General features: G+C 44.9%; 45 protein-coding genes and 2 tRNA genes. 20 read left to right on the top strand and 27 right to left on the bottom strand.

The window, feature by feature from the left end:
* The 6 genes from EO93_RS08495 to EO93_RS08465 form a co-directional block, all read right to left on the bottom strand.
* Positions 1-220: helix-turn-helix domain-containing protein (locus tag EO93_RS08495; protein ID WP_048162017.1), on the bottom strand; the 220-nt coding region annotated here is incomplete at its 3' end.
* Positions 221-438: 218 nt separating this feature from the next.
* Positions 439-1,059, bottom strand: coding sequence for an S-layer protein domain-containing protein (locus tag EO93_RS08490; protein WP_048136304.1), 621 nt, complete (start codon positions 1,057-1,059; stop codon positions 439-441).
* Positions 1,043-2,020: a biotin--[acetyl-CoA-carboxylase] ligase gene (locus tag EO93_RS08485; RefSeq protein ID WP_048162016.1), complete on the bottom strand. Its 978-nt coding sequence runs from the start codon at positions 2,018-2,020 to the stop codon at positions 1,043-1,045. The genes EO93_RS08490 and EO93_RS08485 overlap by 17 nt, the downstream gene beginning before the upstream one ends.
* A gap of 116 nt (positions 2,021-2,136) precedes the next feature.
* Complete coding sequence (locus EO93_RS08480; protein WP_048136299.1) at positions 2,137-3,618, bottom strand: acetyl-CoA carboxylase biotin carboxylase subunit; 1,482 nt, start codon at positions 3,616-3,618, stop codon at positions 2,137-2,139.
* A gap of 22 nt (positions 3,619-3,640) precedes the next feature.
* Complete coding sequence (gene oadA / locus EO93_RS08475) at positions 3,641-5,359, bottom strand: sodium-extruding oxaloacetate decarboxylase subunit alpha (RefSeq protein WP_048136297.1); 1,719 nt, start codon at positions 5,357-5,359, stop codon at positions 3,641-3,643.
* Between the two features lie 616 nt (positions 5,360-5,975).
* The gene (locus tag EO93_RS08465; RefSeq protein WP_048162014.1) at positions 5,976-6,923 is read right to left on the bottom strand and encodes a class I SAM-dependent methyltransferase; all 948 of its coding nucleotides are present in this window, start codon (positions 6,921-6,923) and stop codon (positions 5,976-5,978) included.
* A 320-nt stretch (positions 6,924-7,243) separates the two neighbouring features.
* Here EO93_RS08465 and EO93_RS08460 point away from each other — a divergent pair, with 320 nt between their 5' ends.
* Positions 7,244-7,456 (top strand): histone family protein, encoded by a 213-nt coding sequence (locus EO93_RS08460; RefSeq protein WP_048136291.1) that lies wholly within the window; start codon positions 7,244-7,246, stop codon positions 7,454-7,456.
* 237 nt (positions 7,457-7,693) lie between these two features.
* Here EO93_RS08460 and EO93_RS08455 read toward each other — a convergent pair whose 3' ends face one another.
* From EO93_RS08455 to EO93_RS08445, 3 genes are all read right to left on the bottom strand, one after another.
* Positions 7,694-7,957: a 4Fe-4S binding protein gene (locus EO93_RS08455; protein ID WP_048136288.1), complete on the bottom strand. Its 264-nt coding sequence runs from the start codon at positions 7,955-7,957 to the stop codon at positions 7,694-7,696.
* A 172-nt stretch (positions 7,958-8,129) separates the two neighbouring features.
* Positions 8,130-8,642 carry a small multi-drug export protein gene (locus EO93_RS08450; protein WP_048136286.1) on the bottom strand — a complete coding sequence of 171 codons (513 nt, stop codon included), beginning with the start codon at positions 8,640-8,642 and terminating at the stop codon, positions 8,130-8,132.
* Between the two features lie 196 nt (positions 8,643-8,838).
* Positions 8,839-9,843, bottom strand: a complete 1,005-nt coding sequence (locus tag EO93_RS08445; protein WP_048162012.1) for a replication factor C small subunit — start codon at positions 9,841-9,843, stop codon at positions 8,839-8,841.
* Between the two features lie 335 nt (positions 9,844-10,178).
* Here EO93_RS08445 and EO93_RS08440 point away from each other — a divergent pair, with 335 nt between their 5' ends.
* Both EO93_RS08440 and EO93_RS08435 read left to right on the top strand, forming a co-directional pair.
* Complete coding sequence (locus tag EO93_RS08440) at positions 10,179-10,718, top strand: DUF2284 domain-containing protein (RefSeq protein ID WP_048162010.1); 540 nt, start codon at positions 10,179-10,181, stop codon at positions 10,716-10,718.
* A gap of 94 nt (positions 10,719-10,812) precedes the next feature.
* Positions 10,813-11,682, top strand: a complete 870-nt coding sequence (locus EO93_RS08435; protein WP_048136280.1) for a DUF1638 domain-containing protein — start codon at positions 10,813-10,815, stop codon at positions 11,680-11,682.
* A 178-nt stretch (positions 11,683-11,860) separates the two neighbouring features.
* Here the strand turns inward: EO93_RS08435 and EO93_RS08425 are convergent, their stop codons facing one another.
* From EO93_RS08425 to mmcA, 8 genes are read right to left on the bottom strand one after another with little or no spacing between them, the layout of a single operon-like run.
* On the bottom strand, positions 11,861-12,196 hold the full coding sequence (locus tag EO93_RS08425; protein ID WP_048136276.1) for a DUF4870 domain-containing protein: 336 nt from the start codon (positions 12,194-12,196) through the stop codon (positions 11,861-11,863).
* 52 nt (positions 12,197-12,248) lie between these two features.
* Positions 12,249-13,055, bottom strand: coding sequence for a Fe-S cluster domain-containing protein (locus EO93_RS08420; RefSeq protein WP_048136274.1), 807 nt, complete (start codon positions 13,053-13,055; stop codon positions 12,249-12,251).
* Positions 13,052-13,642, bottom strand: coding sequence for an Rnf electron transport complex subunit RnfA (gene rnfA, locus EO93_RS08415; protein ID WP_048136272.1), 591 nt, complete (start codon positions 13,640-13,642; stop codon positions 13,052-13,054). The genes EO93_RS08420 and rnfA overlap by 4 nt, the downstream gene beginning before the upstream one ends.
* Position 13,643: 1 nt before the next feature.
* Entirely contained in the window at positions 13,644-14,279 is a 636-nt protein-coding gene (gene rnfE / locus EO93_RS08410; protein WP_048136270.1) for an Rnf electron transport complex subunit RnfE, read from the bottom strand.
* Positions 14,280-14,284: 5 nt separating this feature from the next.
* Positions 14,285-14,845: an Rnf electron transport complex subunit RnfG gene (gene rnfG / locus EO93_RS08405; protein WP_235283059.1), complete on the bottom strand. Its 561-nt coding sequence runs from the start codon at positions 14,843-14,845 to the stop codon at positions 14,285-14,287.
* Entirely contained in the window at positions 14,842-15,699 is an 858-nt protein-coding gene (gene rnfD / locus EO93_RS08400) for an Rnf electron transport complex subunit RnfD (protein ID WP_048162006.1), read from the bottom strand. The genes rnfG and rnfD overlap by 4 nt, the downstream gene beginning before the upstream one ends.
* Entirely contained in the window at positions 15,700-17,013 is a 1,314-nt protein-coding gene (rnfC, locus tag EO93_RS08395; protein ID WP_048136266.1) for an Rnf electron transport complex subunit RnfC, read from the bottom strand.
* A gap of 14 nt (positions 17,014-17,027) precedes the next feature.
* Positions 17,028-18,527 carry a methanogenesis multiheme c-type cytochrome gene (gene mmcA, locus EO93_RS08390; RefSeq protein WP_048162004.1) on the bottom strand — a complete coding sequence of 500 codons (1,500 nt, stop codon included), beginning with the start codon at positions 18,525-18,527 and terminating at the stop codon, positions 17,028-17,030.
* Positions 18,528-19,979: 1,452 nt separating this feature from the next.
* Here mmcA and EO93_RS08380 point away from each other — a divergent pair.
* On the top strand, positions 19,980-21,005 hold the full coding sequence (locus tag EO93_RS08380; protein WP_048162001.1) for an FAD:protein FMN transferase: 1,026 nt from the start codon (positions 19,980-19,982) through the stop codon (positions 21,003-21,005).
* A gap of 92 nt (positions 21,006-21,097) precedes the next feature.
* On the opposite strand, the gene thpR is transcribed toward EO93_RS08380, so the two are convergent.
* Positions 21,098-21,643, bottom strand: coding sequence for an RNA 2',3'-cyclic phosphodiesterase (gene thpR, locus EO93_RS08375; protein WP_048136258.1), 546 nt, complete (start codon positions 21,641-21,643; stop codon positions 21,098-21,100).
* A gap of 439 nt (positions 21,644-22,082) precedes the next feature.
* Between thpR and EO93_RS08370 the strand changes: the two genes are divergently transcribed.
* Together EO93_RS08370 and EO93_RS08365 are read left to right on the top strand one after the other, a co-directional pair.
* Positions 22,083-22,958 carry a diadenylate cyclase gene (locus tag EO93_RS08370; protein WP_048136253.1) on the top strand — a complete coding sequence of 292 codons (876 nt, stop codon included), beginning with the start codon at positions 22,083-22,085 and terminating at the stop codon, positions 22,956-22,958.
* Between the two features lie 306 nt (positions 22,959-23,264).
* Positions 23,265-23,984: a DUF1614 domain-containing protein gene (locus EO93_RS08365; RefSeq protein WP_048136252.1), complete on the top strand. Its 720-nt coding sequence runs from the start codon at positions 23,265-23,267 to the stop codon at positions 23,982-23,984.
* Positions 23,985-24,123: 139 nt separating this feature from the next.
* Here EO93_RS08365 and EO93_RS08360 read toward each other — a convergent pair whose 3' ends face one another.
* The 5 genes from EO93_RS08360 to EO93_RS17395 all read right to left on the bottom strand — a co-directional run bounded on the left by EO93_RS08360 (position 24,124) and on the right by EO93_RS17395 (position 31,444).
* The gene (locus EO93_RS08360; protein WP_235284156.1) at positions 24,124-26,316 is read right to left on the bottom strand and encodes an S-layer protein domain-containing protein; all 2,193 of its coding nucleotides are present in this window, start codon (positions 26,314-26,316) and stop codon (positions 24,124-24,126) included.
* 388 nt (positions 26,317-26,704) lie between these two features.
* The gene (locus EO93_RS08355; RefSeq protein WP_048136250.1) at positions 26,705-27,757 is read right to left on the bottom strand and encodes an mRNA surveillance protein pelota; all 1,053 of its coding nucleotides are present in this window, start codon (positions 27,755-27,757) and stop codon (positions 26,705-26,707) included.
* Positions 27,754-30,162: a ribosome rescue protein RqcH gene (gene rqcH / locus EO93_RS08350; RefSeq protein ID WP_048161999.1), complete on the bottom strand. Its 2,409-nt coding sequence runs from the start codon at positions 30,160-30,162 to the stop codon at positions 27,754-27,756. Before rqcH ends, EO93_RS08355 begins: the two co-directional genes overlap by 4 nt.
* Before the next feature lie 246 nt (positions 30,163-30,408).
* Positions 30,409-31,260, bottom strand: a complete 852-nt coding sequence (locus tag EO93_RS08345) for a formylglycine-generating enzyme family protein (RefSeq protein ID WP_048161996.1) — start codon at positions 31,258-31,260, stop codon at positions 30,409-30,411.
* A 46-nt stretch (positions 31,261-31,306) separates the two neighbouring features.
* Entirely contained in the window at positions 31,307-31,444 is a 138-nt protein-coding gene (locus tag EO93_RS17395; RefSeq protein ID WP_156161270.1) for a hypothetical protein, read from the bottom strand.
* Between the two features lie 342 nt (positions 31,445-31,786).
* Between EO93_RS17395 and priS the strand changes: the two genes are divergently transcribed.
* The 14 genes from priS to EO93_RS08285 all read left to right on the top strand — a co-directional run bounded on the left by priS (position 31,787) and on the right by EO93_RS08285 (position 41,153).
* Positions 31,787-33,031: a DNA primase catalytic subunit PriS gene (gene priS, locus EO93_RS08340; protein WP_048136245.1), complete on the top strand. Its 1,245-nt coding sequence runs from the start codon at positions 31,787-31,789 to the stop codon at positions 33,029-33,031.
* Positions 32,997-33,722: a hypothetical protein gene (locus tag EO93_RS08335; protein WP_048136243.1), complete on the top strand. Its 726-nt coding sequence runs from the start codon at positions 32,997-32,999 to the stop codon at positions 33,720-33,722. Before priS ends, EO93_RS08335 begins: the two co-directional genes overlap by 35 nt.
* An 11-nt stretch (positions 33,723-33,733) precedes the next feature.
* On the top strand, positions 33,734-33,871 hold the full coding sequence (locus EO93_RS17390; protein WP_156161269.1) for a hypothetical protein: 138 nt from the start codon (positions 33,734-33,736) through the stop codon (positions 33,869-33,871).
* A gap of 243 nt (positions 33,872-34,114) precedes the next feature.
* Positions 34,115-34,393, top strand: a complete 279-nt coding sequence (locus tag EO93_RS08330) for a 50S ribosomal protein L44e (protein WP_048136241.1) — start codon at positions 34,115-34,117, stop codon at positions 34,391-34,393.
* A 6-nt stretch (positions 34,394-34,399) separates the two neighbouring features.
* Positions 34,400-34,588 carry a 30S ribosomal protein S27e gene (locus EO93_RS08325; RefSeq protein WP_048124561.1) on the top strand — a complete coding sequence of 63 codons (189 nt, stop codon included), beginning with the start codon at positions 34,400-34,402 and terminating at the stop codon, positions 34,586-34,588.
* Positions 34,589-34,662: 74 nt separating this feature from the next.
* A complete protein-coding gene (locus tag EO93_RS08320) occupies positions 34,663-35,475 on the top strand; it encodes a translation initiation factor IF-2 subunit alpha (protein ID WP_048141461.1) in 813 nt (270 codons plus the stop codon).
* Positions 35,476-35,481: 6 nt separating this feature from the next.
* Positions 35,482-35,637 carry an RNA-protein complex protein Nop10 gene (locus tag EO93_RS16830; RefSeq protein ID WP_082098461.1) on the top strand — a complete coding sequence of 52 codons (156 nt, stop codon included), beginning with the start codon at positions 35,482-35,484 and terminating at the stop codon, positions 35,635-35,637.
* A 9-nt stretch (positions 35,638-35,646) separates the two neighbouring features.
* On the top strand, positions 35,647-36,417 hold the full coding sequence (locus tag EO93_RS08315) for a proteasome assembly chaperone family protein (RefSeq protein ID WP_048161995.1): 771 nt from the start codon (positions 35,647-35,649) through the stop codon (positions 36,415-36,417).
* Positions 36,418-36,530: 113 nt separating this feature from the next.
* Positions 36,531-37,934: a TIGR00375 family protein gene (locus EO93_RS08310; protein ID WP_048161994.1), complete on the top strand. Its 1,404-nt coding sequence runs from the start codon at positions 36,531-36,533 to the stop codon at positions 37,932-37,934.
* 215 nt (positions 37,935-38,149) lie between these two features.
* Positions 38,150-38,233, top strand: a tRNA-Ser gene (locus EO93_RS08305).
* A gap of 533 nt (positions 38,234-38,766) precedes the next feature.
* Positions 38,767-39,258 carry a rubrerythrin family protein gene (locus EO93_RS08300; protein ID WP_048136233.1) on the top strand — a complete coding sequence of 164 codons (492 nt, stop codon included), beginning with the start codon at positions 38,767-38,769 and terminating at the stop codon, positions 39,256-39,258.
* Positions 39,259-39,580: 322 nt separating this feature from the next.
* Positions 39,581-39,730: a hypothetical protein gene (locus tag EO93_RS17385; RefSeq protein WP_156161268.1), complete on the top strand. Its 150-nt coding sequence runs from the start codon at positions 39,581-39,583 to the stop codon at positions 39,728-39,730.
* Positions 39,731-39,826: 96 nt separating this feature from the next.
* Positions 39,827-40,019: transfer RNA gene (locus tag EO93_RS08295), tRNA-Trp, on the top strand.
* A gap of 252 nt (positions 40,020-40,271) precedes the next feature.
* On the top strand, positions 40,272-41,153 hold the full coding sequence (locus tag EO93_RS08285) for a PEGA domain-containing protein (RefSeq protein ID WP_342764198.1): 882 nt from the start codon (positions 40,272-40,274) through the stop codon (positions 41,151-41,153).
* Between the two features lie 122 nt (positions 41,154-41,275).
* On the opposite strand, the gene EO93_RS08280 is transcribed toward EO93_RS08285, so the two are convergent.
* The 4 genes from EO93_RS08280 to EO93_RS08265 all read right to left on the bottom strand — a co-directional run bounded on the left by EO93_RS08280 (position 41,276) and on the right by EO93_RS08265 (position 45,165).
* Positions 41,276-42,466, bottom strand: a complete 1,191-nt coding sequence (locus EO93_RS08280; protein WP_048136227.1) for a pyridoxal phosphate-dependent aminotransferase — start codon at positions 42,464-42,466, stop codon at positions 41,276-41,278.
* Between the two features lie 293 nt (positions 42,467-42,759).
* Positions 42,760-43,413, bottom strand: coding sequence for a hypothetical protein (locus tag EO93_RS08275; protein WP_048161989.1), 654 nt, complete (start codon positions 43,411-43,413; stop codon positions 42,760-42,762).
* 110 nt (positions 43,414-43,523) lie between these two features.
* Positions 43,524-44,207: a queuosine precursor transporter gene (locus EO93_RS08270; RefSeq protein ID WP_048136223.1), complete on the bottom strand. Its 684-nt coding sequence runs from the start codon at positions 44,205-44,207 to the stop codon at positions 43,524-43,526.
* Between the two features lie 130 nt (positions 44,208-44,337).
* Positions 44,338-45,165, bottom strand: coding sequence for a ribonuclease H family protein (locus EO93_RS08265; protein WP_048136221.1), 828 nt, complete (start codon positions 45,163-45,165; stop codon positions 44,338-44,340).
* Positions 45,166-45,425: the final 260 nt, after the last annotated feature.

Below are 45,425 nucleotides of genomic sequence, written 5' to 3'. Positions count from 1 at the left end.
CTTTTGAATAAACCACCTTATATTCAGGATTGTTTTCCTTGAATTCAGGCAACTTGTTTTGCTGTTCTATATATCCAACACTACGTTGTTCGTTACGCCATGCGTTTTTTCTATCATCCAGAGCAAGATTATAGATACATCTACATTTTTCGGATAATTCCCAGAGAACATTAACCTGTTCTTCTATAGGATATATCTTAATCTTTTTTGTTAGCTGCATGTTTGCCCTGACTTTTCATATATTTTTTCAAAGTGTCGACTGGTATAGGATATAGTACTAATAAAAAGATGAAACTATGAATATATGTATTTAACTAATCGCGACGAATATTAATGAGGAAGTTGACGGCTTTCATCCCCCACCTGTCGCTTCGCTCCGAGGAAAGGGACTTCCCGCCTTAATGTTAAAACTCACTCAACAAACCACTTTTTCTTAAATCATTTCTTCTTATATATTCCCGCAAAAAAGCCAGTTACCAAAAAAACAGCTCCAATACCCAGAAGAAAAAGGGGCAGATCAAAACCTTCTGCCTGGTTTTCAAACAAAGGAGGAATAGAAGAGTTGTTATCAAAGTTACCGGCAGGAGGAGTTTCGGGTTTCTGGGGCATGGGAAGCCTGGGGTTGAGGTGTTGATACACTGGAGAGAACCTTACCAGTACTCCATTTGCCCCGGCATAGATGGTGTCCACTGTGAGGTTCAAAATCTCTGTAGAGTTATTAGAATATACAAAAGTGCTGCCCTCACTTACAATAGCGTCTTCAAGGAAAACTCCTTCCCTGCTAAGTTCGATCCATACCTTGCTGCCCTCAGTATCAGCACCTTTTACGTAAATCTGATAATCCTGTAAGAATGTGTAGTAGTCTCCTGACCGCACATAAATCTCGTCCCCGTCAATTAAAATAATAGGAAGCTTCCCCTCATCTGCACCAGCCGGAACAGGAAGTACTGCACAGAAGAGAATTGAAAAGAAAAAAAAGGCCAGAAGGGAGAAAAAAAGTGCAGGCAGGAGATTTGCTCCTTCCCTGCTTTTTCTTCCGTGTTTATTTGGGGCGCGCATAAATGCATCTACCTGCAATAATTTCTTCTTGAGTATTATCTGCCTTTCTGATAATAAGTGCTCCGTCAGGAGTTACTCCAACAGCTTTGCCTTCTATAATCCTGGAAGGTGTGGTGACCTTTACATCTCTACCAATCGTATCCGAGAGTGCAAGCCAATCATTGAGTATCTGGGAAAAGGGCTGGGTCTTGAAACTTATATACTGCTGCTCAAGCTCAAAGAGGAAATCCTGCAGGAACGAAACTCTTCTAAGATGTCTTCCAAGCTCGACTTTTAGAGTGGTCGAACCTGCACGGAAAGACTCGGGAATATCCTTTAAATCCATATTTACATTGATTCCTATCCCGAGAACGACATAGTCTACTCTATCCACTTCAGCCTTTGCTTCGGTAAGGATCCCGCAGACTTTCTTCCCATTGATACGGACATCGTTTGGCCACTTGATGCGGGCATCAAGTCCCATATTGCGGATTACATTTGCAACTGCAAGCCCGGCAACAAGAGTCAGCCTTGAGGCGTGCCTGAGAGGAATCCCGGGCTTCAGGATCACAGACATCCAGATCCCACCGTGGGGTGAGACCCATTCCCTGCCCATGCGGCCCCTGCCTCCCTTCTGTATCTCAGCGATAACAAGGGCTCCTTCTTCTTCGGAAGCTGCAATTTCTTTAGCGACACTGTTAGTGGAGCTAACTTCCTCGAAGTAATGAATCTTCTGTCCCAGAAGAGTTGTTTTGAGTCCCATCTGGATCTCATCAGGGTACAGGAGTTGAGGCACTGATTTCAGGACATAACCCCTCTTGGGGGATGATTCTATTTCATATCCGTCCGCCTGAAGGGATTTGATGTATTTCCATACCATAGTCCTGGAAATTCCAAGCTTGAGCCCCAGTTCTTCCCCAGAAACAGGGGTTTTCTGTGCATCCTTAAGTGCCTTAATAATTCGAGATCGTTTATCTCCCATCCGCGCACCCCATACAAATGTATACGTTCCACCGTATATATTGTCTTAGTCCAAACATATGCATCATATCAAACAGACCGGAATTTCTCAGTACAGTTTTCCGGAGAGTAAACTGGTCACCGCTGTGTTTTCTGGGCCATATTAACATATGCATGAACAGCAGCCGTGATCGCTGCGACCTTCTTGTCCTTTGCCTCCAGAGCCGAAGCCAGAGTAGCCCCTTTTTCACTATCGGCCTTAACGACCTCTTCCACAGCTTCAAGGATATTCTGCTCTTCGATAAAACCGGTTGTCATATCGCCTCTGCGAAATGCCGGATTCCTCATGACAGCTTTATGGAAGGGAATGTTGGTTTTGACTCCCACGACCACGTATTCGTAAAGAGCCCTTTCCATCCTGGCAATGGCATCCTCTCTTTTTCTTGACCAGACGCAGAGCTTGGAAATCATGGAATCGTAATAAGGGGAAATTGTATACCCAGTATGTACACCGCTATCCACCCTTACTCCAGGGCCTCCGGCAGAACGGTATCTACGGATCTTTCCTGGCGAAGGGGCAAAGTCGTTTAAGGGGTCTTCAGCGTTGATCCTGCATTCGATAGCATGGCCGTCAATAACGATATCTTCCTGCTCAAGCTCGAGTTTTTCACCCCAGGCAATCCTGAGCTGTTCCCTTACAATATCGACCCCTGTGACCATTTCGGTGATTCCATGTTCCACCTGCAGGCGGGTATTGACTTCAAGGAAATAAAAGTTCCCTTTAGAGTAAAGGAACTCGACGGTTCCTGCGTTTACATAACCTATTGCTTTTGCCACCCTCACGGCAGCCCCACCCATCTGCTCCCTTAGTTCGGGAGTCATGATAGGAGAAGGAGCCTCTTCAATCAGCTTCTGGTGCCTTCTCTGGATGGAACATTCCCTGTCCGAAAGATAAACCGTATTACCAAAAGAGTCGGCAAGGATCTGGATCTCTATGTGCCGGGGCTCTTCTACGTATTTTTCAATAAATACCGAAGAATCCCCGAAAGCCGAACCTGCCATCTGCCGCGTGGAACTCAGGGCTGTTGCAAGCTCTTCCCTGGAATTAACGACTTTCATCCCTATTCCACCGCCGCCTGCAGACGCTTTGATAAGGACGGGATAACCGATCTTCTCAGCCACCTCGAGGGCTTCGGTAACGTCCTCAACTGCATCTTTTGTTCCTGGAACTACAGGGACCCCGGCTTTCATCATCAGATTTCTTGCCCTGATTTTACTTCCCATTTCCGCAATCACATGGCTCGGAGGACCTATGAAGATAATACCCTCTTCTTCACAGCGTTTTGCAAAGACAGGGTTTTCAGAAAGAAAACCGTAGCCAGGATGGATTGCATTGGCTCCGGTGTTTTTTGCAACTGCGATGATAGCTTCCATGTTCAGATAACTCTGGCTGGCAGGGGCAGGGCCTATCAGATAGGCCTCGTCGGCATACTTGGCAAATAGGGCATTTTTGTCAGCCTCCGAACAGACAGCTACAGTGGAAATTCCGAGCTCCCTGCAGGCACGCATGACCCTGATTGCGATTTCACCGCGGTTTGCAACAAGTACTTTTTTGAACATAATACATTCCACCTTGCTCAATTCACTCGATTGACAGTATTATGTCACCAGGAGTAACCGTATCTCCTTCGGAAACAAAAATTTCCTTGACGGTTCCCGAATGTGGAGCATGGACCGTGTTTTCCATCTTCATAGCTTCGATGACAGCAACCGTATCTCCTTCCTTCACGACATCTTCAACCTTAACCTTTATGGAAAGCACCATACCCTGCATTGAGCTGGAAACTCCTCCTTTAATGGATTCAGCGCTTGGCTTTTTAGGAGATGCCTCGGAGATGGAAACCCCGCCTAGAGGCTCGATCTTAACCTCGTAGACTTCGTCATCTACCTCGACCCTGAAGTGAGTAGGCATTGTGTACTCCTGAGGAGCTACAGGGGCAGGAGCAATAACTGCCAGGGATTCTTCTTCCATTTCCCCTTTCAGGAACTTCGGAGCAATTGCCGGGTAAAGGATGTATGTAAGGATATCTTCTTCGGATTTTGCAATGCCCATTTCCTCGGCTTCTTTTTTCCTCTTCTCATATTCAGGCTTGAGGAGGTCTGCAGGGCGGCAGTGAATCGGCTCTTCGTCGCCTATGATCTTTCCGACAATTTCAGGGCTGATTGGGGCAGGAGAGCGCCCGTAGAGCCCGCGTACATAATCCTTTACCTCTTTAGGAATGACCTTGTAACGTTCTCCCATGAGCACATTGAGCACAGCCTGCGTGCCTACAATCTGGCTTGTAGGAGTAACAAGAGGCGGATACCCGAGCTCTTTTCTGACTTTCGGCATCTCGTCAAGCACAGCCGCATACTTGTCAAGGGCATTCTGCTCTTTTAACTGGGAAACCAGGTTAGAGAGCATGCCTCCGGGGATTTGATAGATAAGGACATTGGTGTCGATTTGTTCGGAAATGGGGTCAAGAATCCCCCGGTACTTGTCCTTCAGGTCTTTGAAATACCTGACAACCTCTTCAAAGGCTCCAAGGTCAAGACCTGTATCATACGGAGTTCCCTTAAGAGCTGCAACAACGGTCTCGGTAGGCGGCTGGGATGTCCCCCATGCCAGAGGAGAGAGTGCAGTGTCCAGAACATCCACCCCAACATTACAGGCTGCCATATAACTCATCGGGGCCATTCCCGAAGTGCAGTGGCAGTGTAGAGAAATTGGGATAGAGATCTCTTTTTTCATGGCACTGATTATCCGGGTGGCATCATTGGGAGAGAGAAGTCCTGCCATATCTTTGATGCAGAGGGAGTCACATTCCAGCTCTTCAAGCTGTTTTGCAAGCTCCACATACTTTTCTACTGTATGTACAGGGCTTATGGTGTAGCAGACCGTACCCTGTACGTGGGCTCCCAGGCCTTTTGCCACTTTGATAGAAAGTTCCATATTCCGGATATCATTGACAGCATCGAAAACCCGAAAAATGTCAATGCCGTTTTCATAGGCTTTGGTGACAAACTTTTCAACAACGTCATCTGAATAGTGCCTGTATCCTACAAGGTTCTGGCCGCGGAGCAGCATCTGAGCATCTGTGTTGACCATCTTTTTCTTGAGGTCCCTGAGGCGCTGCCAGGGATCTTCATTAAGGTAGCGAATACAGGTGTCGAAGGTGGCACCTCCCCACATCTCGAGAGAAAAATACCCAATCTGGTCCAGTTGTTCAACCACTTCGAGCATGTCCCTTGTCCGCATCCTGGTTGCCAGGAGGGACTGGTGTGCATCCCGGAGGACGGTTTCAGTAATTTTTACACGCATGGATGAGCCTCTTAAATCGAATCAAAAAACAGAATTTATTGAAATATACTCATCCTTGACTTTTCCAGAGAGATTAATCTGGAATTTCCTGAGTATAGATAGGAACTTGTTTTTTGATTCGGATCGGTCAAAGCATATAAGTCTCCTGGTAGCTATCATGTGCAGTAGCATGTGCAGTAGCCTGCAATTTGCCTGGAGAGGGGTTAATTCGGTATAATAGAACCGAATCTCCGGTACCGCATAATGTAGCAGGAGAAAATTAATATTACAAGATACGCCCGCAAAACTCAACGTGTCTTGCGTCGATAGGAATATTTTTAATAATACCATTGTTAACAAGTAAATACTTTTCGCTGCCGTTAACATTAGAGAGTACTCATCTCAAAAAGAAGCTCCCGGATCAGAAAAACAACTATAATACAATAATAGGAGAACTCCTAACCCTGGTGAAAAAAAGAAAGAAAAAGAAGATAAAACAAAAGAAAAAGAGAAGAAAACAAAAGAAAAAGAGAAGAAAACAAAAGAAAAAGAGGATAAAACAAAAGAAAAAGAGAAGAATGCAAAAGAAAAAGAGAAGAATACAAAAGAAAGCTCATTGTCTGGAAAATACACTTTTTTACTTTCGCCCGACAAAGAGCCACTGGTCATAAGTACCTTCTGAATCCGTGTTGTCCACGATCTCCCCCTCGACCCCTGCCTTAAGGAGAGTATCGGCGAGAATTTCAATCTCGGGTTTGCTGCTTACGGTAAAGAGCAGGACAGCCCCATCAGCTGCAACCGAGACAGCCTCTCTCATAATGCCGGTCCAGAGCTCCTTGTTAAATTCATAGACAAGCCCCAGCATGAAGCCCATTACGGCATCAAAACTGCCGGGCTCAAAGTATCTTGAAATGGCTGTTGCATCCATAACCACAGCCCTTTGAGGGTTCAGGACCTGCTGCTCGAGCCCCTGACAGACAGTACACTTATTGATTTCTATTGCCAGAGGGTCCAACCCGAGCCTGTAGAGTGCGAGCGTTGACATCCCGTTTCCACAGCAAACCTCAAGGAGCCTGCCTTCGGGGTAATAGCCTTTTTTTCGGAGAAGCTCTAAAATTTCGGTGACTCTCTTTACACGATTTTCAGAAAAAACACTTTTATAGGACTCAGGTCTCACAGAGCAGCTCGGACAGAAGTTCCGGCTAACAAGCATAAGGGAGTAGTATTCATTTATTGCGTTCCGCCAGGTTTCGGGAGGAAGTTCAATATCCTTTTCAGGAGGGTGTAGGGCAAGGATGGAGTCTGCAAGGGCTTCAAATCTGGTTTTCAGGGAAGCCGACGCAAGGGCTCCGGTAAATACTGACCAGAAATCTACAGGAACGTTTCCATCTGCAGGATTGAAAAACAGCAATCCCAACGTGTGTTCCCCCTCCCTGACCCTTATAAGCCGAATGCTTTCCGCGCCAGGAAAGTTTCGGACTCCGTTAAGATACTGGAGCGTACGCTCAGGAGTTCTCTGTGTGGTATAACTTTCTTCTACAAAGTAGATCTCTTCATCTAGGTCAAGGAGTTCCTGTAAGAGCATGTGTGACTAGATTCGAATAATCTAATATCAAGATTTCGAAAAAGAGATTCCGAATAAAATGATTGGAATAAAAGTTCATTGAATAACGAGTTTAAAAGACTTCCAAGAATTTACGGGTATAAGAGAATGATTATAAAAATAGTTTGAAAGAAAAAAAGAGGTAAATGGGCTTTACAAAGTAAATAAAGGGGAAAAAGAGCATTAAAGGCTGAATAAGAAGTGAAGAAAACCCCGATATAAGCAAAGGTATTTATAGAATCTGATTACAAAATCAGAGATTAGAAGGAATTTATATTAACAAAAAGAACCTGGAGGATAATATGGCAGCAAAAGTTATACCGTTTGCACCAATTGAGCGTTTAATAAGGACAGCAGGTGCCCACAGAGTAAGCGAGAGTGCAGGAATGGCCCTTACGGAAATCCTGGAAGAATATGGGCTTCAGATTTCAAAAGAAGCTATCAAACTTGCAGAGCACGCCGGCAGAAAAACCGTAAAGGCTGAAGATATAAAACTGGCAACAGAAATGCTGTAAATAAAAAGAGATATTCCTGGCAGGCAATCGCAGATTAGGAGGGTGTAAGCACACAGCTCCAACCCATTTAGCATCAACTTAAATGGGCAATACTACAAAAAGTATTGGAAGAAACCGGATTGCCAGCGTTCTGAAATACCGGTTCAATAATTCGAATCCCCCTTTTAGGGATAAAAAATAACTAAAAAGACAAAATGCTGAAAAACAGCATTTTTCCTATTTTTACTGTTATCCTTATTACGCAGTCGCGGATTCAAGCTCAACTATAGTGAGAGATTCCACAGGGCAAATCTTTGAGCAGGCTCCGCAGCGGATGCAGACTTCGTCACTGATAATTGCCATCCCGTCGATGATCCGGATTGCAAGTTCAGCAGTCTCAGGATCAAAATCATCGCTTTTCATTAGTTTTGCGTTCACAGGGCAAACGGAATAACAGATGCCGCACCCAATACATTTTTCGGACTGAACTATTTTTTTGTTTTTCTTATCTGCCTTTGCCATTAAAAATCACCTCAAAAAATTCCAGATAATTGCCAGACAACGGGAAATATACCGCATAAGAAGCTGTAAAAGCGAGACTGGCTGCAAATATAAAGAGAAATTTATATTTGTTCTGTCTATGATATATTTGATATTTTTAAGGTATATGAAGATTTCGAAGAGCCTGTCAGGGTCAAACTCCGAAAATAAGGTCAGCCAGGCCCATGCCCGTCATCGTGAGTACAGTTACAATGGCTCCTGCTATCATTACCCCTGCCGCGATTGCTGGCAGTGAATGCTTGAACTTGATCCCGAACACAAACGCGGCTGCACAGCCTGTCCAGGCTCCGGTAACTGGCAGAGGCACGGCAACGAAGAGGGTCAGGGCAAGGAGTCCGTATTTTTCAAAGTTTTCAGTGTGGTTTCGTCGGGTCCTTGAAAAGAGCCACGTGAAAAAGACATCGAAGATGTGGTAACGCCTCAGGTACCCGGAGACTGGCTCGAGGAAAAGCAGAAGGGGGACCACAGGAATAAGGTTTCCAATCACCGAAAGGACATAAGCCTCAAGAGGCCCCATTCCATAGATGCCCATGGCAACAGGAATTGCGCCCCTCAGTTCGGAGATCGGAAGAGCCCCTATAACCATTACTGCAAGCCAATGGGGCACAGACCCCAGCATTTCGACCAATAAATTTTCAACAGACATGATGATCAGGAGTGATAACTATAATCTTTTGAGAGAAAAAGGCTCGCTTCAGTCAGCCTTTTTCTGCCGTTCAGAGATCTGGATGTAGAGCTTGCGGCAAAACCTGTTTATCCGCCAGCTAACTCAGGAAACCACATAGTAGGGTATCCCCGATTTAGAGCTTGCGGCAAACCTGGTTATCAGGAATTCTAAAGCCTCATTCATCTCTTGAAAGAGCAAAATGTGCAAGTAAGGCTTCCAGCTGGATTTTTTCGCTGGCTCCTTCGGTAAGCCTGAAGTCGGTCTCCCCGATGATATCCACAAGTGCGACAATGTCCCTTTCCGAAAGCCCGAGATCCAGAACCATAAGGTTATCCATTTCAGAAACCACCCTGTAGATCTGTCCCACGATGTCTTCTCCGGAAAGCCCTTCTTCATAAAGCAGCCTGTTAAGCTCTTTTCTGGCAGCCCTGAAGTTTCCACGCAGGGCAGTCTCGATCAGATCCTTTATCTCTTCAGGGTTTGCGGTTGCCGTAGTCCTGTAAATAGTTTCCCTGGAAATAGGCTTTTCCGTATCAATGAAGACAGCAGCTTGAAGAGAATTGACAGCTTTTCGCATGTCTCCCTGAGCTACATAAATCAGAGCGTCATACCCGCCTTCGGTAATAGACAAAACCTGATCTTCAGCAATGTATTCAAGACGTTTTTTAATGGCTTCATCGGAAAGTCGCCTGAACCTGTAAACTGCACACCTGGACTGAATAGGCTCGATGATCTTGGAGGAGTAATTACATGAGAGGATAAAACGGCAGTTGCTGCTGAATCTTTCCATGGTCCTGCGGAGTGCAGACTGCGCATCCGAGGTAAGGGCATCGGCTTCATCAAGGAAAATGATCTTGAACGGAGCTCCGCCTATAGGGGCGGTTTTTGCAAAGTTTTTAATCTTGTTTCTAACGATATCAATACCCCTTTCATCGGAAGCATTGAGTTCGGTAAAATTTTCTCGCCATAAATCTTCCCCGAAAATCTCCCTTGCAATTGAAACTGCAGAAGCTGTTTTTCCGACACCGGGAGGCCCGGAAAAGAGGAGGTGAGGAAGGTTTTTAGTTGCCACATAAGACATCAGGCGCTCGATTATATCGTCCTGCCCTGCTACCTGATTAAGCCTGACCGGCCTGTATTTTTCAATCCAGATCTCTTCTTTAATCTTAGAGTCCTCCATTAATGTTTACACCTTAATTAGAGAAGATAATATTTAAACTTTCGAATGTTTGCGATATATAAGGCATGCCGACCGCATTTCGAAACAGGAGAACCCTCATAAGTCAAAACCCGGGAACGGGGATAAATAAGAAGGCAAGAATAAAAGGATATTAGGATTTAAAACAAAAAGCCCTGAATATAAGAGAAACCGAAAGTTTATTGAAAGAGACTTCCGGTTGCGAATGTATTTTTTGTGCAAAACGACTGTCTTAAATGAGAGATGAGAGGAATTCATTAGAGTATTAAAGAGTTAGAGAGACTGAGAGTAAAAGGATTTAGATGAGAGGGATTTAATTGCCCGAGAATTTACACATTTTAATTGAAAAGGCTTCAAGCCTGGGACTTAAAGTCTACCCCCTGGAATCAGGAGATCTTGTGGTGGAGAACCGGATAGCCCTGAAATGTACCCACGGCTGCCGGAACTATGGAGAGAGGCTTAGCTGTCCTCCCCACATCCTTTCCATTGAAGAGTTCAGGAAGATCCTTTTAGAGTACAGCAATGTGCTACTCATTGTGGAGGAACACGATACGGCAGATGTGCAGGATATCCTCGAAGCCTGGGGAGAACTCCAGAAAGAGTCCTTTCGTAAGATGTTCGAGCTGGAACAGGAAGCTTTCAGGAAAGGCTTTATCTACGCCCACCTGCTCCGGCCCGGTCCCTGCAACGAATGCGAGAAGTGCAACCTGGAAAAATGCGTAAAGCCTGAGCTCAGGCGTTTTCCCCCGGAAGCCGTGGGAGTCAACCTGCAGAAGGTTCTGGAAAAAGCAGGTATTGAGCTTGAGTTTTGCAAGCCTGGAAAAACCGTGTGTGTGGGAGTTCTCCTTGTGGAGTGAAAAAATTAAAAAGGAAAGTCCGGCGGAAAAAACGGAAAACTGAAAGCGGAAAATTGGAAGAGGGAATTAAAAACAGCTGGAAAGAGGTTTTCACATGCCCGTACTGAGTATTATCGCCTGCAGGATGTTTGAGGATGAACTTGCCCATGTCCTTTCGAGCGATAGGGAACTGGAGCAGTTGATTGTGGTTGAAGGAAGGGATAGTTTCGGGCTGCTCCGGAAACTCAAGTCAGATAACCGCCTGCCCGGAACAGCGCCTCTGGACAGGGTTCCTTTTCTCCTGGGAAACAGGCACGGCTCTGGCTTCATGACGATTGCAAAACCCCTGCTTAAGCTTCCTTTTTTCAGGAAAATTCACGAGAAGATGGAGCTCAAAGCGGCTCACAGGGTGACGGTGGTCGTAAACCCGCTCAGGCTGGGGCTTCATGACGATCTCGATCTCCTTAAGTCTGAAGTCTACGGAAAGATCAGGGAGATGGCAGCGTTCTCGGACGGAATCCTTCTCTTTTACTGCAGTTGCGGAGAAGCCTTTGAGAGTCTGGAAGAGGACTTTTCGGGATTTGATTGCCCCCTTTACTGCCTGAAAGACGGAAATGGGGAAGTCGTGGCAGACTGTATAAGCGCCGCCCTCGGGGGAAACGCCGCCTACGACGAAACCATGTACGCCTGCAGGGGGACTGGCGCCCTCTACTTCACGCCTATGTGGGCTTCGAGCTGGAAACAGATGGGGGAAGAAAGGAAGAAATCCCGGAATTTCAACGACAATTTCCTGAAGGATCCGAGATACTCACGAGTTGTAAAAATCGATACCGGCCTTTCATACAACCCTGATTTCCATACAAATATCAGGGATTTTGCCCGCACTTTCGACATGGAAATTGTTGAAGTAAAGGGAAGTGCGGAACTTGCAGAGAAGTCCTACAGGGCTGCCAAAAAAGGTGTTATCCAGCATACTCTGGAATGATTTTTCATAACTCTTTCAAAAATTCATTACCTGGTCGCTCAGCGACATCTCATAACTTTTATACAAAAATAATCCAAAATGAGAAAATAATCCAAAATGAGAAAATAATCCAAAAAGAAAAGGTCGAATTGCCCTTTTGGGGGAGAGCAATTCGGATTTTCAGGTTAAATCTGTTTGTTTACTCACCATAGGCAAAATTGTAGGCAATCTTTCCTATGATGGGGATTTTGAACTTTGAGCCCCTGAAAGCCATGTACATCGGGATCACGATGAGCAGCATTCCAGGCATTCCAACACCGTCTGCAATGGCCCAGCCAATCGTTGGGATCCATGCCACAAGGAAGATAAAGAGAACATACGGCAGGAAGAGCAGGACCGACTGCATGGCGTGGAAGCGGACGAACTTGTTCTTGCGCTCAAGGAGCAGGAAGAACAGGCCTGAGAGCCAACCTACAGGGTAACAGAGAGCTGCCACGACATTTTCAGGCAAGCCCAGGAAAGTTTTGTACGGCATATTTTTCACCTCTTTAGTCTTTAAAGGCTGTCAGAAAATAAACGAGCCCGGATTACCGGAGCTCGATTGCCTTCTGCGGGCAGATAGTAACACAGGCTCCACATGCTGTACACTTTTCCTGATCGATTTCAGCCAGGAATTCCGTGACCTTGATAGCGCCTGCTGGGCATTCTTTTTCACATTTCTTACAGCCGATACAGCCGACCTCACAGACTGCCTTAACGTCTTTACCCTTGTCATGGGAACGGCAGAGCACATGCACTTTCTCTGAGTTCCTGGCAAAGGTGAGCACACCGTTAGGGCAGGATGCAATACAGTTTCCGCAGCTTGTACATAGGTTCTTGTTCACAACCGGGAAACCGTCTTCTCCCATGGAGATGGCGTCAAACGGGCAGGCTCTGACACAGGTCCCAAGCCCCATACAGCCGTAGGTACAGCCTTTCCTGGAATCACAGAGCATGAGGGCAGCTTTGCAGCCTTCCACTCCCTGATAATCATAAAGGGTCGTACAGTGAGCCTGTCCACCCTGACAGCGGACAAAGGGAAAAGCCTTCTCGGACTCTGAAACTTCCTGTCCCATGACTGCGCCAATCTGTTTTGCAACGTCATATCCTCCGACCGGGCAGCTGTTTACAGGTGCACCACTGAGGACAATTGCTTCGGCACAGGAAGCACATCCGGCAAATCCGCACCCACCACAGTTGGCTCCAGGGAGAAGGGAAGCGACCTCATCGACCAGGGGGTTGGTTTCCACTTTAAAGACCTTGGAGGCAAATACCAGCATTGCGCCTACCGCAATACAGAGCCCTACAAGCACCGAAACGGTGTTTATGATCACAGTCATAATGTCTGCGGTCATAGTGGAATCACCTTGAAGTAGTTAGCAAAGGACATTGACATGATCAACGCAATGAAGAAAGCGTATGTGACTCCTCTTCCAACTGCTTTTGGGACATAGAGCACGTTACTCCTCTCACGTATGGAAGACATGATGAGCATTGCAACAGTATATCCTACTCCGGCTGCAATCCCGAAAGTAATACTCTGGATGAAGGTGTATTCGTTCATCACATTAAGCAGCACAGCACCGAGCACTGCACAGTTCGTGGAGATCAGAGGCAGGTAAATACCAAGCGACCTGTACAGAGGGGGCATATGCTTCCGGACAATAAACTCTACCAGCTGCACAAGCGCTGCAATCACTATGATGAATGCAATCGTGTTCAGGTACTCAAGCCTCAAAGGAACCAGAATGAACGTGTACAGGAGGTATGAGACGAAAGAGGACAGCGTAATAACGAAGATAACTGCCCCTGACATCCCGGATGCGCTTTTTACGTCCTTTGTGACGCCCACGAAAGAACAGAGCCCGAGGAACTGGACCACCAGGAAGTTCTTAAGAAACACGCCATCCATAAAGATCGCAAATAGAGATGCGTCTGCCATTTTAATCACCTTTCATAGCCTTTAAAATCCTGCGGTAATTGACCATAGTCATCAGGACCCCAATGGTCAGGAAAGCTCCCGGCGACAGAGTCATAACACCTATGGGGTTGTACCCCAGCATGGAGACAAAGTCAATTAACTGGACTCCAAAGAGCTTGATCCCGCCTGTACCCAGAAGCTCCCTGATACCTCCAAGAAGCATTAGCACAAGCAAGAACCCTGAGCCTACACCGAATGCATCAATTATCGAGTAAAAGACTCCATTCTTCAGGGCATAGGCTTCGGCACGTCCGATCACAATACAGTTCACCACGATCAAGGGAATGTACACACCTAAAGATGCGTACATACCAGGCGTAAACGCTTCCATTACCATATCCACTATCGAAACGAAAGTAGCTATGACAATGAGTTCTATTGGAATTCTCACTGTGTCAGGAATTTCTTTTCGAAGTAATGATACCAGCATATTTGAACCGACAAGAACAAATAAGGTCCCTGCAGCCATACCAATCCCGTTTTCAACGGAAGTGGTGACAGCCAGCGTAGGGCAGAGCCCTAACACGAGGCCAAATATGGGGTTGTCCTTGGTAATTCCTCGCATATATTCACTTGCTACACTCCTATTATCACCCATATGAATCACCCTTCCTGAGCTCTTACACCATCGATACCAAAGTGCAGAGCATTCACCACCGTTACGGTTGAAATAGTCGCACCGGAAATGGCATCAACTTTTCCACCGTCTTTGGACAAACTAAGATCAGCCACTGGCAGATTTATGAACTGGGACTTAAAACCGGGTTCCGTAATTTTTGCTCCAAGCCCCGGAGTTTCGGCGTGGGCCATAACTTCCATTCCTGTTACGGTGTTGAAGTCCGCGCTTACTCCACCAAGAAGCTCAACAAGGCCCTGTGCACCGGGTTGAGTATTTCGGAAGGCATACCCGACGATATTTCCGGAAGAGTCAACTCCACGGAAGTACAGAACAACAGGGTTGCCTTCTGCATCTACCTCGTCCCCATAAACCGGTTCAAAGTCTGCAGCTGCGGGCAGAACCGCTTTTAATGCCTGCTTCTCCTGCTCAGCCTGCAGTACTCCCAACTGCACCTGGGTAGGGACAAAGGTCACTGCCAGAAGTACAGCCGCGAGCGCTGAAAGTACAATCATTTTTATGATAATGTTTGCCGGGGTATTTTTCACGCTTCAACACCTCCAAAAGGCTTTGGAACGGTGGAGCGTTCGATCAGCGGGGAAATGGCATTTGCAAGCAGCAGTCCATAGAAGGTCCCCTCGATATAATTTCCAGTGAAGTACCCGTAAACTACTGTAAGGACCCCACAAGCAACCCCGTAAATAAGTCTTCCATTCCGGGTTATCGGAGAGGTAGAGGTTTCCGTTGCAATGAAAAACACTCCAAGCAGGAAAGACCCTGTAAAGATGTAAGAAAGAGGATCTCCGAGCACAACCACAAGCACCACAGTTGTCAGTAAATACATGAGAGGAATTCTCCACTCAATGTACCTTCTGGCAATGAGGTACAGCACACCGATCATCGCGATGGGGGATGCATCTGCCAGGAACCCGGCTCCTGTCTCAAGGATAAGGTCCGAGAGAGAACCAAGCTGGGGAACTGAGAGAGGTACCATCAGGAAAGGCCAGGAAAGCTTCAAAAAGACCCAGGTAGCCAGTGCGGGGTTGAACATATAAGAGCCAAGCCCCCCAAAGGCATGCTTTACAACCCCTACTCCGAAGACTGCCCCGATAAAGGGTAGCCAGAAGGGGACTGCGGGTGGGACCATCAGTGCGATCAGCAGTCCCAGATAGACTGCATTTCCATCACCGAGTGTGACTTTCTGTTTGAATGCCTTTTGGATTGCCAGTTCGATAAAAACTGCACCCAGCACTCCGGCAACAAGATTACCGAGAGCGGGGAATCCAAATAAGTAAATCGAAGCTAAACATAACGGGAGAAGAACAATAAATCTGCTCCACATTAATTTCTTAACCGACACACCTTCCTTTATATGAGGAGGTGGGGATACCGTAAAGGCCATTTATTTAGTCGCCTCCTCCATAGCTTCAGCAGCACTCAGGTTGTGGATCTGAAGCTTTGAGTATTTGATCAATTGCACAAGATGTCTTTTTGAGGGACAGACTACCGCACATGCCCCGCACTCAATGCAGTTCATAGCGTACAGCTGCTCACATTCCTCATATTTACCAAGGTTCGAATAGGATGCAATTCTGGTCGGAAGCAGGTTTACAGGACAGACGTCCACACAGCGCCCACAATGGACACAGGCAATCGATTCATCCCGCAAGACTTCTTCCTTTGTCTGGATGACAATTCCCGTGGTGTTCTTGACCACTGGAGCCTCATCCGTATACACGGCTACTCCGCCCATCGACCCGTTAATAATAAGCTTGCCAGGTTCACCCCTGTAACCTCCGCAGGCATCAATTACGTCCTTTATAGGAGTTCCGAACCTGACAATTACGGACCCGGGCTTGTTGACAGCTCCTGTGACCGTTACTGCGTTTTCAAGGTACGGCTTGCCTTCATATATGGCATCGTATACTGCTTTGGAAGATTTTACTCCGCATACTACCACATGCACATCTGAGGGTTCGTGTCCGAGGGAGATCTTCCTGCCCATCACATCAGCTGAGAGCAGGTTCATCATCGTTGGGGTATAGGTGGTTTTGCCTGCTGCAACCACGATGATCCGGTCGTCAATGTCTTCAAGGTAGTAGTCAGCGTGCCTCTTCCCGATGATCGGGGCAATAGTGAGGGGTTTTCCATCAACTACGGCGCCTTTGAAGGCTTTTATGGACTCCTTGTCATCTGCCCGGACAACAATTACTCCCCTCGAGATCCCACTTGCTTCAAGCATAAGGCTGAACCCTTTGAGAACCTTGTCAAGGGAGTTCAGGTAAGCATGGGTAATCAGGGGGAAGGTTGCATTCATGAGCAGAGTATCGATTCTCTTTCCAGGCTTCAGGGCAAGGTATGTGGGCTTTTCGTAATACTCGACAATTCCCGCTTCCTTGATCATCTGGATTAACCTTGAAGGAGGTGCATTCTTTTCAGGAACGAACTCAACCGATTGTGTACACTCTGAAGGTGTGAGCACAACACTGAGGATTCTCTTTCCGCTGGGGTTTGGCATCAACCCAATTGATTCCACAGTCCCGCAAAAGGGGGAATGGACATAAGCGAGGTCGCTGCCCTCGCATTCCCCCAGCTTCTGGCCGACGAGAACCTCTTCGCCTTTCTTAACCAGAGGAGCACAAGCAATTCCGTCATGCTGCCTCATGGGTATAATCGCCTTTTCAGGCAGTTTATCAAGTCTAATAACATCACTCAAGGTTTGCCGCCTCCTTACAGTGCAGGCTCCGTTTCAACCTCTACAGGTTTCGGCCTGGGATAGGTAACAGCGATGCTCTTTGCAGCTGCTGAGTCTCCTCCCGGATCCTCTACATAACCTATAGATGTCCAGTCAATCACGGCTTTGCTTCCATGGCAGTCCTTGCAGGTCAGAGGAGAAGAAATTCCCACATCTTTGCTGACGATGCTATGTGCGACCTGATAATAAAGTTCCGAAGTCCTCAAGACCGCATCCGGATAATCGGGCTTTCCGTCTCCGTTGGCATCGTAAGCCTGCATTTCGTCCACTGTAACTTTACCATCACCGTCGGAATCCGCTGCCTTCACATACTGTACCGGGATCGGATCTCCAATGGAGATGCTTGTGTTCGGGTTTGCGAGCACTTCAGGGTTAGTACCTGCGTCCCACCAGGTTCCGGTAATATTGTTGAACGGGACAAGCATTACACCTGTGTCATTCCTTGTATCCACGCTTGGAAGGACATCTCCGAAGGTTCCGTTGTGCCAGGCAAGGACAGGCTGGAAGTCTGCTTCCCGGTAAACATCTTCACGTTCTCCATTCTGCCAGCTGAAAGATTCAAGTGGCTTGCCACCCGGCAGATCTCCTCCAGGAAGCTCAGGGATGTGACATGCTTCACAGGCAAGGAATTCCATGTGAGAGTCAGCAAATGGACCGTGTGATATACCTGCATGGCACTCAGCATCGTCACAGCTGCGCATGGTGTCATCATAGTGGCTCTCCGGAAGGTCGGGGGAATCTGAAGTGTTTCCACGTCCGATCTGGTGATCAGAGGTTATTATGAAACCTTCAGTGTGGTGACATTCTGCACATTCAACACCTTTTGCTGCATGGACGTCTGACTCTGCATAGGATTCTTCATCGCCCCACATAACAGCCCTCTGTTCTACATCGGTGATGTGGCACTTCTGGGCACAAGAAGACTCCTGAGGAGCCCCGTTTACATTATCGTGGAAAACGATCAGCAGAGGGTAGGGGGTAAGCAGATTAGCGTTGTAGACAAAAAACTGTATAGGATTGGTCCTTGCAGCAAGGCTGGATTTTGCCATAGCTGCACTGTTTGCATCATCATATTCTCCCTTTTCGATTTTCTCGGCACGGGCTTCGAAATCGTAGAGACCATACTGCTCATGGCACATCATACAGTCAACGCCAACACCATATTCTGCAAGCGGACCTCCACCAGGATGGTACTTCCCGAATTCTTTGACCCATTCCTCTTCTCCGGATGTTTCAAGATCAAAATTTGTGAGGGGAGACCACCGATCCATATCTACCTGTACATGATAAGAATGATTGACATTTTCGTAGACATCGAAGTGACAGCCTCCGCAGACCGTATCGGACCATTCTCCCTTGGTCATGTAGTGGGATGCAATTTGATCATTCCCTGCATATCCAAGAGAAGAATAGGCACCAGCAGCCACGAGAAGCAGCACAGCGACTCCCGACACCAACAGATTTAACCTATTCATAACGACCACATTCTCTTTTTTTGTTCACGTTGTTATGTTCATGCTTGGAAAGAAACAAAGTTCAAATTTCAACAACTTGAAGCTTATATTGAGTAATGAATGAGATTGAAGGATAATTTACGGCTGGATCGTATACGGCCAGGGGTGTACTGCCGTCACTTCCAGGCCTCCAGTGGCATAATCCAGAAACACAAAAGGAAATAATTAACGGAAAACTGAAGCGAGAAGGAACTGGCATGAACGGCTAGCCTAGCTCTTTTTGGCAGATTTGGTTCCCCTGAAGGCTTTTTGATCACCGGCTTTTTCCTTTCCTTGCTTTAGATAGCCATTTTACTCCGAAAAACAAAGCTAAATTCCACTTCAACGAAAAATGTTTGCGTGAGGTAATACTTATTTCTTTCGAAATAAGTTTGAGGGAATTGTACAGACATTAATAAAGTAATAAAAATATATACTTAATATATAGTACGCGACGTATATTAATTAAATATATAAAATGTCTGTAATAGAATTTAAAAATTACACTTTTTTAATATATATAGTTTTCCAAAGAAAATATACATGATTATACATTAAAATCAGGAAGGGAATCTACAAAAGCCAACTGGTGAAAAGAATCCTATTAAACCTTCAAAGAAAAGAAAAAAGCCTGTGAGATATAATAACATAAAAAATATATAAAACCTGTAGAAGTGGTCAGGGTAATCAATAATTAATTATTCAATAACCATTAATCATGAATCAACCAACAAATCAAAGTGAATAACCAGTAAATCAAAGTGAATAACTATAGAACGTCCCGCACAGAACAGGGAATAAATACAGCAATGATAGAACACAACGAAAGAAATAACGAAAGACGTAAAGAAAATTACATAAAAGAGCTCATATCAAAAAAACAGACAACAAATAAAAACCAACAAATATAATAAGAAGAAAGAGTTTAAAAATAAATGAAAACCGTTGGAAATAAAAAAGCAATAAAAATGTGAATAAAAATAAAATTTCACCTTCAATTTCAATTTTACCTCGATCCAGTGAACTACCCGCTAAATCTAAAGATTTAACGGGCTTCCCGCGTCCTACCTCGGAGCAAACTCCACAAGTCCACAGGCCGGCGTTTCCGCCCATCCTTACAAGGGATTTATGCTTCCTACCTCGGAGCAAACTCCACAAGTCCACAGGCCCTACCCTTGTCCCATAGGTGAAAAATTATTTAATACGAAATATTCTGTTATCCTGTGCTTGGTTATCGCATAGGATTTCAGTACATTATGATAGGGTTTGAAGATAATGATAATGGATAGCGAAAAGAATGTGGGGATATTTAAAGGGATTCATCTCCAGGCTAAAGTATAGGAGCTTTCTCCCTTCTTTCTCGAAAAATAAACATCTGGATAGAATAATAAAATAACCTAAAATTAAAAAACAAGAAGGAAAAATTGATAGAGCATGGATTCAAAATACAAAACACTATTTGCGTTTTTACTGATTATATCCATATTAGTATCAGGCTGCGTGCAGTCTGAACCTGAAGAGGATAGAGAACTCAAGGAGTTTCAACAGACAAGAAGCACTATGGACACTACAGTTACGGTAGCTGTATACGCTTCTAATGACAGCGAAGCTTCGAAGGCAATAGAGGACGCCTTTAGTGAAATATACAGAATTGACGCCCTTATGAGCCCTTCAAAAGAAGATAGTCAGCTTAATATCCTGAATACCAGAGGAGAAGTTGAAAATGCTGACCCTGCTTTTATCTACGTACTGGACCAGTCAAAGTACTATTCAGAGAAAAGCGGAGGAGCCTTTGATATTACCATCCAGCCAGTACTTGACCTCTGGAAGAGTAAATTCCTCCCTGAAGGATCACAGGAACCCCCAACTTCAGATGAACTGAACGAAACTCTCAAACTCGTAAACTACTCGGAAATAAGCACCGAAAATGGGAATGCAAGTCTGAGCCCCGGGATGAAAGTAGCCCTGGGAGGGATTGCAAAGGGCTACGCAGTTGATAAAGCAATCGAGTCTTTGAAGGAAAACGGGATTGAAAACGCTTTTGTCAACGCGGGAGGAGACGGGAGATACATCGGTCAGAAGCCAGATGGCACCTCCTGGATGGTAGGCCTTCAGAACCCGGACAGAAGCGAACAATATGTTACTGCAATTGAAGCTCGTGATATTGCAGTAGCAACAAGTGGAAACTACGAACGTTACTTTAACGAGTCGGCAAGAGTTTCTCACATCTCGGACCCGAGAACAGGATATCCTTCAGAAGGCATTATTAGCAGCACGGTAATTGCCAGAAACGCTATTGACGCCGATGCTTTTGCAACTGCAGTCTTCGTGATGGGAGAAGAAGAAGGGCTTGAGATGATAGAAAATCTCGAAGGTGTTGAATGCCTTATAATAACCGAAGACCGCAGGCTTGTGTATTCAAGCGGATTCAAAGAATATGAAGCAGAAGGCTATAGCTAAAGTCAGATCAGTGTGAGATGTTGTAGTTAAGACACACAAAAGGAACTGATCAGGGTATGGAGGACTTATACAGTCCAGAGCAAGAAGACCTGTCAGTCCAGGTATACAGTATGCAGGACCTCATAAATGGGACCTTCAGGGGTTAGAGTGCTTTTCTTCAGAAGCACTTTATTTACCTGCATGCTGCCAATTTTTGTATCTTTTAACTCTTTCAGGGCATCTGCAAAAGCATTTTTTTGATCTTTATTCAGGAATTTTACCCTGGCAAGGGTAGCATGAGCAGTAAATGCCCTCCCGTCTTCTTTGAACTTAAAAGGTTTCAGGGCGGTTTCCACATCATCATGAAGAGTCTCGAAGTTTCCTGTTGCTCCCAGCCACAGGACTTTAGGATTAGAAGGTTTTGGGAAAACCCCGATGCCTTCAATCTGTGCTTCGAAAGGCTCACAAGTAAGAGAATCAAGAGCCTCAGCCAGGGGTTTGACCATTGTTTCTTCAATATCACCGATGAACTTCAGAGTTATGTGAACTATTTCAGGGTTAACAAACTTAAGGTCAAAATCGGAAAATCTCTCCTGGATATGGAGGATTTTTTCCCTGAAACTCGGATCCAGTTCCACTGCTATAAATGTCCTGATCAAAGTTTTCACCAATATAAATTAGAAGAAATAACCAGAAAAATGTTTCTGTCACTTTACCGTTCAGAAAAAAACGAATTCAGGATGACGTTTCCAGAAAAAAATTGTAAACCTGAGTGATCCTGACTACATTTAAAAAAGGTGAGAAAAAGGAACAGCGAGAATTGAAGAGAAAAATAAAAGAGAAAAGAGAAAAAATAGGAACAATCACAGAACAATTATAATATATCAAATATTACAACACTACACGGTAAACAAACCTGTTACATATTCAATTACCGGTAATGTTAACTCTGAGAACTAATGTGAACCTATGGAAATGATATTAGCTCGAAGAAATAATAATTAACTTCAAAATCAAACAGCAGAATATAAACTAACCTCAGAGCAAAGAAGCAGGACTGCAAATATAGTTGCATAAAAATAAAAAGGGGTGGACGACATGGACAGAGCACGTATAATTGCAGAGGCGGCAGCCCGTATTTCCCAGAAACTTGATGCTGCCGCAATTATGGTCTCAGGAGATCTGAGCTTTGAGGGGATCGAGACCGGAGGAGTTCCGGTTTATTATATCTCCATGCGCCCGAAAAGCATAATAGATCACCTCGTAGCAACCGGCAAAGAAGGAAAAAGTCCTGTAAAAGAACTCAGCGACCAGCTCAACCGGGAAGCTTCGGGCAACTTTGACCACCTGCAGCATGCCGCAGCCATAGAGTACGTGCTTGAGGGGCCCAAAGGCGGGATTGTTGTTGGTGTTGTCGAAACTCGCGGTTCCAGCTCTATTATAGTCCATAGCCTCGATGAAAACCCTCTGATAAAAGCAATGAAAGAATGTGAAGAGAGGGTCAGGCCTGAAGTCATGAATGCAGTTCTGAAGATTGCTTTTGATATCGCTCTCACAGGCAGGGAAGGAAAAAAAATAGGAGCTGCTTTTATTGTAGGCGATTCAGAAGAAGTCCTGAAACGCTCTCATCAGATAATCCTTAACCCTTATGCAGGCCATGAGGAAATCCACAGAAACGTCCTTGACAAAAAAAACTGGGAATCCATAAAGGAATTTGCCCAGCTTGACGGAGTTTTTGTGATAGATGAAACGGGCATTATCCATGCAGCAGGACGATACCTTGATGTGGATGGGAAAAATATTGATATTGATAAAGGACTGGGAGGACGGCATGTCTCAGCAGCCGCCATCAGCAGGGATACGGTAGCAATCTCAGTTACAGTATCAGAGTCAGGCGGAGTCCTCAGAGTATACAAAGATGCAAAAGAAACCATCTGCATAGAATCCTTACAGCCTGCTACCAGATACATCTGACCTGGAATGCAGGGAAAATGTTTAGCTGCCTGTTAATTAACTACCTGTTAATTAACTGCCTGTTTTTAACTACCTGTTAATTAACTGCCTGTTTTTAACTACCTGTTAATTAACTGCCTGTTTTTAACTACCTGTTTTTAACTACCTGTTTTTAACTGCCTGTTTTTAACTACCTGTTAATTAACTGCCTGTTTATTAGAGCCCTCCGGTGCAGGTATGGAAACTCGAATGAAGAATGGATACTCATTAATAAAGAATATACATATCTCTTAATATGCAGAAAACCGGAGAACAGAGAGTAATTCCATGAGCAGGCAGATCTTCTACATGCCTTTCAGCCTGAAATTCCTTTTCCTTTTGATTCTCATTCTGATCTTTGGGCTTGGGTCTCTGTTTCTGGGAATTATTGTCTCTACCTTTATGAAAATAGGATTTTCCGCAGAAGACGCACTCTTAATCCTGTTTCTATCCCTCCTTGGAAGCGGGATCAATATCCCACTGACAACTCTGAGGTCTGAGATTCCGGTTGTCAAGGAGAATTATGTAAAGGTCTTTGGGGTTTCCTACAGGATTCCTATCCGGCAGATGGTTAAAAATGAAACGGTACTTGCCATCAATGTAGGAGGAGCAGTTATCCCGATCCTGATTTCCACCTATCTTCTTACACAATTCCCTTCTTCCATCCATCTTGCAGGAATTGGCATAGCAGTTGTTGCAGCCATAACTTATTCCGTAGCGAAGCCAATTCGGGGAATAGGAATTGCAACTCCGGCCCTGGTCCCGCCCCTGACAGCTGCCCTTACTGCAATCCTGCTTACTTCGGCTATCCATGTCCCTGGCTGCCCTGCGGAGACGTGCCGTGTCATTATTGCTTATACAGGAGGAGTGCTTGGGACCCTTATAGGAGCTGATCTGTTTAATCTGGGAAAAATCAAGAATCTCGGAGCCCCTGTTGCAAGCATAGGAGGGGCAGGGACCTTTGATGGAATATTTTTAAGCGGATTTATTGCCCTTCTCCTTATCTGAAAAAAGAGAGGAAAAAAGAGATTGAGAGAGACAGCTCTCTACAGAAATGATTTCACTCTATGGAGATGATTTCACTCTATGGAGATGACCCTCTATTAGAAAATAATCCTCTATTACATTCCTCGTCGAAGATAACAGATTAACTCTTTCTTCTAAGAGCCAGACATATCATAACACCGAGAATCCCGGAGATAATTCCAAAGCCTGGAAGTTTTACGGAGGCTTCCTCTGCGGCTCCTTCCTCAGGGTAGCTATTTTTATCTTCAGAGCCCTCAAATGCTATTTCGGAAGAAGATGAAGGAGCTGCCCTGTAATCAGACGAGATTTTTTCAGACTCGTTTGAACCCGGAACCACATCTGTTACGTTGGTTTCTTCTGTAAGATTATCTGCGGATTCAGAGACGGTTTCGGCTTCAATAACCACATCCATTGCAGGGAAAATAATGTATCCGGCAGGAGAGGTACTGCCCTTTCCCTTATCAGAGGTCTGGAAATACCATGAGTCGGTAAAATAAGTCTTTTTATCTTTATCAAGGTTCAGGGTAATTGACTTTGAATTTTTGAGGACAATGCCATTTTCCGAGGTCTCCTTTACTTCAAAACCCTGGAATTCATCCCCATTTTCAATAATCACAGGGTTGTCTCTGTCGATTAACCAGGTATATCTGAAGACTGCAAAGGAATCAGCGGCACTCACAAAAATGGAGTCCACATAGGTAATGAAGTAGAGCTGATCTTTTCCGTCTCCAAAGTCAGCAGTTGCGGTAAACGTCTGATTTTCTACAGTCCCGTCTGCTTCCACAATCCCGGACTCGAGTTCCTCTCCGTTTTTAGATAGGGAAAACCAGACCTTATTACCCTCTACATCAACCTGGTTCACAGTCAGAGAATAGCCTTTCCCAAGATCCCAGGACTCACCGGCTTTCAGCTCTTTTTTAGTATCACCGCTCTGGCTGATAACAAGGTTTGCAAGCTGTCTGGCATCGTTTTCAATAGGAACATATTGTTTTCCGAACCAGGCAAGCTTATAGTAAAACATTCCACCAAGTTCTGCAGGAGTTGTCCCGGCATCAAGCCCCAGTTCGGAAACAAGTACATATTTGTTGGAAAACTGCCTTGTAGAATACACAAGCTCTCCTTCACCTATAACATGGTTTCCGGGGTTGTTTTTTCCAAGTTCGTTCTGACCATCTGTTTCGACGTACTGCAGGCGTTCCCCCCACCAGTTTTCAGAAGCTACAAAGTCTTTGTGCTTATTTATGGGATAGACAAAGCCAACAAAAGTGGTCGCGTTCCAGTAAAAATCATCAGATGATGCCTCATTTGTGTCAAGAGGTAAACCTCTTAGAGTGTAATTTCCGGGATTGCTCAGTTCTTTGGCAGGAAAAATAATGTATCCGGCAGGAGAGGTGCTCCCCTTTCCCTCATCTGAAGTCTGGAAATACCAGGAATCGGTAAAATAAGTCTTTTTGTCCTTATCAAGGTTAAGGACGATTGACTCTGAGTTCGTAAGAACGAGCCCGTCTTTGGAAGCTTCTTTGACCTCAAACCCCTGGAATTCATCTCCGTTTTCAATGAGTATCGTGTCATCTTTGTCAATGAGCCATGTATACTTAAAGACAGCGAAGGAATCCGATGAGCTTACGAAAATGGAGTCCACGTAGGTGATGAAGTAAAGCTGGTCTTTTCCGTCCCCAAAGTCAGCAGTTGCGGTAAACGTCTGGTTTTCTACAGTCCCGTCTGCTTCCACAATCCCGGACTCGAGTTCTTCTCCGTTTTTAGATAGGGAAAACCAGACCTTATTACCCTCTACATCAACCTGGTTCACAGTAAGAGAGTAGCCTTTCCCAAGATCCCAGGACTCACCGGCTTTCAGCTCTTTTTTATCATCACTATTCTGGCTGATTACTATATTTGCAAGCTGTCGAGCATCATTTTCAACGGTAACATACGGTTTTCCAAACCAGGGTAACTTATAGTAAAACATTCCTCCAAGTTCTGCAGGAGTTGTCCCGGCATCAAGCCCAAGGTCGGAAACAAGTTCATATTTACTGGAGAACTGCCTTGTAGAATACACAAGCTCTCCTTCACCTATAACATGGTTTCCAGGGTTGTTTTTTCCAAGTTCGTTCTGGCCATCTTTTTCGATGTATTGCAAGCGTTCTCCCCACCAGTTCTCAGAAGCCACAAAATCTTTGTGTTTGTTTACAGGATAGTTAAAGCCTCCAAAAGTAGCTGCATCCCAACAAAAACCATCAGATGAGGTCGCATTGGTGTCAAGAGAAAGCCCGCAGATAGCCGGAGCTGCAAAGCCTAAAGGAGGGGCCAGCAAACAGATTACAAACGCAATCAAAAGTGAAGACAAAGCTTTTTGGATACCACGATTCATGAATATCATCACTCGTTTTCATTGAAATTTATAAATTGAACCATACATAAAAAGAAACTATAAGCAAATATTGTTATAAATAATACAGAACGTAACAACAAATAAAGCTGAGTAGTTAATAAATTTTACTAATTTGAATTGAAAAAAAGAAAAATAGTACTAAATAGGAAATAAAAACAAAAAAAGAAAATGAATAGCTTCAGTTTGTCAGGAAACCGAGGACATAAGGCATAATAATAAAAAAGCAAAAGCAAAATTAAGAAGAGGGGTAAAAAATTAAGCAAATAGGTATGAAGAGTTAAAGAGTTGCAACCACAGATTCAGTATCGGCTCAGCCCCTTACTCTGAAGCGGAGCAGAGCTGCAATTCCTCCCAGTTTGTGAAGCTTTTCCCCGGGCTCAAAGGTCGTGCTGAATACAACAACCTTTCCCTGCGCCTGCTCAACCTCCATAAGGAGTTTGTCGATATCTTCCCCTTTTTCCCGCCCTTCCCGCAGGGTTTCGTCAGCAATGAGCAGGGTTTCGACAGCCCCGTATCCAAGAGCATTTTTAACATCCGCAAAACCATAAGCGGCTTTACCGTCCATTGAGATCTCCCTGATGAGGTCTTCCATGAGAGAGGATTCCCGGGCTATACGGGACTCCTGCATGATTCGGTCCACAGCTCCTCTGCGGAGCACTTCCTGAAAGCCGGACATCCCGATCATTGAAGTGTCTTCAGTCAGCGCCTTTGAAGCCATATCAGGCTCGACATCATGGAAATATTTCAGGAAATCTTCTTTGGTAAACCCGGGGCCTGCAATCACTATAGAGGCGTCTTCGGGAACCGCATGCCTGAGCTGTTCAACAAGTTCCCTGAAAAACTCATTCCTGAGCCCAGTCTCTCGCTTCCCGGATGACTGCCGGATATGGGAGTAGATCTCAATTCCGTAGTGGCGCACAAAACCAATGTCCGCATCGCCCTCTTCGACTGCTACAAGAACAACTTTAGGGCGTTTTCCGGCCTCTTCGGCGTCCTGGATGCGCTGGAGCTGGTCATTTTTCCAGTGCTCCTTGACAATGGAAATATTTGTCCCTATTTCGACATTAAGAGTGTGATAGGAGCCGGTGTCCATCCCCTGCTCTATCGGGCCGTGTATTCGCAGCCGGTTCGCGAATTTATGGAATTCCATTTCCTCAACCCTGATCCCGAGCCGGACCTTTACTTTCTCGACTTTTTCAGGACGAAGTTTGTCACTTGCAGAATCTGCTTTCCTTTTGGTAAGGGCAAAGACCATATCGCCTTTTTCAATGATGTATTTCAGATGCCAGAGATCATCGAGGGTTTCGGCTGTTACGGCAATTTCCCCTTCCCTGCCTTTCAGAGAACGGTTCGTAACCCTCATACCTTTGTCACTCCATGCATTTCAGTTTCCCCTTCACTTCCCTCTTCGCTTCCCTCTCCGGACTCCGTTTCAATTTCCACTTCAATATCTTCTCCGGATTCGTCTCCGAATTCATCTTCAGTTTCTTCCTCATAGCCCTCAGATTCGGCCTCTAGTTCGGAAGTCCCGTATTCTTCTCCTTCAGGCTCGATTCCCTGCCCTTTTCTTTCTGGTTTCTGGGTCCTGAGGTTTGACTCCCCGGCAGGGATCATCATAGCTACCAGGTCAGGGGATGCGATCTGCTTTACAAAGCGAGGGTCACCGAGCTTGTCCGCATAAATCCGGTAGATTTTTTTCGAGATATCATTCTGATTGAATTTGCCCGGAGTAAGTTCAAGGATATAGTCCCCATGCTTCCGGACTGCAGAAGCAGGCCCGCCTATGACCCTTGTCTCGCCTTTCAGCTCAAGCCCGACTGCAACTCCAAGAGGTACATCTTTGAAGTAATTGCGCTCTCCACGGATAACAAATGCCCCCTTTTTCAGGTACTCTCCGGACTCCGGAGTCTTTGTTACCTGTTCAGCTTTAATCCAGTAGCAGTCCCCACTGAACTGCCCGGCTTTCCAGAGGCTCGAATAAGAAACTGCAAACTGTGCAACTTCCTGAAGAGTGGATTCCGGAACCTCCTCTCCTCCGGTTTTAATAACTGTCAGAGGAGCACCGGGGGTCTGTGTATGGAAGACGATATCTCTTTTTTCCATGTATTTTTTGAAAACTTCCTCGTTAGTGTCGGCATCCCTGCCTCCTACAACCAGGAAACCGTCTGAGGATACAAACCACCTGAAACGGTCGTACCAGTGCTTTTTCCGGGACGCCTGCAGCTTCCTCCCGGCCTTTGCAGCCTTTGCCGCAGCCTTTTTCGCCATAGCCTTTCTGGTATCCTCAATGGCTTTGAGAGCCCCTTCCCTCTTTTTAGTAAACTTTTTGACCTTCTCGTAATATTCCTGGGCGTTCTGGGGCACGGTCTTCCGGATATCAAGGTTGACGCTCTTGCCGTCAAGCTCAACAGTTACAGTCCCGGTCTTCTGATCAATATTTGTAATCATTTGTGCAGCAGGCATGGCCTTTTTGGCCTGTTTCAGGATGGAACGGATTTCATCCCAGGAATAGCCCTTTGCCCTTGCGCCGTTGAGTACTGAAAAAAGCTCTTCGATAATCTGGTAATTGGCGTAAACTATCTCTGCAAGAAGGTTATTTTTCTCAATTTCTTTTTCGAACTTTGCAAGGCTCTCTTCCTGCTGGAGAAGCCGCCTTTCGTAAACGCCAAGGGTTTTCTCCTTCTTTTCGGCTTCCTTTACCTCTGCAACCTGTTCCAGCGACTTTTTCCCGAAAAACTCGTCAAGTGCCGTATTAAATGAATCAAAATATTCCTTTTCGTATTCAGAATAGCGGGTGAGGTCAAAAGGCATCACATCGAAGGTTTCGATCTTCCCGTTGATTTCCTTCTTTATATGCTGAGGTCTGAGCCCCGGAACCTGAGTTTCACTTTCTGCTTGAGTTATAACTTCTATTTCATTACCGGATTCGATTTCAACCTCTGATTCAGTTTCAACTCCGGTTTCAGTTTCAACTCCAGTTTCAGTTTCAATTCCAGTTGCAGTTTCGGCACCTGTTTCTGGCTCAGCCTTTATCTCGCCTTTACCTGCAGTCCTGCCCCTGAACAGCGGGGAAAAGAGGTCCTGCAGCGCATCGTGGAGCCTTTCAGCATCCTCTACAATGGCTTCTTTTGCAGGTTTAGCCTTATCAATTCCTGCACGCGCACAGGCTTCTTCTGCCAGGACTCCCCCAAGGTTGAATCTTGTAGCAATGGTCCGGACAATATCAGCAGTCGATTTCGAAAACGCATCCATAAGGTCCGAAACCTTAGCCTCCACAGGGCTCAACTGTGCCTCCGGAAGCTCATAAATCTCCCCACTCCTCAGCCTGCGGTCCTTCATAGTCACGGGGTTCATTGGCAGGATAATCTTGTTTTCGGAATCCACAATCAGGACGTTTCCCCGAGCGAACAGCTCCACAATGAGGGTGTTTCTGATCCCTCCCCTCTCAATCCCGATCTTCACGATCCTGTCAAAGTCGTGCTGCTCCACGGATACGATCCTGCCCCCCGCCAGGTACTTTCGAAGGAGCATGGGAAAAGCCTGAGGAAGCGTGGGGCTTTCCCTGAAGTGTTTACTTAAATGGATACGCTTCCCAGCCTCAATAAACAGGTTATCCCTACCCTGATGAAAAACGTAAAGGTTGATGCGGATTTCCCCACTTGCAGGCTGGTAGATCTTCCCGATCTTCGCATCAAGAATGGACTTCGAACCCCCTGACAGCTCGGCAACAACTGCAGCAACGTCGGCACTTGACATATCCTGTTTCATGAAGTGGATATAATAGAGGATTCATGTATAAGGTTTCCTGTGCAGAGTTGCGGCTCTGCAGTGCGCGGTCCGTTTCGCTACGCTCAAGCGGACTTATTGTTGGCGGCAGTCGTTGCAGGAATTTTGAGAAAGACATTGGAAGAAGAAAAGATATATTGGAACCGGAGCAAACGGAAATTCTGTATTAAACATATCTTGTCTCGAATCTTCGGTGCAGCCTCCCTCAAGGAAAAAAGAGAGATGAAGTTACAGTTCCTTCAAAAGACGAAAACCAAGATTTCCGAAACGACTCTCAGGGTCGCGTCTGAAGCGGCCAGCCGAACGGCAGAACCCTATATCGCAGTACCAGCTGCCCCCACGAGAGACACGATCGAAGCCATTTCCAGCTTCCCATACACATCCACCTGAAGGAGAATCTTTGTAGTTTTCGTGCCATTTATCCTGAACCCATTCCCAGACATTCCCATGCATGTCATAAAGACCCCAGGAATTCGGTTTTTTCCGGCCAATTGAGTGAGTTTTACGACCTGAGTTCTCAGCGTACCATGCATACTCTTTAAGCTTTGACTCATCGTTACCAAAAGAATACCCTGTTTGTGTACCGGCCCTACAGGTGTATTCCCATTCGGCTTCTGAAGGTAAACGGTACTTATCGGTACTTTCTGTTGCATTCAGTTTTTTAACAAATTCCTGGACCTCATTCCAGGAAACCATCTCAACTGGTCGGTCTTCACCCTTGAAGTGGGAAGGGTTATTTCCCATTATCATTTTCCATTGTCTTTGCGTGACCGAAGATCTACCCATGTAAAAAGGGATTTTAATTGTTACTTTATGGACAGGGGATTCGGAATCTGCTCTGTCTTTCTCTTCAGAAGGTGAATCCAGATCAAATTCCCCGGGCGGGATCAGTACAAATTCCATACCAGTAGAGGAGCTGGCAAAGGTTGCAGGAGTTTCTGAGTATCCAGACTTTGCCACGACATATGAGTCTTCAACAACATATGAGTCTTCAACAACATATGAGTCTTCAATTTCTCCCCTTTTCAGATGGCATAGAACTGCGTTAATGTGATTTTTAAGGTTACTTTTGCTTCCCATAAGATCTTCCCCCCAAAAGTTCTTATTTCGTTATCGGTTTCAATAGTTATTCTGGTTTTTCACGGGCATTGACAGGAACAATTATAGAGATATTATATATATTAACAGGAAATTCATTTCCGGATTTCTTAGCCAATTTATTTCCATTGTAGATGAGCTCTTTTTCTTTCTGAGCAAATCCCATCCCAGTTTAACCTATAATGAGTCCTTTCCGCTGACAATATTTACTTTGAACCTACTCTATATTCGAATCGACTCTATATTCAAGTGAACCGGGAAATCCGAATAATCAGTTGTTCCTGTTAAAGTCCCGATTTTCCTTCCAGAAATGATGTTTATTTCTGTGATCCTGAACTGGTGGTTTTCCAGCAGGCTTTGAAGCCTCTGACCGGGACACAAATTGAGGATAAAAAAACTGTTTTAAAAAAACTCATATAAACAAAAGTAAAATATGAGTTAATCTATCTTAGGAAACCCCAAACCTAAAATCAAACTAAAAGATTCAAAACCCAAATTCCCAAAAACCATGGACCACCGAACCACCCGTTATTTGAAATCCTGTTTTCAGAACTATTATAAAACCGCTGAAATAGTTCTTCCTGACCACCTGCCTAATAGAGAATGGGCTTTCATCTTCTACGATGATATGCCGGAAAAAATGATGCATCGGCACAAGTCTTTCGGTTCTCCGGGAGAGGCTCTTGATTACCTTTACGGCATGGTTCCTGCGCATGTTTACAATTCTACGGCTTACTACGAATACCCTGATGCAAAGAAGATGAATGAGAAAAACTGGCTCGGGGCAGAACTGATCTTTGACCTTGATGCAGACCACCTGCCAAATGCCCCGAATAATTATGCTGATATGCTTGAGCTTGTGAAGAAAGAGACTCTTAAGCTCATAGATTTTCTGTTAGACGATTTTGGAGTTTCAGAACAGGAAATGGAGCTGGTCTTTTCCGGAGGAAGGGGATATCATTTACACGTTACGAATCCGAAAGTTCTGAAGCTCGGGAGTTCAGAGAGAAGGGAAATCGTGAATTATGTGAGCGGAAGGGACATTGATTTCAAGCACTTTTTCAAGGAGGTTGCAATGGATGGGGATTTCGGGACAGGCTCAAAGGCATTTAAAGGGATTAAGAACGTGCCTATGAAGTGCACGCTTGTTGGATACGATTCCGGGTGGGGTAAGAGGATTGCGCTTTATCTTACGGACTACATGAAGACTGAGTGTGAAAAAAAGTACAAGAAAGATATGTTTCCCGAACTCCGCAAGCATGAGAAGGTAGGGGATGCCACAATAAAAAAGCTGATTAATATTACGAACAGCGAAAATGGCTTAAAGGACATTCTGGAGAGAGGAAGGCTGGACTTTGACGTAAGAAATTTTAAGGAGATTGCCGCATATTTTATGCAGGAATCAGTTGAGGATTTCCTGAACAGGTTCGGAGCCAGTGTTGATGAACCGGTGACTGCCGACATCAAACGCCTGATCCGCGTACCCGGGTCCCTGCACGGCGGGTCCGGGATGCTGGTTAAGAAGCTTGCTTTTTCCGAGCTGGAAAGGTTTGATCCGCTCAATGATGCAGTTATCTTCAGCGACAAACCAACAAAAATAACCGTTTCAAAGCCTTTCTCAGTACAGCTGAAGGGCAAGGATTTAAGAATAGAAGAAGGCATACAGGAAGTTCCGGAGTATGCAGCCGTATATCTAATTTGTAGAGGTGTTGCGGAGTATGGACATAGAAAAAATCAGCCAAACACTGTATAAGGAAAAAAACCAGACATTGAAAACGATTCAGGCTGATTTTTATCAGGAAGCTGAAAAATACATCCGGGAGCTTGAGAAAGAGATAGGGAAGATTAATAATCCCCGTTCTCCGGAATCAAAGATGCTTAATGACGAGCATGAAAGAGCGCTTTCGGACCTTGAGACAATCTTTATGAAAAGGATAGGGAAGGTCATTACCCGGGCAACGATCCAGTCTAACGCTGATAAACCTATTTCAAAGGATCTCGAAAAGCTGCTTCCTGCAGAGAAAATGCTTTATGATCTTGTGCTTCAGGGAATAGAAGCTGCAAAAGTAGAGCTTTTAGGCCCCATTCTTTATCCCGATTCAGGGAAGATTCCGGTCTGGCCCGGGACAGGGGATGCAAGACAGGCATCTGCCGCGGTTATTGTAGATGCAAAAACAGGCAGGGGAATAACTGTGACTGCCGAAGGGAAGAACACAGGGACAGAGTCGGGCAAAAACAATATAAACGAAGAATATGTTGTTGTCCGAATACTGAAGGACCTGCCTACCTTCACAGGGGCGGACGGCCGGAACTATACGGTCAATGCCGAAAATGTGGTTGTTTTGCCGCAACTGAATGCAACAGGGTTGATAAAGCGGAAAGCAGCAAAACTGATTGCTGTCGGAGAGAAAGGCTCCGGAGAAAAGAATTCCGAAAAGAACTGATTCCTTGAGACATGCAGCTTATTTTAGCCAGAAAAACAGTTGTGGACAGGCATATCAGAGACCCTGTAAACAAAGGATTCATGCCTTATGAAGGAAAAGCACTTCAGGCAATAGTATTAGTATATATATGTGTAGCTATATCTGTGTAGCTTAACCTTGTTAGCGTGCTCTGACCTCGTCTTCAATAGGAGACCGTCACTCAGGATATCGAAACAAAAGAGGTTCAGACGATTTCAAACTTATCAATTAACGCTTCCCAAATTAATAGATTCCCAGGAATTAAACGCCATACGTAACGCCATACGTATATTCAATAAGTATATTTAACAGTGCTTTTCCGCAAAAGCCGGAATATGCACAAAATACCAATAATCATCAAAAAGGTGTAAAGAATGAAAATTCCAAAGAGGTTCAGAACTTACTGCCCGTTCTGTAAGACCCACCAAGAACACGTAGCAGAGAGGGTCAAGAAGGGCCAAGCTTCATCAATGACTCACATTGCAAGGCAAAAGAAAAGACAGCAAGGCATAGGAAACAGCGGAAAGTTCTCAAAGGTGCCCGGTGGCGACAAGCCAACAAAGCGCATCTGGCTCAGATACCGCTGCACCGTATGTAAGAAAGCCCACCAGAGACCCTGTTTCAGGGCAAAGAAGTTCGAGTTCAAGGAGTAAGATAAAATGATAGACTACACCCAGCGACCAAAAAGCAGGTTCCTGCGCGTAAAGTGCAACGACTGCGAAAACGAACAGATCATATTCGGAAGCGCAAGCCGTAAAATTACCTGCGTAGTCTGTGGAAGGACCCTTGCCGAACCAACCGGTGGAAAATCAACAATTACCACTCACATCCTGGAAGTACTTGAATAACCGTATCAGGGAAAGCACTTAACAGGAATAGAGTATAGAATAATTTAGAGAACAAAAATTGAGAAGTGGTACGAATGGGAAACGATAACTGGCCTGAAATCGGAGAATTTGTTGTCTGTACGGTGAAGAATGTAACTGATTTCGGAGCCTACGTCGAGCTTGAAGAATTCGGAGGAAGGGAAGGTTTCATCCATATCTCCGAAATTAAAGCAGGCTGGGTCAAGTACGTCAGGGACTACGTAAGGGAAGGGCAGAAGATTGTCTGCAAGGTTCTGAACGTGGACCCTTCCCGAGGCCACATCGACCTTTCATTGAAAGACGTAAATGAGCACCAGCGGCGGGCTAAGATCCAGGATTGGAAGAATGAGCAGAAAGCCACCAAGTGGCTCCAGTTCGTGGCCGAAGAGACCGAGAGCGAGGGCGATGAAATTGGCCTGCAGGCTCTGCATGAAAAACTTGTAGAAGAGTTTGGAAGTGCATACGCCGCCTTCGAAGAAGCAGCTGTTGAAGGGGAAAGCGCCTTTAAAGGGCTCAAAGTCAACAAAAAATACTTACAGAGCATAATCAAAATCGCAGGAGAAAATATCAAACTGCCCTTCGTGGATATCGCAGGGTATGTGGATCTGACCTGCAATCTTCCAAATGGCATAGAGGTCATAAAACAGGCCCTTCATGCTGCAAATTCCATCAGTGATGTTGATGGGGAAGATATAAAGCTCGAAGTAAGTTACACAGGGGCTCCGAGATATAGAATCAAGGTAATAGCTCCTGACTATAAGAAAGCCGAATCAGTCCTTAAAAAATCCGCTCAGACGGCAGTAGACACTATTGCAAAACTTGGCGGACATGGGATTTTCAAACGGCATATCGAATCAGCAAAGGCGTGATAACCTTTGGGACAAAAGATCCGCAAATGCAAAAATTGCGGCAGGTACACTTTAAGGGAAAAATGCCCGGCTTGCGGGGGAGAAGTCTTACCCGCGATCCCGGCTCGCTTTTCTCCTAAGGACCCTTATGGCAAGTACCGAAGACTGGCAAAGAAAGGATAAGGGATTTTTATGCAGCAAAGTACACTTGTCCGCCTGAAAGAAAAACTTGAGCTCAAAAACCCCATACTGGTAGTAGGACTTCCGGGAGTAGGGCTTGTTGGCAAGCTGGTGGCAGAGCATCTGGTAGATGAACTTGAGGCTGAAAAGATTATGGAGGTTTATTCTCCGCATTTTCCACCCCAGGTCCTTATCAATAAAGATTGTACTGTCCGTCCGGTAAGCAACACCATATACCACGGGAAAGTAAACGAAACTGATGTTATATTTCTTGTAGGGGACCACCAGAGCACTACTTCACAGGGACATTACGAACTCTGCTCTCTTTATCTGGACATTGCAGAGGAACTTAAAGTACCCAGAATATACACCCTCGGGGGCTACCCGACAGGCAAACTCACCTATGAAGAGACAGTCCTTGGGGTTGCCAACAGCACGGAACTGATCGAAGAGATTAAAAAATTCGGGGTCGAGTTCAGGGAATCGGAGCCAAGCGGGGGAATCGTAGGAGCATCCGGTCTGCTTGTGGCTTTCAGCAGGATGAGGGGCATAGATGCTGCTTGTCTTATGGGAATGACGCCAGGATACCTGATGGATCCCAAAAGTGCCCAGTCTCTTTTGAAAGTGCTGTGTAATATGTTCGGGATCGAGGTAAACACAGACTCCCTTAAGAAAAAAGCAGAGGAAATGGAAAGTATCCTCGAAAAGTTGAAAGAAAAAGAAGAGCAGCAGAACTTCCCAGAAGTTAAACCCACGGAAGAAGACCTGCGCTACATAGGATAAATACATAGATAGGGAAGTTCCAGGTAGAGAATACGCGGATAGAGAATCCGGATAGAGAAATACATAGTTAAGGAACCTGAAAGTTAAAAACGATTCTGGCGAAAGGTTCGGAAATGAAAGTCAATGCAGACCTCCATCTCCACTCAAAGTACTCGATGGCGTGTTCGGGGAAGATGGAACTACCCACAATTGCTAGTGAAGCTTCGAGAAAAGGGATGGAGCTTATCGGTACAGGGGACTGCACTCATCCGAAGTGGCTGGAAGAGATAAAAAAAGCAGCTATTTCAGACGAAGAAATCCGAATAGGAAATATATTTTTTATACCCACTACCGAGGTCGAGGATATCGACCGGGTACACCACCTCCTGATTTTACCTTCTATTTCAAAAGCCGAAGAGCTGGCAGAAAGAATTGCCCCTTTCGGAAACCTTGAAGCAGATGGGCGCCCATCAGTTAAGCTGGATGGCTGTGAAATTGCAGAGATTGCAAAAGATCTTGGAGCTCTTATTGGTCCCTGTCATGCTTTCACACCATGGACTGCTCTTTATGGCTACCATGACAGCCTGGAAAGCTGCTATGGGGATATGACAGAATATGTCTCTTTTGTTGAACTTGGCCTGAGTGCAGACAGTAATTACGCAGACAGGATTGAGGAACTGCACCGACTGACCTTCCTTACGAACTCTGATGCCCATTCCCCTTCTACCAACAAACTGGCAAGGGAATTTACTCAGTTCAATGTTCCTGACATTACTTTTGAAGGCATCAAGAAAGCAATTCTCAGGAAGCAGGGATACGGAGCTACTCTGAACGTCGGTTTTTTCCCTGAAGAAGGAAAGTACAACCGGTCTGCCTGCGTCAAGTGCTTTACTCAGTATCCGCTGCCGGAAGCCGAAGCTAGAAGATGGCGCTGTCCGATATGCAGAGGCATTATAAAAAAAGGAGTGGCTGACCGGGTCAACGAACTTGCGGATTTTGAAAAACCCGAGCATCCTGATCACCGACCTCCTTATCTTCACCTGATCCCTCTTGCAGAGATCATACAGATGTCACTCGGCCACGCAAGCGTCCAGACAAAAGGCGTAAAGACTGCCTGGGAGACCATTGTCGGGCATTTCGGAAACGAGGTTGAAGCCCTTATCTATGCAGAACCGGAAGCCCTGAAAATAGTGGATGACAGGATAGTAAACGCAATTCTCGCCTTCAGGAAGGGCGATGTTATAATCCACCCCGGCGGAGGCGGCCAGTACGGCTGGCTCGAACTGCCAGGCCACCTGAAAGCAGAAAAACCCGGACCTGCAGAAAAAGGTGCCGAGGAAAAGAAAAAAGCCTCAAAAATAACAAAAAGAGAGATCGGAAAGTCCAGAACTCAGATTTCATTTTCTGACCTTGCGAGAAAAAGCTCCGTAGAAACAGTCGAAACTGAGGAAGAAAAGACAGCAGGAGTGGGAACAGAATGGCCAGAGAAAGAGAGGCCGGAAAAACCTGCAGGTCAGAGATCACTTTTTGATTTTTAAAATCCGAGAGCCGCTGAGAATAAAATATATAAGATAGAAAGTCTATTCACTTAACTCTGCACCAAAAACGTCGGGTACTGCCCGGAAACGTCCTCATTATTTAAAATCTATCCAACGTTTAAGCTAACGTTTAACATTTAAGCTGACATTACATTTAAGTTAACGTTACATTAATCTAACGTTTAAGCTAACCTAAAACGTTCTTAAAGCAAAATGCCCAGGTAGTCTAGCGGTAGGGCGACGGTCTCGAAAACCGTTTCTTCTTTGGGAGAGCGCAGGTTCGAATCCTGCCCTGGGCGTGACCCTCTTATTAAAACCTTATTAAAACCTCTTTTTAGAAAAACAGGTGTTGCCTGATTAATTTGTTAATCCATTCCGGAACCCCCGAGGAAATCGGTCAGTTTTCTCCCCCTGTGCTGCACGGAGCCTGAGCCGGCCTGCCAGCCAGAATAAATAATTTCCTAACTCAGGAACCATTTTTCAAGAATGTAGGTATAAACGCTTCCTCCAGCTTGCCTGCAGCCCTACAAAAAAAGAAGTGAGTACCGGGTTTTTCCAACACTATTAATATTTACATTTTTATGTCACTTTTAATTTCTTGCTATTATTTTCTTCCTTCTCTTCTTTTTTGTTGGAAAGACCGCTCTCCTGCGTCGAGCGTGAAAAAGACACAATACAACTAATGACGTTGTATGGGGAAGAAATTCTTGTAATTCACTCCTTTAGTCCACTTTAGTGAGCGAAGCTCACTGTTCTTATGGGCGTTAAGAATAATAGATATGCCCCCAGTAAATAGGGTGAAAAAAAGATTTCAAATTAAGGGGAGATATGCATGAGTTCCAAAGACAACCTTAAGGCTGCATTTACTGGCGAATCAATGGCGAACAGGACATACCTGGCCTTTGCGAAGAAAGCAGACGAGGAAGGGTATCATCAGATAGCCAAACTCTTTAGAGCCGCTGCTGCTGCGGAAACAGTCCATGCTTTCAATCACCTCCAGCGTATGGGCGGGATTGGAACTACAATGGATAACCTGAAAGAGGCCGTTAACGGCGAAACATACGAATTTGAAACAATGTACCCCACGTTTATAGAGGAGGCAAAGACCGAAGGGGATAACAGGGCTCTCTGGAGCTTTGAAGTGGCAAATAAAGTAGAAAAGGTCCATGCCAGACTATATGAAAAAGCCCTGGAAGAAATAGGGAATAATAAAGAGGTTGATTATTACGTCTGCGGGGTCTGCGGACATACTATGGAAGGTGAACCTGAAGGGAACTGTCCAATCTGTGGGGCACCTGCATCCAAATTCAATAAAATTGACTGAAAACCAATTAAGACAACAACATTTCAGACGGTCAGGGAAATCCATCGAGAGCTAACAGATAAGAAAAAAGCTCTCCATTTACTTTTTTGCTAGCATGGCTTTAAAAACAGATTGAAGCCATTATTAACCTTCTTTCGTTTTCATAAGGGCATCAAGCAAATAAGGAATTCGATTCCCGCGTTCCTTTGATTCTTTGGCTTTTATGCAATTATACTTCCCGAAACCTCAGGGATTCAGATAAACAACTTTATTTGCAAAACCCCTGATATAGAACAAAATTTAAAAGGGAGCCCTGAATTTTTTGAAATTAAACAAGAAATTGATGAAATACTTCGATCGTCGCAGAACAGGCAAATGGACAGGTGAGGTAAGTGCATATGACTTCGCAGTTCGCCTGCTTGGTTACGTATCATTTGCGATATTTGTGCTCGCAATCCTTGCAGGAATAATCTATTTTCTGTTTATGTACTGAGGAAGAAATAGAAATATGTTCTCAAAAACCATGTTTCTTGCCGTTAACTATTTAAAAGAGAAAGGATATGTCAGTATCCTTGTTAGTCTTCATTAAGGGGCTGTGGCCTAGCCCGGCATGGCGATGGGCTCCAGCGGATAAATGATGAACAACGGGTCTACCGAGTCTTTCCCGACGGGGCAGGACAATGAGGAACCGTTGGAGCACTGATAGATGCTCACCAGAAAAACTGTGAAAGCAGTTGTTCGGAGATACCCGTCGATCGTGAGTTCGAATCTCACCAGCCCCACCTTTATTATTTTCTTTAATTTTCTTTAATTTTCTTTAATTTTCTTTAATTTTCTTTAATTTCGATTTTCAGGAAAACATTCTCATCTTTGTATGATTACTTTCTAATTCCAGTATCGATACTCTCGATATAGACCTCTTTTTTGATAATATCCTCTTTTGGATTCAGTTCAATCCCGGAAATGAGAATGAGGAGTTATAAATATCAGTTACTTGAAAAAAAGACCCATCATTCAAAACGAAGGGATTCCTTATAAAAATTAAACCTGATCTTAAACGAGGGGTTAAACCGAAAGACTTCAGGAAAATCCTGACCTGCATAGTATTTTCCTTCCTGATACTTACTTTAGCCGTCAGCCCTGTATTTGCGGACATATCTACCGCAGACTCCGGGCAGGGCAATTCCACAGTTGAAGAGACTGAAGAGGCTGAAAATCCAGCCGCAGCCGAAAAAGGGAATTTAGGGAAAATTGAAATCATAACAATTCCAAACGGCTCTGAGATTTATATAAACGAAAAGCTCGTGGGAAAAACCCCGGCTCTCATAGAGAAAGTACCGCCCGATTTTTATGAGGTGATGCTAACGCAGGAAGGGTATGACGATGTCTTTGAGAGGGTGCTTGTTAAAGCCGGGAAAACTGCCTCAATCTCAAAAAAGCTCCGTGTAAACGAGAGGGTATACAGCATTTCTTCAAGCCCCTCCGGAGCAAATGTCTACCTTGACGGGAAGTACAAAGGAATAACTCCGGTCGTATTTCATGCAGGCGAAGGGCAGCATAAACTGGCTATAAAGAAGACAGGATACAGCACGGTTTCAAAAGAGATCAATGCCTCCGGAGAGACAGCACCTGTGATGGAGGAAAAACTCCACCTCAATCTCTTTACCTACTTTGCTGCAACCCTGGTTCTGCTGGCTGCAGGTATTATTATAAAAAGAAACCCCGAAAAGTTAAAGTTTAAATTCCCGAGAAAAGTTTCGGCAGGCGGCAGGGCACTCGAAAAGTTTCAGAGGGGATCAGGGAAAAGAGATGAAAAACTGCAAGAGAAATCATCAGTTCCTGATGATCTGGTAGAAATGGAAAATTTTACGGAACAAAATTTTGAATACACAGTAAAAAAGAAAAAGAAAGTCTGATTAAAAATGATTATCAGGGAGGTTGATTAGAAAAATTGATTAGAATAATTAATTAGAATAATTGATAGGCAGAAGCTGACTGCTTACGGATTCTGGAAGTTTTCATCCTTCATCCTTCACCTTCATCCTTCACCTTCAAATTCTTTTTCCAGAAAAGCCTCCAGACGGTCCATGCCTTCTGCAATGTTTTCAAGGCTGTTAGCGTAGGAAAAACGCAGGTAGCCTTCTGCCCCGTTTCCGAAGTCTATGCCGGGAGTTACTGCCACACCTGCCTCATTGAGAATCCTGCGGCTCAATTTAAGAGAATCACTGCAGAACTTGCGGGCATCAGCGAGGACATAAAAAGCCCCCATTGGCTCTTTGCGCACTTCAAGGCCCATGCCGAGAAGCCTTTTAAGCATGTACTGGCGACGTATATTGTAGGTCTGGACCATCTCAGTAACGTGTTCCTGAGGACCTTTCAGGGCTGCAATGCCTGCCTCCTGGACAAAGGAGTTAGCGCAGATAAAGAAATTCTGGTGAATTTTCTGAATCGCGCGTATACAATCAGGGGGGCAGATAATATAGCCAAGTCTCCAGCCGGTCATTGCATAAAGTTTGGAAAAGCCGTTAAGGACAAAGGCATTTTTCGTATATTCCAGGATGCTGTGTTCTTCTCCGCTGTAGATCAGGCCCTGGTAGATTTCGTCCGAAACGATAGGAATTCCTTTTTCATCTGCTATTGCGGCAAGGCCCTGCAAACTTTCAGGAGACATAACATGCCCTCCGGGATTTGAAGGACTGTTAATGAGGATGGCTTTGGTATTCGGACTCAGGCACTGCCTTACTGTTTCGGGTTCAAGGACAAAGCCGTTTGTCTCGCTCGTATAGACAAAAACAGGGGTCCCGCCCAGATACTTTACGAAATTTGGATAGCAGGCGTAGTGAGGGTTCGACATAATTACTTCATCCCTCTTTTCAAGCAGAGCCATAAAAACAATCAGGAGACCAGGGCTTGTCCCGGAAGTAACAATAACCTGATTCGGGTCCAGGTCAACTCCAAACTTCTGATGATAAGACTCAACTATTGCCTCTCTGAGAGCAGGGAGTCCCTGGCTGTGAGTGTACTTTGTAAATCCCCTACCAATCGCAGCACAGGCAGCCTCGCAGATATGGGGAGCAGTAGGGAAATCAGGCTCTCCGACCTCAAGATGGATTATATGCCTGCCCTGAGCTTCCAGAGCCTTGGCACTTTCCAGTACTTCCATCACATAGAAAGGAGGGATATCTTCTGATTTTTTTGATAAGATGCAATCGGAATTTATCGAAAACATAAAAGACCTTCTGAAAAGCGATTAATATAAAAGCCACAAGGTAAAAGCAAGTAATATCACTGAGTATGTACCTGAAACTGCGTATGCTTTCAATATTTAAATATTCTGTGGGAAAAACAAAGAGTCAAAACTGAGGGACATAAAAGAAAAATTAATCCCGGAATGAGTTTAACAAGAAAAAAGTTAACTCTCTGAATCAGGTAGATTTTATCTGTCTAAGGCGGGAAGACCCCTTCCTCAAACCTCTGGGCCTTCAGGCGAAAGGATTCGGGAGGGGGGCAGTTCGCAGAAACTTAATCTTTCGGCATAATTTTATCAACTACCTCCACATCCGACCCAGCCCAGCCCTGATCTTCAAGCATTTTTGCAAAATCACGCTGAAAGGTCTGGAATATTACAACGTTTTCAGGGACAATATTGAGGAAATCGTAGTCCCCATAAGCTCCCGTAAAGAAAGAGGCGACAGTTTCTTCAAATTTTTCCTCTATTCTTTGCGGGTACCAGAGTCCGTATTGAGAAAGTAAAACAAAGTTAGGATCAGGCACAGGAGCCTCTTCCGGATAGATATAAAAACCTATAAAGACCTCTTCACCGGACTTTGCAAGAACCAGTTTCTTTTCAAACCCCGGTTTCTGAAGTTTGAGAAACCATTCCCCCTTTAGAAGGTCTTCAGGTTCTTTGATAACTCCATGGGCTTTCAGAATCCTTTCAGCTACCTGCTGGATTTCCAGAATAATGGCATTACGCTGTTCTTCAGGCATCTTCAGGCAGGAGATACAGAAGTCTTCGGAGGGAACTCCTGTGTATTGAGTACCAGCCTCTGCACCTGATTTCCCCTGTTCTTCAGCCTTTCTTTCGAAATCGGTTTCTGAACTTTTCGCATTACTCGGGATTTCAGCCTTAACCTGCCGTATTTCGGTCTCAGAATGTTCTACCGTAATTAGCACCCCCGTTAATGTATAGGACGGAGATGCCCATAAGCATTGGTATGTAAGTCCCTAAAAAAGATTCCCGATCCACTCCCGGATAGGACCTGATTTCAGGAACTGAACCTGTTTTAACCTTTAACCGGACCTGCTTCCCCGCTTTCCCCGGGATAGGGGACATCGTTTATGTTTCCAGAAGCAAGCCACCGGACTCCAAGATATACAAAGGGGGTATCAAGGAGAGCAAACATCACTTTAAGGATCCAGACAGGCAAAATCATATAAAAAACTGAAACTACCCCCAGTTCGGGAGTTACATGATAGAAAGCAATAAACGTGAAAACGATGGAGTCGAGCAGCTGGGAAACAATTGTTGAAAGATTGTTTCTGAGCCAGAGATACCTGCCATTTGTCTTCTGCTTCCAGAAATTAAAGGCCCACAGGTCATGGTGCTGGCTTATAACAAAAGCGATCATGCTTGCCAGTATAACTCTCATGGAATTTGAAAAAACGCTATTATAAGCCTCATTATTCGGGTACAAATGAGATGGTGCCAGACCAGTACTTATGAACACGAAAATGGATGCAATACAGAGTGAAAGAAAACCTGCATGTAAGAAAACCTTTGTCACTTCCCTTCCTTTAACTTCTTCTACCATGTCCGTAATAAGGAAAGTAACCGGATATGCGAAAAAACCTACCGAGGTTACGACCCCGAATATCTCAATTAGCTTGCTCCCGAGAAGGTTTCCAAGGAGTAGAGAGCTGACGAAAACTGTTAGCAAAAGCTGTATCTTGTAATCTATGGGTTTCATGAATTCTCAGGGTTTAAGTTGGGTTTAAGGGTTGGATAACATTATAAACTGAATACTTTAACATCTTCAACACCGGCATTTGGTCCCTTAAAGAGGGAATTTAAGCAGTGGCCTGTTAGATTCCGGGAAATTACCTGAAACGTTCTGCTCTTCTGAAGAGGTTTTGAGGCGACCTGTCTACTTCATCACATATTATCTTATGGGGGATGGAAGAAGGCAGAATTGAGTAAGCCTGACTGTCCGTACCCCGAAGCCCCCAGGTTTCGTCCGTGAGCAGGAAATAGGAGTTTTCAAGCCTTACTCCCTTTGATTTCAGGGAAGAAAGGACCTCAGGGTTTGAAAGGTCTTTTCGAATCTCTTCCGCAGCCTTTACCTGAGTGCCAGGACCTCCTTTTTTTACCGGATAAACAAGGTCATCGGAAAGGATCTTTTCAATTGTGCGGACTATCAGCCTGTAGCAGGTTTTTTTGTTTGTGGACATTTCCGGAACTTTTTCCAGATAAAAAACATTGCGTCCATTCCTGGCAATATCTGAAAGAACGTCTTCCCGCCTCGAAAAAGATTCCACATCAGACGTGGATATACTCGAGAAAAAAACAGGAAACTTTTTAGACAGGCTGTCTGCGGCTGCCTGGTTCGTCTTCTCGCGGGGAATATATTCAAAGCTAACTCTGGACCCTGAAAACTCCTTTTCTACTTCCTGCGCCCTTCCCTGAAAAGCTCTTACGGCTTCAGTAGAATCATTATAAACAATTATTTCGGCATCGCCTTTTGAAAAAATCCTGACAAGGGATATGGCAAAATTGAGGGCTGCAAGTTCACAGTCAAGATTATTCTGAGGATGACCCGGGACTTTAGTTGTTGACTGGTGGATCTGCCCGCCATCCCGTAACACCACGCAACCGAGGTAGGAGTCTTCACTTTCATTATAAGACGAATCACAGTAGACTTCAAGCATCTTTAGTTTCACCTTTCTAGTAAGAGGAGTTTGTAGTAAACGAACCGAATGATTGAAACATAGTAAATATATAGTAACAGTTGCAGATATTGAGAATTGAGCTTTTATGAGAAAGAGGGGAGAAAGTTCCTATGCTTTAGCTGGGAGTAGTTCACGAAAATAGTGTGTTAATGAGAGAAAAAGGTTTTCAGCCTTTCTGGTGATAAAGGAGAAAGGAAAAGGGCTTTAGAGTGATTTGAGAATAATAATAATAATAATAA

Source organism: Methanosarcina sp. 1.H.A.2.2, from assembly GCF_000979975.1.
Taxonomy (GTDB): Archaea; Halobacteriota; Methanosarcinia; order Methanosarcinales; family Methanosarcinaceae; genus Methanosarcina.
The sequence above is the reverse complement of the archived record's forward strand: the minus strand, read 5'-3'. Positions and strand labels throughout refer to the sequence as shown.

What these genes read in the sequence shown, in the direction of transcription:
- EO93_RS08490 (WP_048136304.1), bottom strand. Translation starts at nt 1,059, where the DNA reads ATGCGCGCCCCAAATAAACACGGAAGAAAAAGCAGGGAAGGAGCAAAT.
- EO93_RS08485 (WP_048162016.1), bottom strand. Translation starts at nt 2,020, where the DNA reads ATGGGAGATAAACGATCTCGAATTATTAAGGCACTTAAGGATGCACAG.
- EO93_RS08480 (WP_048136299.1), bottom strand. Translation starts at nt 3,618, where the DNA reads ATGTTCAAAAAAGTACTTGTTGCAAACCGCGGTGAAATCGCAATCAGG.
- oadA (WP_048136297.1), bottom strand. Translation starts at nt 5,359, where the DNA reads ATGCGTGTAAAAATTACTGAAACCGTCCTCCGGGATGCACACCAGTCC.
- EO93_RS08465 (WP_048162014.1), bottom strand. Translation starts at nt 6,923, where the DNA reads ATGCTCTTACAGGAACTCCTTGACCTAGATGAAGAGATCTACTTTGTA.
- EO93_RS08460 (WP_048136291.1), top strand. Translation starts at nt 7,244, where the DNA reads ATGGCAGCAAAAGTTATACCGTTTGCACCAATTGAGCGTTTAATAAGG.
- EO93_RS08455 (WP_048136288.1), bottom strand. Translation starts at nt 7,957, where the DNA reads ATGGCAAAGGCAGATAAGAAAAACAAAAAAATAGTTCAGTCCGAAAAA.
- EO93_RS08450 (WP_048136286.1), bottom strand. Translation starts at nt 8,642, where the DNA reads ATGTCTGTTGAAAATTTATTGGTCGAAATGCTGGGGTCTGTGCCCCAT.
- EO93_RS08445 (WP_048162012.1), bottom strand. Translation starts at nt 9,843, where the DNA reads ATGGAGGACTCTAAGATTAAAGAAGAGATCTGGATTGAAAAATACAGG.
- EO93_RS08435 (WP_048136280.1), top strand. Translation starts at nt 10,813, where the DNA reads ATGCCCGTACTGAGTATTATCGCCTGCAGGATGTTTGAGGATGAACTT.
- EO93_RS08425 (WP_048136276.1), bottom strand. Translation starts at nt 12,196, where the DNA reads ATGCCGTACAAAACTTTCCTGGGCTTGCCTGAAAATGTCGTGGCAGCT.
- EO93_RS08420 (WP_048136274.1), bottom strand. Translation starts at nt 13,055, where the DNA reads ATGACCGCAGACATTATGACTGTGATCATAAACACCGTTTCGGTGCTT.
- rnfA (WP_048136272.1), bottom strand. Translation starts at nt 13,642, where the DNA reads ATGGCAGACGCATCTCTATTTGCGATCTTTATGGATGGCGTGTTTCTT.
- rnfE (WP_048136270.1), bottom strand. Translation starts at nt 14,279, where the DNA reads ATGGGTGATAATAGGAGTGTAGCAAGTGAATATATGCGAGGAATTACC.
- rnfD (WP_048162006.1), bottom strand. Translation starts at nt 15,699, where the DNA reads ATGGCCTTTACGGTATCCCCACCTCCTCATATAAAGGAAGGTGTGTCG.
- mmcA (WP_048162004.1), bottom strand. Translation starts at nt 18,527, where the DNA reads ATGAATAGGTTAAATCTGTTGGTGTCGGGAGTCGCTGTGCTGCTTCTC.
- EO93_RS08380 (WP_048162001.1), top strand. Translation starts at nt 19,980, where the DNA reads ATGGATTCAAAATACAAAACACTATTTGCGTTTTTACTGATTATATCC.
- EO93_RS08370 (WP_048136253.1), top strand. Translation starts at nt 22,083, where the DNA reads ATGGACAGAGCACGTATAATTGCAGAGGCGGCAGCCCGTATTTCCCAG.
- EO93_RS08365 (WP_048136252.1), top strand. Translation starts at nt 23,265, where the DNA reads ATGAGCAGGCAGATCTTCTACATGCCTTTCAGCCTGAAATTCCTTTTC.
- EO93_RS08355 (WP_048136250.1), bottom strand. Translation starts at nt 27,757, where the DNA reads ATGAGGGTTACGAACCGTTCTCTGAAAGGCAGGGAAGGGGAAATTGCC.
- rqcH (WP_048161999.1), bottom strand. Translation starts at nt 30,162, where the DNA reads ATGAAACAGGATATGTCAAGTGCCGACGTTGCTGCAGTTGTTGCCGAG.
- EO93_RS08345 (WP_048161996.1), bottom strand. Translation starts at nt 31,260, where the DNA reads ATGGGAAGCAAAAGTAACCTTAAAAATCACATTAACGCAGTTCTATGC.
- EO93_RS17395 (WP_156161270.1), bottom strand. Translation starts at nt 31,444, where the DNA reads ATGGGATTTGCTCAGAAAGAAAAAGAGCTCATCTACAATGGAAATAAA.
- priS (WP_048136245.1), top strand. Translation starts at nt 31,787, where the DNA reads ATGGACCACCGAACCACCCGTTATTTGAAATCCTGTTTTCAGAACTAT.
- EO93_RS08335 (WP_048136243.1), top strand. Translation starts at nt 32,997, where the DNA reads ATGGACATAGAAAAAATCAGCCAAACACTGTATAAGGAAAAAAACCAG.
- EO93_RS17390 (WP_156161269.1), top strand. Translation starts at nt 33,734, where the DNA reads ATGCAGCTTATTTTAGCCAGAAAAACAGTTGTGGACAGGCATATCAGA.
- EO93_RS08330 (WP_048136241.1), top strand. Translation starts at nt 34,115, where the DNA reads ATGAAAATTCCAAAGAGGTTCAGAACTTACTGCCCGTTCTGTAAGACC.
- EO93_RS08325 (WP_048124561.1), top strand. Translation starts at nt 34,400, where the DNA reads ATGATAGACTACACCCAGCGACCAAAAAGCAGGTTCCTGCGCGTAAAG.
- EO93_RS08320 (WP_048141461.1), top strand. Translation starts at nt 34,663, where the DNA reads ATGGGAAACGATAACTGGCCTGAAATCGGAGAATTTGTTGTCTGTACG.
- EO93_RS08315 (WP_048161995.1), top strand. Translation starts at nt 35,647, where the DNA reads ATGCAGCAAAGTACACTTGTCCGCCTGAAAGAAAAACTTGAGCTCAAA.
- EO93_RS08310 (WP_048161994.1), top strand. Translation starts at nt 36,531, where the DNA reads ATGAAAGTCAATGCAGACCTCCATCTCCACTCAAAGTACTCGATGGCG.
- EO93_RS08300 (WP_048136233.1), top strand. Translation starts at nt 38,767, where the DNA reads ATGAGTTCCAAAGACAACCTTAAGGCTGCATTTACTGGCGAATCAATG.
- EO93_RS17385 (WP_156161268.1), top strand. Translation starts at nt 39,581, where the DNA reads ATGAAATACTTCGATCGTCGCAGAACAGGCAAATGGACAGGTGAGGTA.
- EO93_RS08280 (WP_048136227.1), bottom strand. Translation starts at nt 42,466, where the DNA reads ATGTTTTCGATAAATTCCGATTGCATCTTATCAAAAAAATCAGAAGAT.
- EO93_RS08270 (WP_048136223.1), bottom strand. Translation starts at nt 44,207, where the DNA reads ATGAAACCCATAGATTACAAGATACAGCTTTTGCTAACAGTTTTCGTC.
- EO93_RS08265 (WP_048136221.1), bottom strand. Translation starts at nt 45,165, where the DNA reads ATGCTTGAAGTCTACTGTGATTCGTCTTATAATGAAAGTGAAGACTCC.